At 61.0% G+C, this 56,493-nt stretch carries 52 protein-coding genes and 1 pseudogene (2 of these 53 cut by a window edge); 24 read left to right on the forward strand and 29 right to left on the reverse strand.

Annotation, left to right across the window (positions count from 1 at the left end):
- From J3P79_RS01300 to J3P79_RS01330, 7 genes are all read left to right on the forward strand, one after another.
- On the forward strand, positions 1-406 hold the final stretch of the coding sequence (locus J3P79_RS01300) for a TolC family protein (RefSeq protein WP_434607545.1). It extends 1,106 nt beyond the left edge of the window; the window shows 406 of its 1,512 coding nt (coding positions 1,107-1,512); its start codon lies off the left edge, out of view; the stop codon is at positions 404-406.
- 12 nt (positions 407-418) lie between these two features.
- Positions 419-1,204, forward strand: coding sequence for an aspartyl/asparaginyl beta-hydroxylase domain-containing protein (locus J3P79_RS01305; protein WP_434607547.1), 786 nt, complete (start codon positions 419-421; stop codon positions 1,202-1,204).
- Complete coding sequence (locus J3P79_RS01310; RefSeq protein ID WP_434607549.1) at positions 1,192-2,172, forward strand: sulfotransferase family protein; 981 nt, start codon at positions 1,192-1,194, stop codon at positions 2,170-2,172. Before J3P79_RS01305 ends, J3P79_RS01310 begins: the two co-directional genes overlap by 13 nt.
- Positions 2,173-2,217: 45 nt before the next feature.
- Complete coding sequence (locus J3P79_RS01315; RefSeq protein WP_434607551.1) at positions 2,218-2,463, forward strand: DUF2789 domain-containing protein; 246 nt, start codon at positions 2,218-2,220, stop codon at positions 2,461-2,463.
- Between the two features lie 124 nt (positions 2,464-2,587).
- Positions 2,588-3,169, forward strand: a complete 582-nt coding sequence (locus J3P79_RS01320; protein ID WP_434607553.1) for an alpha/beta hydrolase — start codon at positions 2,588-2,590, stop codon at positions 3,167-3,169.
- A 47-nt stretch (positions 3,170-3,216) separates the two neighbouring features.
- The gene (locus tag J3P79_RS01325) at positions 3,217-4,152 is read left to right on the forward strand and encodes a sigma 54-interacting transcriptional regulator (RefSeq protein ID WP_434607555.1); all 936 of its coding nucleotides are present in this window, start codon (positions 3,217-3,219) and stop codon (positions 4,150-4,152) included.
- A 181-nt stretch (positions 4,153-4,333) separates the two neighbouring features.
- Positions 4,334-5,116, forward strand: a complete 783-nt coding sequence (locus J3P79_RS01330; RefSeq protein ID WP_434607557.1) for a MetQ/NlpA family ABC transporter substrate-binding protein — start codon at positions 4,334-4,336, stop codon at positions 5,114-5,116.
- A gap of 97 nt (positions 5,117-5,213) precedes the next feature.
- On the opposite strand, the gene J3P79_RS01335 is transcribed toward J3P79_RS01330, so the two are convergent.
- Positions 5,214-6,374: an AAA family ATPase gene (locus tag J3P79_RS01335; protein WP_434607559.1), complete on the reverse strand. Its 1,161-nt coding sequence runs from the start codon at positions 6,372-6,374 to the stop codon at positions 5,214-5,216.
- 125 nt (positions 6,375-6,499) lie between these two features.
- On the opposite strand from J3P79_RS01335, the gene J3P79_RS01340 reads away from it, so the two are divergent.
- The 3 genes from J3P79_RS01340 to J3P79_RS01350 are packed head-to-tail and all read left to right on the forward strand — an operon-like array spanning position 6,500 to position 11,708.
- Positions 6,500-7,603, forward strand: coding sequence for an efflux RND transporter periplasmic adaptor subunit (locus J3P79_RS01340; RefSeq protein ID WP_434607561.1), 1,104 nt, complete (start codon positions 6,500-6,502; stop codon positions 7,601-7,603).
- Entirely contained in the window at positions 7,600-8,664 is a 1,065-nt protein-coding gene (locus J3P79_RS01345) for an efflux RND transporter periplasmic adaptor subunit (protein WP_434607562.1), read from the forward strand. The genes J3P79_RS01340 and J3P79_RS01345 overlap by 4 nt, the downstream gene beginning before the upstream one ends.
- A complete protein-coding gene (locus tag J3P79_RS01350) occupies positions 8,661-11,708 on the forward strand; it encodes an efflux RND transporter permease subunit (RefSeq protein WP_434607564.1) in 3,048 nt (1,015 codons plus the stop codon). The genes J3P79_RS01345 and J3P79_RS01350 overlap by 4 nt, the downstream gene beginning before the upstream one ends.
- Positions 11,709-11,792: 84 nt before the next feature.
- On the opposite strand, the gene J3P79_RS01355 is transcribed toward J3P79_RS01350, so the two are convergent.
- Complete coding sequence (locus J3P79_RS01355) at positions 11,793-14,012, reverse strand: heavy metal translocating P-type ATPase (protein WP_434607566.1); 2,220 nt, start codon at positions 14,010-14,012, stop codon at positions 11,793-11,795.
- 87 nt (positions 14,013-14,099) lie between these two features.
- Between J3P79_RS01355 and cadR the strand changes: the two genes are divergently transcribed.
- Positions 14,100-14,546, forward strand: a complete 447-nt coding sequence (cadR, locus tag J3P79_RS01360) for a Cd(II)/Pb(II)-responsive transcriptional regulator (RefSeq protein ID WP_434607567.1) — start codon at positions 14,100-14,102, stop codon at positions 14,544-14,546.
- 136 nt (positions 14,547-14,682) lie between these two features.
- On the opposite strand, the gene J3P79_RS01365 is transcribed toward cadR, so the two are convergent.
- The 3 genes from J3P79_RS01365 to J3P79_RS01375 all read right to left on the reverse strand — a co-directional run bounded on the left by J3P79_RS01365 (position 14,683) and on the right by J3P79_RS01375 (position 17,365).
- The gene (locus tag J3P79_RS01365) at positions 14,683-15,654 is read right to left on the reverse strand and encodes a thymidylate synthase (protein ID WP_434607569.1); all 972 of its coding nucleotides are present in this window, start codon (positions 15,652-15,654) and stop codon (positions 14,683-14,685) included.
- Positions 15,655-15,704: 50 nt separating this feature from the next.
- Entirely contained in the window at positions 15,705-16,514 is an 810-nt protein-coding gene (gene lgt / locus J3P79_RS01370) for a prolipoprotein diacylglyceryl transferase (protein WP_039592606.1), read from the reverse strand.
- Between the two features lie 68 nt (positions 16,515-16,582).
- Entirely contained in the window at positions 16,583-17,365 is a 783-nt protein-coding gene (locus J3P79_RS01375; RefSeq protein WP_434607572.1) for a sulfite exporter TauE/SafE family protein, read from the reverse strand.
- 195 nt (positions 17,366-17,560) lie between these two features.
- Here J3P79_RS01375 and J3P79_RS01380 point away from each other — a divergent pair, with 195 nt between their 5' ends.
- Positions 17,561-18,307, forward strand: a complete 747-nt coding sequence (locus tag J3P79_RS01380) for an NRDE family protein (RefSeq protein WP_434607574.1) — start codon at positions 17,561-17,563, stop codon at positions 18,305-18,307.
- Between the two features lie 126 nt (positions 18,308-18,433).
- Here J3P79_RS01380 and ptsP read toward each other — a convergent pair whose 3' ends face one another.
- Together ptsP and J3P79_RS01390 are read right to left on the reverse strand one after the other, a co-directional pair.
- Complete coding sequence (gene ptsP, locus J3P79_RS01385) at positions 18,434-20,713, reverse strand: phosphoenolpyruvate--protein phosphotransferase (protein ID WP_434607575.1); 2,280 nt, start codon at positions 20,711-20,713, stop codon at positions 18,434-18,436.
- Positions 20,714-20,735: 22 nt separating this feature from the next.
- Positions 20,736-21,215 carry an RNA pyrophosphohydrolase gene (locus tag J3P79_RS01390; RefSeq protein WP_003186867.1) on the reverse strand — a complete coding sequence of 160 codons (480 nt, stop codon included), beginning with the start codon at positions 21,213-21,215 and terminating at the stop codon, positions 20,736-20,738.
- A 143-nt stretch (positions 21,216-21,358) separates the two neighbouring features.
- On the opposite strand from J3P79_RS01390, the gene J3P79_RS01395 reads away from it, so the two are divergent.
- Positions 21,359-22,015, forward strand: a complete 657-nt coding sequence (locus J3P79_RS01395; protein WP_434607576.1) for an HAD family hydrolase — start codon at positions 21,359-21,361, stop codon at positions 22,013-22,015.
- A 38-nt stretch (positions 22,016-22,053) separates the two neighbouring features.
- On the opposite strand, the gene J3P79_RS01400 is transcribed toward J3P79_RS01395, so the two are convergent.
- Genes J3P79_RS01400 through ilvA form a run of 4 tightly spaced genes read right to left on the reverse strand, consistent with a single transcriptional unit; the run spans position 22,054 to position 25,755 of the window.
- Entirely contained in the window at positions 22,054-22,521 is a 468-nt protein-coding gene (locus tag J3P79_RS01400) for a DUF2269 family protein (RefSeq protein ID WP_434607577.1), read from the reverse strand.
- Entirely contained in the window at positions 22,518-23,774 is a 1,257-nt protein-coding gene (locus J3P79_RS01405) for an SDR family oxidoreductase (protein ID WP_434607578.1), read from the reverse strand. The genes J3P79_RS01400 and J3P79_RS01405 overlap by 4 nt, the downstream gene beginning before the upstream one ends.
- Before the next feature lie 15 nt (positions 23,775-23,789).
- Entirely contained in the window at positions 23,790-24,203 is a 414-nt protein-coding gene (locus J3P79_RS01410; RefSeq protein ID WP_434607580.1) for a DUF2269 family protein, read from the reverse strand.
- Between the two features lie 37 nt (positions 24,204-24,240).
- Positions 24,241-25,755, reverse strand: coding sequence for a threonine ammonia-lyase, biosynthetic (ilvA, locus tag J3P79_RS01415; protein WP_030140526.1), 1,515 nt, complete (start codon positions 25,753-25,755; stop codon positions 24,241-24,243).
- A 137-nt stretch (positions 25,756-25,892) separates the two neighbouring features.
- Here ilvA and rpiA point away from each other — a divergent pair, with 137 nt between their 5' ends.
- The gene (rpiA, locus tag J3P79_RS01420) at positions 25,893-26,567 is read left to right on the forward strand and encodes a ribose-5-phosphate isomerase RpiA (RefSeq protein ID WP_434607582.1); all 675 of its coding nucleotides are present in this window, start codon (positions 25,893-25,895) and stop codon (positions 26,565-26,567) included.
- A 130-nt stretch (positions 26,568-26,697) separates the two neighbouring features.
- Here rpiA and J3P79_RS01425 read toward each other — a convergent pair whose 3' ends face one another.
- The 4 genes from J3P79_RS01425 to J3P79_RS01440 form a co-directional block, all read right to left on the reverse strand.
- Positions 26,698-27,609 carry an SdiA-regulated domain-containing protein gene (locus tag J3P79_RS01425; RefSeq protein ID WP_434607584.1) on the reverse strand — a complete coding sequence of 304 codons (912 nt, stop codon included), beginning with the start codon at positions 27,607-27,609 and terminating at the stop codon, positions 26,698-26,700.
- Between the two features lie 115 nt (positions 27,610-27,724).
- On the reverse strand, positions 27,725-28,657 hold the full coding sequence (locus J3P79_RS01430; protein ID WP_434611312.1) for an SdiA-regulated domain-containing protein: 933 nt from the start codon (positions 28,655-28,657) through the stop codon (positions 27,725-27,727).
- 161 nt (positions 28,658-28,818) lie between these two features.
- Entirely contained in the window at positions 28,819-29,484 is a 666-nt protein-coding gene (locus J3P79_RS01435; RefSeq protein ID WP_434607586.1) for a fumarylacetoacetate hydrolase family protein, read from the reverse strand.
- A gap of 43 nt (positions 29,485-29,527) precedes the next feature.
- Complete coding sequence (locus tag J3P79_RS01440) at positions 29,528-30,922, reverse strand: FAD-binding oxidoreductase (RefSeq protein ID WP_434607588.1); 1,395 nt, start codon at positions 30,920-30,922, stop codon at positions 29,528-29,530.
- Between the two features lie 204 nt (positions 30,923-31,126).
- Here J3P79_RS01440 and serA point away from each other — a divergent pair, with 204 nt between their 5' ends.
- Positions 31,127-32,356 (forward strand): phosphoglycerate dehydrogenase, encoded by a 1,230-nt coding sequence (serA, locus tag J3P79_RS01445; RefSeq protein WP_039592617.1) that lies wholly within the window; start codon positions 31,127-31,129, stop codon positions 32,354-32,356.
- A gap of 106 nt (positions 32,357-32,462) precedes the next feature.
- Here the strand turns inward: serA and J3P79_RS01450 are convergent, their stop codons facing one another.
- Positions 32,463-32,888 (reverse strand): DUF4399 domain-containing protein, encoded by a 426-nt coding sequence (locus tag J3P79_RS01450; RefSeq protein ID WP_434607590.1) that lies wholly within the window; start codon positions 32,886-32,888, stop codon positions 32,463-32,465.
- A 131-nt stretch (positions 32,889-33,019) separates the two neighbouring features.
- On the opposite strand from J3P79_RS01450, the gene J3P79_RS01455 reads away from it, so the two are divergent.
- Positions 33,020-33,586, forward strand: a complete 567-nt coding sequence (locus tag J3P79_RS01455) for a transporter substrate-binding domain-containing protein (RefSeq protein ID WP_434607592.1) — start codon at positions 33,020-33,022, stop codon at positions 33,584-33,586.
- Between the two features lie 64 nt (positions 33,587-33,650).
- Here J3P79_RS01455 and J3P79_RS01460 read toward each other — a convergent pair whose 3' ends face one another.
- From J3P79_RS01460 to J3P79_RS01490, 7 genes and pseudogenes are all read right to left on the reverse strand, one after another.
- Complete coding sequence (locus J3P79_RS01460; RefSeq protein WP_434607594.1) at positions 33,651-34,277, reverse strand: class I SAM-dependent methyltransferase; 627 nt, start codon at positions 34,275-34,277, stop codon at positions 33,651-33,653.
- Positions 34,278-34,343: 66 nt separating this feature from the next.
- Positions 34,344-34,742: pseudogene (locus tag J3P79_RS01465) on the reverse strand (methionine ABC transporter permease); the annotation flags it as partial.
- 74 nt (positions 34,743-34,816) lie between these two features.
- Positions 34,817-35,578, reverse strand: coding sequence for a hypothetical protein (locus tag J3P79_RS01470; RefSeq protein WP_434607596.1), 762 nt, complete (start codon positions 35,576-35,578; stop codon positions 34,817-34,819).
- Positions 35,579-36,028: 450 nt separating this feature from the next.
- A complete protein-coding gene (gene tcyN, locus J3P79_RS01475) occupies positions 36,029-36,787 on the reverse strand; it encodes an L-cystine ABC transporter ATP-binding protein TcyN (RefSeq protein ID WP_434607598.1) in 759 nt (252 codons plus the stop codon).
- 3 nt (positions 36,788-36,790) lie between these two features.
- Positions 36,791-37,456 carry a cystine ABC transporter permease gene (gene tcyL, locus J3P79_RS01480; RefSeq protein WP_186707314.1) on the reverse strand — a complete coding sequence of 222 codons (666 nt, stop codon included), beginning with the start codon at positions 37,454-37,456 and terminating at the stop codon, positions 36,791-36,793.
- Positions 37,456-38,256, reverse strand: coding sequence for a cystine ABC transporter substrate-binding protein (tcyJ, locus tag J3P79_RS01485; protein ID WP_434607600.1), 801 nt, complete (start codon positions 38,254-38,256; stop codon positions 37,456-37,458). Before tcyJ ends, tcyL begins: the two co-directional genes overlap by 1 nt.
- A 314-nt stretch (positions 38,257-38,570) precedes the next feature.
- Complete coding sequence (locus J3P79_RS01490) at positions 38,571-39,569, reverse strand: D-cysteine desulfhydrase (RefSeq protein ID WP_434607602.1); 999 nt, start codon at positions 39,567-39,569, stop codon at positions 38,571-38,573.
- A gap of 349 nt (positions 39,570-39,918) precedes the next feature.
- Between J3P79_RS01490 and betT the strand changes: the two genes are divergently transcribed.
- Positions 39,919-41,880, forward strand: coding sequence for a choline transporter BetT (betT, locus tag J3P79_RS01495; protein ID WP_434611313.1), 1,962 nt, complete (start codon positions 39,919-39,921; stop codon positions 41,878-41,880).
- A 12-nt stretch (positions 41,881-41,892) separates the two neighbouring features.
- Here betT and J3P79_RS01500 read toward each other — a convergent pair whose 3' ends face one another.
- A complete protein-coding gene (locus J3P79_RS01500; RefSeq protein WP_434607603.1) occupies positions 41,893-42,633 on the reverse strand; it encodes an SDR family oxidoreductase in 741 nt (246 codons plus the stop codon).
- A gap of 127 nt (positions 42,634-42,760) precedes the next feature.
- On the opposite strand from J3P79_RS01500, the gene J3P79_RS01505 reads away from it, so the two are divergent.
- Positions 42,761-43,651: a LysR family transcriptional regulator gene (locus tag J3P79_RS01505; RefSeq protein ID WP_434607605.1), complete on the forward strand. Its 891-nt coding sequence runs from the start codon at positions 42,761-42,763 to the stop codon at positions 43,649-43,651.
- 113 nt (positions 43,652-43,764) lie between these two features.
- Positions 43,765-44,802, forward strand: a complete 1,038-nt coding sequence (mgrA, locus tag J3P79_RS01510) for an L-glyceraldehyde 3-phosphate reductase (protein ID WP_434607607.1) — start codon at positions 43,765-43,767, stop codon at positions 44,800-44,802.
- Positions 44,803-44,903: 101 nt separating this feature from the next.
- On the opposite strand, the gene gshA is transcribed toward mgrA, so the two are convergent.
- From gshA to J3P79_RS01525, 3 genes are all read right to left on the reverse strand, one after another.
- On the reverse strand, positions 44,904-46,487 hold the full coding sequence (gene gshA, locus J3P79_RS01515; RefSeq protein WP_434607609.1) for a glutamate--cysteine ligase: 1,584 nt from the start codon (positions 46,485-46,487) through the stop codon (positions 44,904-44,906).
- A gap of 272 nt (positions 46,488-46,759) precedes the next feature.
- On the reverse strand, positions 46,760-47,143 hold the full coding sequence (locus tag J3P79_RS01520; RefSeq protein ID WP_045154803.1) for a PaaI family thioesterase: 384 nt from the start codon (positions 47,141-47,143) through the stop codon (positions 46,760-46,762).
- The gene (locus J3P79_RS01525; protein WP_434607611.1) at positions 47,143-49,467 is read right to left on the reverse strand and encodes a Tex family protein; all 2,325 of its coding nucleotides are present in this window, start codon (positions 49,465-49,467) and stop codon (positions 47,143-47,145) included. The genes J3P79_RS01520 and J3P79_RS01525 overlap by 1 nt, the downstream gene beginning before the upstream one ends.
- Before the next feature lie 355 nt (positions 49,468-49,822).
- Between J3P79_RS01525 and ompR the strand changes: the two genes are divergently transcribed.
- Both ompR and J3P79_RS01535 read left to right on the forward strand, forming a co-directional pair.
- The gene (gene ompR, locus J3P79_RS01530) at positions 49,823-50,563 is read left to right on the forward strand and encodes an osmolarity response regulator transcription factor OmpR (protein WP_039592639.1); all 741 of its coding nucleotides are present in this window, start codon (positions 49,823-49,825) and stop codon (positions 50,561-50,563) included.
- 112 nt (positions 50,564-50,675) lie between these two features.
- Positions 50,676-51,989, forward strand: coding sequence for an ATP-binding protein (locus J3P79_RS01535; protein WP_039592640.1), 1,314 nt, complete (start codon positions 50,676-50,678; stop codon positions 51,987-51,989).
- A 132-nt stretch (positions 51,990-52,121) separates the two neighbouring features.
- On the opposite strand, the gene rimK is transcribed toward J3P79_RS01535, so the two are convergent.
- Together rimK and J3P79_RS01545 are read right to left on the reverse strand one after the other, a co-directional pair.
- Complete coding sequence (gene rimK / locus J3P79_RS01540) at positions 52,122-53,027, reverse strand: 30S ribosomal protein S6--L-glutamate ligase (RefSeq protein ID WP_215003541.1); 906 nt, start codon at positions 53,025-53,027, stop codon at positions 52,122-52,124.
- On the reverse strand, positions 53,024-53,446 hold the full coding sequence (locus J3P79_RS01545) for an ATP-dependent zinc protease family protein (protein ID WP_230633425.1): 423 nt from the start codon (positions 53,444-53,446) through the stop codon (positions 53,024-53,026). The genes rimK and J3P79_RS01545 overlap by 4 nt, the downstream gene beginning before the upstream one ends.
- A 295-nt stretch (positions 53,447-53,741) precedes the next feature.
- On the opposite strand from J3P79_RS01545, the gene J3P79_RS01550 reads away from it, so the two are divergent.
- The 3 genes from J3P79_RS01550 to J3P79_RS01560 all read left to right on the forward strand — a co-directional run.
- The gene (locus J3P79_RS01550; protein WP_434607613.1) at positions 53,742-54,146 is read left to right on the forward strand and encodes an RNA-binding S4 domain-containing protein; all 405 of its coding nucleotides are present in this window, start codon (positions 53,742-53,744) and stop codon (positions 54,144-54,146) included.
- 76 nt (positions 54,147-54,222) lie between these two features.
- A complete protein-coding gene (gene hslO / locus J3P79_RS01555; protein ID WP_039592643.1) occupies positions 54,223-55,125 on the forward strand; it encodes an Hsp33 family molecular chaperone HslO in 903 nt (300 codons plus the stop codon).
- Between the two features lie 178 nt (positions 55,126-55,303).
- Positions 55,304-56,493 carry the 5' portion of a phosphoenolpyruvate carboxykinase gene (locus J3P79_RS01560; RefSeq protein WP_434607616.1) on the forward strand. 355 nt of this gene lie beyond the right edge of the window, so 1,190 of the gene's 1,545 nt are visible here — the first part of the coding sequence; it begins with the start codon at positions 55,304-55,306; its stop codon lies beyond the right edge, outside the window.

A 56,493-nucleotide genomic window follows, 5' to 3' on the forward strand; every position in this document is an offset into this window, starting at 1 on the left:
GGCGGCGCGGCGTCAGGCGATGTCGATCGCTGTGCTGGCGCAGCTGTACGTCGCCAATGCCAACTACCGCGAAGCCTTGCGCCAGTTCAAGACCAGCCAGGAACTGTCGGACATCGACGGGCAAATCGTCGGCCAGCTGCGCAGTCGTCATCAGGCTGCAGGCATCGGCGAACTGGACCTGATCCAGGGCGAGCTGAACACCCTGCAGGCGGACCTGCGACGGGACCTGGCCTACGCCGACCTGCGCAATGCCTACGGGCAAATCTTCGCCAGCGCCGGCCTCGACCCGTTGCCGAACGAAGTGCAATCGACCCAGGTGCAGTCGATTGCCACGGCGTTGGCGAACCGCGAAGCGGCCTGGGCCCAGGGTGACATCACGGTGCCGACGTCGCCGGTGGCGCAATAACGGAGCACGGGGATGGCGCTTGCGGCGTTTTCCCGACTGCCCGTCACGGTCAACCTGCCGTTGCTGTTGCAGGCGCTGGCAGCCGTCGAAGAAGATCGTTGGCAGGGGCACTTCAACACGGCCTATCACAGCGGTGACTGGAGTGGCGTGGCGCTGATTTCGGCGGCCGATGCCTTGACCGAACTGTCGCCCGGGCGCGGCCAGCCCCAGCACCGCGCACCCTGGTCAGAGGATAGCCGCTGGCAGGATGCGTTGGGTGATTGGCCCTTGGACATTGTCTCGGCCCGTCTGCTGCGGTTGGGGCCCGGTGGTCGCATCCATGAGCATCGCGACTATGACCTCGGTGGTCCGGACGCGGACTTGCGCCTGCACGTGCCGCTGCTCAGCTCGCCTGGCGTGGCGTTCTGGCTGGACGGGCAAATCATTCCGATGCGGGAGGGTGAATGCTGGTTTCTCGACCTGGCGCGTCCCCATCGCGTCGCTAACCAAGGCGACCAGGCGCGGGTTCATCTGGTGCTCGATTGTCGTCCCGGGCCGTGGTTGGTCCAGCAAATTGCCGATGGGCTTCGCTCCACACCCGAAGCGGTCGTCGAGCAAAGCGACCTGGCCCGTTTTCAACTGCGCGTGGAAGCCGATCACCACCTTGCCCGAGCGCTGCAAGGCCTGCACGATCTGGACGTTTTCATTGAGACCGCGCTGGTACTGGGTGCGGGCCAGGGGCTTCATTTCACCCGGGAAGAGTTGCGCGCCGCCATGCGCCACGGTCGCCGGCAATGGAGTGAGCAGTGGAAAACCTGAAGCTGCACGGCTGGTTGCCGATCCGCGTATGGCAGCAGGCGGGCGAGTGGCGTGTCGATTGGTGCTGGTTCGGCGATCGGCAACTGACGCAGCCATTCTTCGGCGATGCCGTGGAAGAAGCCCTGCGCTTGCCCTTCAATCTGGTGTTCCGCCGCCAGACGCCCTTGAGTGCCTTGGGCCAATGGCAGCAATGTAGCCCGGGCCTGACGCCCAGCGCATTCATCTTCCACGCCTCACGATGTGGCTCGACACTGATCAGCCAGATGCTCGCCCAGTTGGACGACCACATCGTCATTTCCGAGCCGCCGCCCCTGGATACGCTGCTGCGCAGTGACTTGCCGCCTGCCGAACGGCACGCGGCGCTCAAGGGGCTGATGTCGGCGTACGGGCAGCGTCGTCGAGGCGGGGAGCGACGCCTGGTAATCAAGCTCGACGCCTGGAACATCGGCGAATTGCCGTTGCTGCGCCAATGCTTTCCCGATACGCCTTGGCTGTTCGTGTACCGCGACCCCCTGGAAATTGCCGTTTCACATCTGCGCCGCCCCGGCATGCACATGGTGCCGGGATTGATCGGGGCCAGTGTTCTCGATGACGCGTTGCCGTTTGGCGGCCGCGAAGACTTCGTTGCGCGACGGCTGGGACGACTGTTGCAGACGGGCTTGGAACACTGCCGGACCGGGGGCGGAGTGGCGGTCAACTACAGCGAGCTTCCCGAGGCGATGGCGGGTAGGTTGGCGGCATTTTTCCAGTTGGACACAGCACAGCGCAGGCACGCATTTGCCGCAGTTGGCCGGCATGCCAAGCAACCGGCGCAGGCGTTTGTCGGTGATAGCGAAGACAAGCGTCGAGAGGCTTCGCCATTGTTGGTTGAGCGGGTGAGGCATCGGGCGAAGACGCCTTACCAATCATTGGAGTGGCTGCGCAGTCATTCTTGTGGCGAGGGCAGTGTTTACTCATTGAAAGGCTAGACTGCAAATAACGCCCTGCCACCTGTTCATCTCCAGGAGCCCCGCATGGAATCCCCAGTGCATAAGCTTCCCGCATTGTTCAAACAACTCGGCCTGCCCGACGATGCCCTCAGCATCGACCAGTTCATCGCCAGCCACTCGCCGCTCAAGCCAGGGCTGCATCTGGCCGACGCCTTCTTTTGGAGCGAGGGCCAGCGGCAATTGTTGCGCGATGAAATCCTCGAAGATGCCGACTGGGCGGTGGTGGTGGATCAGTTGGATGTGTTGTTGCGCAAGGGGCGCAGCGAGTGACCTGCATGGGTGACTTGAAAGCTCTCATATGCTTTTTAGGTATTAATAAATATCTTCTTATTCCTTAAGGAATATAGCTCTCCTCCTTATACTCGTCCAGGAACAGACAGCAGGAGAGCACCCCATGCGCAACGAATCGATTCGCTACCTGATCGTGCCGGGCTGGCAAGGATCGCCGGACAATCATTGGCAAACTCACTGGCAGGCGAGCTTGCCCAATAGCGCCCGGGTCGAGCAGGCGGACTGGTTGACGCCGCGTCGCGAGGATTGGGTCGCCGCGCTGGCCGAAGCGATTGCCGCCGACAGCACACCGGTCATTCTCATCGCCCATAGCCTGGGGTGCATCACGGTTGCCCACTGGGCCGCTATCGCGCCGTTGCAGCTCCTGCGACAAGTGCGCGGCGCGTTGCTGGTGGCACCGGCGGACGTGGAGCGGCCTGCCTGCGCTCCGGCGCTGCGCAACTTCGCGCCGATTCCCACGAACCTGCTGCCGTTCCCCAGCCAAGTGGTCAGCTCCGACAACGATGCGGCCGTCAGCGCCCCCCGTGCGCTGGAACTGGCACGTAACTGGGGAGCCGAGGCGGGAATCCTGGCCGGCGCGGGACATATCAACGTTAAGTCCGGACACCAGCGATGGGAGCAGGGTTTCGCTTATCTCTATCGCCTGCAAAACCGCATGGAGCATCACGCCCTGCGTCGCGCCTGAATTTTTAGCGCCCTCCGTCTCCCGGCGGTTTGGGGCGGGAGCCTGTCATGACTTTGCATGAAACCTTTGGTCAGCCGTTGCTGACCTTTCCCGATGCGGAAAAAAGCCCCCTGAGCATCCGCGCCAAGGCGCTGGTGTTCGTCGACCCACGTTCGCGGCAGCTGCGCCAGGAACTGGAGCAATTGGCGCCACGCTCGGTCTCGGTGCTGATTCGCGGCGAAACCGGCACCGGCAAGGAATTGCTGGCCCGGCACATCCATCGCGAGAGCAACCGGGGTGGTTTGTTTGTTTCGGTCAATTGCGGTGCCATCAGCCCCACTTACGCCGATGCCGAGTTGTTTGGCTACGCCGCTGGCAGCCATAGCGGTTCGGCCAGCAGTCGGGCGGGGTGGTTCGGTTCGGCCAACGGCGGCACGCTTTACCTGGATGAGATTGGCGACTTGCCGCTGCCGATCCAGACGAGGTTGTTGGCGGCCCTGGAAAACCACGAAGTCACTCGTGTCGGTGCCCACCAACCGAGTCCGGTGGATGTGCGCCTGGTCGCGGCCACCAGCATCGACCTGGCGCAAGCGGTGGCGGCCGGGAAATTCCATGATCGCCTCTATCAATATCTGAGTGAGGGCCAGCTCGAGTTATCTGCCCTGCGCGAAAGGGTGGGCGATATCCTGCCTCTGGCGGAATATTTCCTCGGCATCTATAGCCAGCGCCTGGGCCTGGCTGTGCCGCTGATCAGCGAAGCGGCGCAGCATGCGCTCGAGCGGCACAGCTGGCCGGGCAATACCCGCGAATTGGAGAACATCATCCACTTCGCATTATTGGTGAGTACGGGGGATGAGATTTTGCCGGAGCATCTGAACCTGCCGTCCCAGCCATCGACGCTGGAGCTGCTCGACCGGCAGGTGGCACAGGTCGCCGCCGAGGGCTCTGGCGCCGAGCGCCTGGCCCTCAAGGCGCAGCTCGACCGATTGAGCCAAACGCTGTAGCGCGACCCCGTTCCGGGGGCGGTTTAGCTATATGAGTAAAATGAATATGAACTTGAATAAAAGATATTGTTAAGGCATAAAAAATGTCGGTATCTTCCGCATCACGCCAGCGATAGCACTTCGCTGGCACTCTACTTTGGCCGTCGTCGATGACGACCGTGATTTTCGATAAGGACACTGCATGAAAAAGGTTCTGTTGTTCACCGCATTGGCGGCAGCCCTGACCTCTGGCTTGGCCCAGGCCGCGGAAAAACTGGTCGTCGCCGCGACCCCGGTGCCCCACGCCGAAATCCTTGAGCTGATCAAGCCGGCCCTCGCCAAAGAAGGTGTGGATCTGCAGATCAAGGTGTTCACCGACTACGTACAACCCAACGTACAAGTTGACCAGAAACGCCTGGACGCCAACTACTTCCAGACCCTGCCTTACCTCAAGAGCTTCAACGAAGGCAAAGGCACCAATCTGGTAACGGTCATCGGCGTGCACGTCGAGCCGTTTGGCGGCTATTCGAAGAAAGTCAAAAGCCTGGCTGAGCTGAAGGACGGCGCGACCATCGCCATCCCTAACGAAGGCAGCAACAGCGGCCGTGCCCTGATCCTGCTGCAGAAGGCTGGCCTGATCAAACTCAAGGACCCGAAAAACGCCTTGGCAACGCCGAAAGACATCGCCGAGAACCCGAAGAACTTCAAGTTCAAGGAACTGGAGTCGGCCATGTTGCCGCGCGTGCTGGATCAGGTCGACCTGGACATGATCAACACCAACTACGCGTTGGAAGCAGGCCTGAATCCGGCCAAGGACGCCCTGGTGATCGAAGGTTCGGATTCCCCTTACGTTAACTTCCTGGTGTCCCGTCCGGACAACAAGGACAGCCCGGCCATGCAGAAACTGGCCAAGGCCCTGACCAGCCCGGAAGTGAAGGCGTTCATCGAGAAGAAGTACAGCGGCGCGGTACTGCCGGCGTTCTGATTCACGCGGTAGACCTTTTTATGGTTTCAAACGCCGACGGCTGATACAGCGTCGGTGTTTTTTTTGTGCGCAACAATGATGATCTGTGGCGAGGGCGCTAGTCCGGCCAATGCCACGCCGGCTCATCCAGTGCGCGCTGCCCGACGATCCCGGTCTGCCCGAAATCCTTTTCCAGCACGATGCAGTTGCAGTGCTCGTCCTGCTCCAGGGCGGCAATCAAGCGCGAGGCATGGGATACGACCCAGACCTGGCAATTGGCTGAAGCGCGGATGATCAAGCGCGCCAGGGCCGGCAACAGGTCGGGATGCAGGCTGGTTTCCGGTTCGTTGAGCACCATCAGCGATGGCGGTCGCGGTGTGAGCAGGGCGGCCACCAGCAACAGGTAGCGCAGGGTCCCGTCCGACAGTTCTGCCGCAGTCAGCGGCCGCAGCAGGCCGTGCTGCTGGAACGCGATGGCGAAACGTCCGCCCTGCAACTTTTCGATGTGCAGTCGGGCGCCGGGGAACGCGTCGCCGATGGCCGCGTGCAAGGCCTCGACGTCACCGATCTCCAGAATGGTCTGCAGGGCCGCGGCCAGATCTCGTCCATCGTGATGCAACACGGGCGTACGTGTGCCCAGTTGCGGTTGGCGCACCGGGGCGTCGGCGTCGCTGCGAAAGTGATCGTAGAAGCGCCAGCGGCGAATGAACTCGCGCATTTGCAGGACCTCCGGCGAAGCGCGCAGGCTGCCGACCTGGTCGAACAGGCTGTCGAAGGTCGGCGTGTGCTGGGACAGCACATCCCAGGAACGCCCTTCACGGGCACGGACCATCGGCCCGTTGCGGTCCACCAGCAGGCTGGCCGGTCGGAACACCGGGCCGGCCCAGATGCACTCGCGCTTGATTTCCGGGTCCAGGGAGAACGCCGAGCGACTGGGTGCCGGCAGGCCGAGGGCAATCGAATAGCTGAAGTTCTCACCGGCAAATCCCAGGCGCAGGCGTTTGGTACCCTGTCGCACGATCGCTTGCACCGGCACTTCGCCGTTGCGCATGCGCCGACTGATTTCTTCCGGGCCGGCCCAGAAGGTCGAGTCCAACCCGCCCTCACTGGCCAAGGCGTTTACCACTCCGCCCTGAGCCGTCTCCGCCAGCAGGCGCAGGGCCCGATACAGATTGGATTTGCCGCTGCCGTTGGGCCCGGTGATCAGGTTCAGCCGGCCCAGCGGAATGACCAGTTTATTGATGGACCGGTAGTTGGCCACCGCCAGGGTCGTGAGCATGCGAATTCCTTTGATGCATGGATGTCTGAGACGAGTCTGCCCGATTGCCGTGCATTCGGTGAACCCTGTTCTAAGCTCAGAGTCGTATCGTCACTGGTACGTCGGTACAACGCAAAGGAGTCTGCATGGCTGGTCCCGGAATCAAATTGATTGTTGGCTTGGGCGTGTGTGCGTTGTTGACCGGGTGCGGTGAAAAGAAGCCTGAGGAAAAAGCCCTGCCACGGGTGTTCATACAACAAGCCATGCCCAGCGAATACGCGGCTTCGGTAACGCTGACAGGCGATGTGCAGGCCCGGGTTCAGGCCGACCTCTCGTTTCGCGTGAGCGGCAAGATCATCGAGCGCAAGGTCGATGTCGGTGATCGGGTCTCGGCCCGGCAAGTGCTGGCCCGGCTCGATCCTCGCGACTTGCAGACCAACGTCGACTCCGCCGAAGCCCAGGTCGCCGCCGAGCAGGCGCGGGTCAAGCAGAGCGCGGCAGCCTTCGTACGCCAGCAAAAGCTCTTGCCCAAGGGCTACACCAGCCAGAGCGAATACGACGCGGCCCAGGCGCAATTGCGCAGTAGCCAGAGCGCGCTGACGGCGGCCCAGGCACAACTGGCGAACGCCCGCGAACAGCTGAGCTATACCGCGCTGATCGCCGAGGCGCCCGGTATCATCACGGCGCGCCAGGCCGAAGTCGGCCAAGTCGTCCAGGCCACGGAGCCGATCTTCAGCCTGGCCCGGGACGGCGAGCGTGACGCAGTGTTCAATATCTATGAGTCACTGCTGCGTGAACCGCCATCCGACCCGGCAATTACCATCAGCCTGCTGGACAACCCGGCCATCCAGACCACCGGTACGGTGCGCGAGATAACCCCGGCGGTGTCCGCCGAGACCGGCACTGTGCAAGTCAAGGTCACGCTCAACGACTTGCCTGAAGGCATGCGCCTGGGATCGGTGGTCAGCGCCACTGCCAAGTCCGCCGGAAAGACCGCCGTGGAATTGCCCTGGTCGGCATTGACCAAAAAACTCAGCGAGCCGGCCGTGTGGCTGGTGGACGGCGAGGGCAAGGCGCAATTGCACACGGTCACGGTCGGTCGCTACTTGACCGGCAAGGTCATCATCAGTGATGGGCTCAAGGGCGGCGAGAAGATCATCATTGCCGGTGGGCAGTTGCTCCATCCTGGCGTGCGCGTCGAGGTCGCTGAAAACAACTATGACAAGGCCCCGACAGGAGCTCAGCCATGAAGCGCTTGTGGATGGTCTTGGCCGGCCTGCTGCTGGCCGCCTGCTCGAAGGAAGACGCGCCGCCGGAGCCGGTACGGCCGGTGTTGTCCATTGAGGTCCGGGCGCTTGACCAACAGGCACTGGGACGCTTCGCCGGGAATATCCAGGCCCGCTACGAGACCAACGTGGGGTTCCGCGTGCCAGGCCGCATCGCCAGTCGCAACGTCGACGTCGGCGCCGAGGTGAAGAAGGGCGACTTGCTCGCGACCCTCGACCCCACTGACCAGCAGAACCAACTGCGAGCCGCCCAGGGCGACTTGGCGCGGATCCAGGCGCAGTACATCAATGCCCAGGCCAACGCCCGCCGCCAGCAACAACTATTCGACCGTGGCGTCGGCGCCCAGGCGCAACTGGACATCGCCCAGACCGACCTGAAAACCACCGCAGCATCTCTGGAACAGGCGCGGGCCTCGGTGGAGCAGGCCCGCGACCAGCTCAACTACAGCGAACTGCACACCGATCATGACGCCGTCGTCACCGCCTGGAATGCCGAGGCCGGACAAGTGGTGACCGCCGGCCAGCAAGTGGTGACGCTTGCCCGTCCGGACGTCAAGGAAGCGGTGATCGACTTGCCTGCCGGGTTGGCCGAGCGGCTGCCCGAGGACGTGGTGTTCGAAGTCGCCGCGCAACTGGACCCGGCGACCCGCACCACGGCCATCGTGCGCGAGATCGAGCCTCAGGCGCAAAGCGCCACCCGCACGCGCCGCGCGCGCCTGACCCTGACTGACTCACCGCCGGGCTTTCGCCTGGGTACCGCGATCAGCGTGACCCTCAGCTCAGCGATCGAGCCGCGCATCGAATTGCCGCTCAGTGCGTTGCAAGAGGTCGATGGCAAGACGCGGATCTGGCTGATCAACCCGCAGGAGCAGACGGTTTCGCCACGGGACGTGCAGGTGCTCGAACGATCGGACAGCTCGGTGTTGGTGGCCGACGGCATCAAGCCCGGCGACCGCGTGGTCAGCGCAGGCGTGAACAGTCTCCAGCCGGGGCAAAAAGTGAAACTCGACGAGGACGCACGATGAAAGGGCCTTTCAATTTATCGGAATGGGCCCTGCGGCATCAGTCATTCGTGTGGTACCTGATGTTCGTCGCGCTGCTGATGGGCGTGTTCTCCTACATGAACCTGGGTCGTGAGGAAGACCCGTCGTTCACCATCAAGACCATGGTCATCCAGACCCGTTGGCCTGGCGCGACTCAAGAAGAAACCCTCAAGCAGGTCACGGACCGCATCGAGAAAAAACTCGAAGAGCTCGACTCCCTCGATTATGTGAAAAGCTACACCCGGCCGGGGGAGTCGACGGTATTCGTGTACTTGCGCGATACCACCGGCGCCGAGGAAATCCCGGAGATCTGGTATCAGGTTCGCAAGAAGATCAACGACATTCGCGGCGATTTCCCCGAGGGATTGCAAGGCCCTGGATTCAACGACGAATTCGGCGATGTATACGGCTCGGTGTATGCCTTCACTGGCGACGGCCTGTCGATGCGCCAGTTGCGCGACTATGTGGAGCAAGTACGTGCCGAGATCCGCGATGTGCCTGGGTTGGGCAAAGTGGAAATGGTCGGCGAGCAGGACGAAGTGCTGTACCTGAACTTCTCCACCCGCAAACTCGCGGCCCTGGGCATCGATCAGCGCCAAGTGGTGCAGAGCCTGCAATCGCAGAACGCCGTGACCCCGGCCGGGGTGATCGACGCTGGTCCGGAGCGGATTTCCGTGCGCACGTCGGGGCAGTTCCAATCGGAAAAGGACCTGGCCAACGTCAACCTGCGGCTCAACGATCGCTTCTATCGACTGGCCGACATCGCCGACATCCGCCGTGGTTATGTCGACCCCGCCACACCGATGTTCCGCTTCAATGGCACGCCGGCGATTGGCTTGGCCATCGCCATGAAGAAGGGCGGCAACATCCAGGAATTCGGCAAGGCCCTGCACGCGCGCATGGACGAACTGACCGCCGACCTGCCGGTGGGCGTCGGTGTGCACACCGTGTCGGACCAGGCCGAAGTGGTGGAAGAAGCCGTCGGCGGCTTCACCAGCGCGTTGTTCGAGGCGGTGATCATCGTGCTGGTGGTCAGTTTCATCAGCCTTGGCATCCGGGCCGGGCTGGTGGTGGCCTGCTCGATCCCGCTGGTGTTGGCGATGGTGTTCGTCTTCATGGAGTACAGCGGCATCACCATGCAGCGGATCTCCCTCGGGGCGCTGATCATCGCCCTTGGCCTGCTGGTGGACGACGCGATGATCACCGTGGAAATGATGGTCACCCGTTTGGAAAAGGGGGACAGCAAAGACCAGGCCGCCACGTTTGCCTATACCTCGACCGCATTCCCGATGCTCACTGGGACTTTGGTCACCGTGGCCGGTTTCGTGCCCATCGGTCTGAATGCCAGTTCGGCGGGCGAATACACCTTCACCCTGTTCGCGGTGATTGCCGTGGCGATGCTGGTGTCATGGATCGTCGCGGTGCTGTTTGCCCCGGTGATTGGCGTGCACATCCTCAGTGCCAATATCAAACCCCACAGCGCCGAGCCGGGGCGGATCGGCCGGGCGTTCAACGGTGGCCTGCTGTGGGCGATGCGCAATCGCTGGTGGGCCATCGGCATTACGGTACTGCTGTTCGCGTTGGCGGTATTTTGCATGCGCTTCGTGCAAAACCAGTTCTTCCCGTCCTCGGATCGCCCGGAGATCCTGGTGGATCTCAACCTGCCGCAAAACGCTTCGATGGACGAGACGCGCAGGGCGGTCGATCGTCTGGAAGCGACCCTGAAGGATGACCCGGACATCGCTCGCTGGAGCACTTACATCGGCGAAGGCGCCATTCGTTTTTATCTGCCATTGGATCAACAACTGCAGAACCCGTACTACGCGCAACTGGTGATTGTCAGCAAGGGCCTGGAATCGCGCGCGGCGCTGACCGAACGCTTGCAGAAACGCCTGCGGGAGGATTTCGTCGGCATCGGCAGCTATGTGCAGGCGCTGGAAATGGGCCCGCCGGTGGGCCGGCCTATCCAGTATCGCGTCAGCGGCAAGGACATCGACCAGGTGCGCAAGCACGCCATCGAGCTGGCGACCGAGCTGGACAAGAACTCACACATCGGCGAGATCATTTACGACTGGAACGAGCCGGGCAAGGTGCTGCGCATCGACATCGCCCAGGACAAGGCGCGGCAATTGGGCCTGTCTTCCGACGATGTGGCCCGGTTGATGAACAGCATCGTCAGCGGCTCGCTCGTCACCCAGGTCAACGACGATATCTACTTGATCGACGTGGTAGGGCGCGCCGAAGACGCCGAGCGTGGTTCGCCGGAGACCCTGCAAAACCTGCAGATCGTCACGCCGAGCGGCACGTCGATTCCACTGCTGGCATTTGCCACGGTGCGCTACGAACTGGAACAACCGCTGGTGTGGCGCCGCGACCGCAAGCCGACCATCACCATCAAGGCCGCCGTGCGCGATGAAATCCAGCCGACGGACCTGGTGAGGCAACTGCAACCGGACATCGATAAGTTCGCCGCCAAATTGCCGGTGGGCTACAAGATCGCCACCGGCGGTACCGTGGAGGAAAGCAGCAAGGCCCAAGGCCCCATCGCCAGCGTGGTGCCGCTGATGCTGTTCTTGATGGCGACGTTCCTGATGATCCAGCTGCACAGCGTACAGAAGCTGTTCCTGGTGGCGAGCGTCGCACCGCTGGGCTTGATTGGCGTGGTGTTGGCGCTGGTGCCGACGGGCACGCCCATGGGTTTCGTGGCGATTCTCGGCATCCTCGCGCTGATCGGCATCATCATCCGTAACTCGGTGATCCTGGTGACGCAGATTGACGAGTATGAACGTGACGGCTATGAACCTTGGGACGCCGTCGTGGAAGCTACCGAACACCGGCGCCGGCCGATCCTCCTGACGGCGGCTGCGGCGAGCCTGGGTATGATCCCGATTGCCCGGGAAGTGTTCTGGGGACCGATGGCCTACGCGATGATCGGCGGGATCATTGTCGCCACGTTGCTGACCCTGCTGTTCTTGCCGGCGCTGTACGTCGCCTGGTACAAGATCCGCGAGCCGAAGCGCGACTGAAACGGCCGAGTACTGTCAGATGTGGCGAGGGGATAAATCCCCTCGCCACAGGTTAGTGTGTCTGGTCTCGGCAGCGCGCAATTTTTACTTACGCAACAATCGCAACCCATTGAACACCACCAGCAAGCTCACCCCCATGTCGGCAAACACTGCCATCCACATGGTGGCGAACCCGGCGAAAGTGACGCCCAGGAAGATCGCCTTGATGACCAACGCCAGGGCGATGTTTTGCTTGAGTATGCTCGAGGTCTGCCGCGACAGCCGGATGAACGCCGGAATCTTGCGCAGATCGTCATCCATCAAGGCGACGTCGGCGGTCTCGATGGCCGTGTCGGTCCCGGCGGCGGCCATGGCGAAACCGATTTCCGAGCGGGCCAGGGCCGGGGCGTCGTTGATGCCGTCGCCGACCATGCCCACTCGGTGGCCTTGGGCATACAGACTTTCGATGGCTTGCAGCTTGTGCTCCGGCAACAGGTCACCGCGGGCCTGATCCATGCCGACCTGCTTGGCGATCGCTTCGGCGGTATGGGCGTTGTCGCCCGTCAGCATCATTGTCTTGATACCCAATTCATGCAGTTGCCGAATGGCTTCGCGGCTCGAATCCTTCACAGTGTCGGCCACGGCGAACAGTGCCAAAGGCTTCGTGTCGTCGAGCAACAGCACCACGGACTTGCCTTGTTTTTCCAGGGCGAAGAGTTCTTCTTCCAGCTCAGGGGAGCACAAGCCGAGGTCTTCCACGAGACGGTGGTTGCCCAAGTGATAGGTCTGGCCGCCGATGTCGCCACGAACGCCGCGCCCGGCGAGCGCCGCGAAGTTATCCACAGTCTGCTGCGGCAGTTTTTTGTCCACAGCCGCCTCGGCAATCGCCCGGGATACCGGATGGTCCGAGCGTGCCGCGAGGCTCACGGCCAAGGCCGGGGCGGTGGTTTCCTGGGTCGGATCGAGCAGCACGTAATCGGTCTGCATCGGCTTGCCATGGGTGATCGTGCCGGTCTTGTCCAGCGCCAGGTAATCGAGCTTGTGGCCACCTTCAAGGTAAACGCCGCCCTTGACCAAGATGCCTTTGCGCGCTGCAGCCGCCAAGCCGCTGACGATGGTCACCGGGGTGGAAATCACCAGGGCACAAGGGCAGGCGACCACCAGCAGGACCAACGCGCGATAGATCCAGTCGAACCAACTCGCGCCCATGAACAGCGGTGCAATGACCGCTACGGCCAGGGCCAGGGCAAATACCGCGGGGGTGTAGATTTTCGAGAATTGATCAACGAAGCGCTGGGTCGGCGCCCGGGAGCCCTGGGCTTGCTCTACGGCGTGGATGATTCGCGCCAGGGTGGATTGATCGGCAGCGGCGGTGACGGTGTATTCCAGTTCGCCGGCCTGGTTGATGGTGCCGGCAAAAACTTTATCACCCACGGTTTTTTCCACCGGCAGGCTCTCACCGGTGATCGGTGCCTGGTCAATGGTCGAGCGCCCGGCAACCACGTCACCGTCCAGTCCAACCCGTTCGCCAGGACGCACCCGTACCCTGGCGCCGAGGGCGATGGCCTTCACTTCCTCTACCTGCCAGGTGCCGTCGGCCTGTTGCACCGTGGCTTGTTCCGGCGCCATTTGCATCAGGCCGCTGATGGCGTTGCGTGCCCGATCAAGGGATTTGGCTTCGATCAGCTCGGCCACGGTAAACAGGAACATCACCATCGCCGCTTCCGGCCATTGGCCGATCAATATGGCGCCGGTCACGGCGATGCTCATCAAGGCGTTGATGTTCAGGTTCAAGTTTTTCAGGGCGATCCAGCCCTTCTTGTAGGTGCCGAGGCCGCCGCTGAGAATCGACACCAACGCTACCAGCGCGACCACCCAGTTCGGCGCGGCGTTGGTGAAGTGAATCACCTCGGCAGCCAGTGCCGTGACGCCGGACAACGCCAGTGGCCACCAGGGCTTCGCTGGGGCAGGCAGGTTATTGGTTTCCGGTTTTTCGCCCGCGGTCAGCGGGTCGGCCTGCATCCCTAAGGATTCGATGGCCTTGATGATCGGCGCATCGCTGGGCAAGTCATGGGTCACGCCCAGTACCCGGTTGATCAGGTTGAATTCCAGCTGTTGCACACCTTCGAGCTTGCCGAGTTTGTTCTGGATCAGCGTCTGTTCGGTGGGGCAGTCCATGGCTTCGATGCGAAAATTGCTCAGCCGCGTACCGTCCGTCGGCGTCTTGCCGAGGTTGACCACTGACGGTGCCGCTTTCGAGGCGCAGCAGGAATGCCCATGGGCATGGCCGTGGTCAGGTTTGTGGATGTGAAGGGAATCGCTCATCGGATGATGTCCGTAAAAAGTGCCTGTTGCGCAGTAAAGACCCTGTAGCCACTATAGGGTCAAGCATCTATTTTCGGAGGCACCACCATGAAGATCGGAGAACTGGCGAAAATCACCGACTGTCAGGTCGAAACCATCCGCTACTACGAACGTGAAGGCCTTCTGCCGGAGCCGGCCCGCAGTGATGGCAACTACCGTGTCTACACCCAAGCCCACGCCGAACGGCTGACGTTCATCCGCAATTGCCGGACGTTGGACATGACCCTGGAAGAAATCCGCAGCCTCCTGGCCCTGCGCGACAGCCCCCGGGACCAATGCGAGAGCGTCAACGCGCTGATCGACGAGCACATCGACCACGTCAAGGCGCGCATCGATGGCTTGATGGCCTTGCAGGCACAACTGATCGACCTGCGCCATCGCTGTGGCGAAGGGCCGGACCTGGATCAATGCGGGATCTTGCAGCGGTTGGAAGTGAGCGGGGCGGTGGCGCCGGAGGTGGAGCATTCACATGTAGGCAGGAGCCATGGGCATTGAACTGATCTTGGAGCCCATGCAGATCTAATGTGGGAGCGAGCTTGCTCGCGATAGCAACCTATCAGTCAACATTGATGTTGAATGTACTGGACCTATCGCGAGCAAGCTCGCTCCCACAGGGGGATGGTGGTGTTTTCTAGACCGCCATCGGCGCGGTCATTGGCGCATGGTGCTGGTAGCCTTCCAGAGAGAAGTCGCTCGGCTCCACCCGCTCCAGCCACTCGGGTTGGTACACGCCAGTCTTGGCAAACTCCGGCACGCGCTCGGAAATCACCAGTTTCGGCATCGGGAACGGCTCGCGCTTGAGCTGTTCGTTGAGCATGTCCAGGTGGTTTTCGTAGACGTGGGCGTCGCCGATGAAGTAGGTGAACCAGCGCGGCGTGTAGCCGGTCAGCCGCCCGATCAGGCTCAGCAGCGCGGCGCCTTCGGTGAGGTTGAACGGCGTGCCCAGGCCCAGGTCGTTGGAACGGATGTAGAGGGTCAGGGAGATTTCCTTGGTCTCGACATTCGGGTGGAACTGGTAGAGCAGGTGGCATGGCGGCAGGGCCATTTCATCGAGTTGGGCGCAGTTCCAGCCGTGGAACAGGATGCGCCGGCTGCCCGGGTCCTTGATGATGGTGTCGACGCACTGGCGGACCTGGTCGATGGCCTTGTACAGCACCACGTAGGCCTGGCCGTTTTCTTCGCCCTCGGCGATTTGCCGATAACCCTGGCCCAGCGTCTGCTCGATGGCTGCCGGGTTGCTTACCGGGATCTGCTTGTAGGCCGGCCATTTGCGCCATTGCACGCCGTAGATCTCGCCAAGATCGTCTTCGCCCTGGCGGAACGGGTTGGCCAGCCACTGGGCGTTTTCGTTGGCGTTCTGGTCCCAGACCTTGCAGCCCAGGGCGCGAAACTCAGCGGCATTGTTGACGCCACGCAGGAAGCCGCACATCTCGCCGATGGCCGACTTGAAGGCCATCTTGCGAGTGGTGATGGCGGGAAAGCCTTCCTTCAAGTCATAGCGCAGCATGGCGCCGGGGAAACTGATGGTGTTCACGCCGGTGCGGTTGGCTTGCTTGGTGCCGTTCTTGATGACGTGGGCCACCAGATCGAGATATTGCTTCATGGGTTACCTGTGTCCTTGAACCCGGGGCCAACGCCCCGGGGCTAGAATTTTTAAACCTTGGCCGCCGCAGCCGGCGCACGATGATAAGCCAGCCAGATCAGCGCCAGGCCACCGATGATCATCGGCAGGCACAGCACCTGGCCCATGGTCAGCCAGTTCCACGCCAGATAGCCGAGTTGGGCGTCCGGCACGCGAACGAATTCGACGATGAAACGGAAGATGCCATAAAACAGCGCGAACATGCCCGACACCGCCATGGTGGGTCGCGGCTTGCGCGAGAACAGCCAGAGAATCAGAAAGAGTGCCACGCCTTCGAGGGCGAATTGATAAAGCTGCGACGGGTGGCGCGGCAACTGCGCCGGGTCGCTGAAGGGCGGGAAGATCATCGCCCACGGCACGTCGGTCGGCTTGCCCCACAATTCGGCATTGATGAAGTTGCCGATGCGCCCGGCACCCAGGCCGATTGGCACCATCGGTGCGACGAAATCCATCAGCTCGAAAAACGACTTGTTGTTGCGCTTGCCGAACCACAACGCCGCCAACATCACGCCGATGAACCCGCCGTGGAACGACATGCCGCCCTTCCAGACTTCGAAGATCAACGTCGGGTTGGCCAGGTAGGCGCTCAAGTCGTAGAACAGCACGTAGCCCAGGCGCCCGCCTACGATCACGCCCATGGACAACCAGAACACCAGGTCGGAGAGCTTTTCCTTGTTCCAGGTCGGGTCGAATCGATTGAGCCTGCGCGAGGCCAGCAGCCAGGCGCCACCGATACCGATCAGGTACATCAGGCCGTACCAGTGGATTTTCAGTGGACCGATGGCCAGGGCAACCGGATCGATCTGCGGGTAAGGCAGCATGGGTATTCCTCATGAACGTCAAAAATTCCCGGGCGAGGCTGCCACCTCGGGATTAAGCCAGGATTGTGTCAGAGCAGGAAGCTCAAGCCCACGCTGAACAACAAGGCGGCGAACAGCCGCTTGAGCAAACGCGGCGACAAGCGATGTGCCAGCCGCGCGCCGACGCGGGCGAAGATCATGCTCGTCAGGGCGATGCCCAGCAGCGCGGGTAAATATACGAAACCGAGACTATGGGGCGGCAACAGCGGATCCTGCCAGCCGAGAATCATGAAACTTAGCGCACTGACCAGGGCGATGGGCAATCCGCAGGCCGAAGACGTCGCCACCGCTTGTTGCATCGGTACGCTGCGCCAGGTCAGGAACGGTACGGTCAACGAACCACCGCCAATGCCGAAAATCGCCGAGGCCCAGCCGACCACCGTGCCAGCCAGGGACAAACCGACCTTGCCCGGTACCGTGCGGCTGGCCTTGGGCTTGAAGTCCAGGGCCAGTTGCGCGGCGACGAGCATGGCGAACACACCGATGATCTTCTGCAAGTGCGGACCGGAAATCGCCTCGGCGGTGATGGCGCCGAAACCGGCACCGATGAGGATCCCGACGGTCATCCATTTAAAGATCTGCCAGCGTACGGCCCCTTTGCGATGGTGCTCGCGCACCGCGTTCACCGACGTGAAGATGATCGATGCCAGGGACGTGCCGACGGCCAAATGCGTCAGCACCTGCGGATCGAACCCCTGCAAGGTGAAGCTGAACACCAGCACCGGGACGATGATCATCCCGCCCCCCACGCCGAACAGCCCGGCCAGCACGCCGGCGCAGGCACCGAGCAGCAGATAGAGCACGAATTCCACCAGCGTCTCCCCGCCCATCCCCAAAATAAGAGCGGCATGGTAACGGATCGAGGGGCTTGGGCTCTACTGAAGGCGATGGATGCGTCAGTGATGTATGGGTAGAGTGGTAAATGATTGCTGTCCCCTGTGGCGAGGGGATGAATCCCCTCGCCACAAAAGCACTGCTCGGTTTTATTCTTATAACAGGACAACCAGATGTGCCTGATCGTATTCGCCTGGCGACCCGGCCACGCCCAGCCGCTGGTCGTAGCGGCCAACCGCGACGAGTTCTATGCACGCCCGACGCTGCCACTGGCGCAGTGGCCTGACGCGCCCCATGTCCACGCCGGTCGAGACCTGGAGGCTGGCGGCACCTGGCTTGGTGTCGGTGCCGCCGGTCGCTTTGCGGCCCTGACCAACATCCGCGACCCCGGCCAGCTTCCGGCATTCAAGTCTCGTGGAGAACTGGTGGCGCGGTTCCTGACCGGGAATCTGTCGATTGCCGATTACCTGAGCGAAATCGTGCCGCGTGCCGGGGAGTACGGTGGTTTTAACCTGCTGCTCGGCGACGGTACGGAGCTTTGGCACTACAACGCCCGCGATACCCGGCCGCAGCAATTGGCCGAGGGGGTCTATGGCGTGTCGAACGCTGGGCTGAACACGCCGTGGCCCAAGCTGCTCAAGGCCCGGTTGGCGCTGGAGGAGGTCCTGGGCGATCCGCAGCCCCAGGCCTTGTTGGCGCTGCTGAATGACCCTCAACCCGCGCCCGTGGCGGAACTGCCTGATACGGGAGTGGGAGTCGCGACCGAGATGTTGCTATCGAGTGTGTTCATTGCCAGCCCGGCTTATGGGACGCGGGCGAGTACGGCGCTGATTGTCCATGCCGATGGGACGCGGCAGATGGTCGAGCGCAGTTTCGGGCCCCATGGGGGGCATTTGGGGGAGGTGGATCTGCTCGTTTAATGCCGACGATATCCCGTGGCTAGGGAGCTTGCTCCCGCTGGGCTACGAAGTAGCCCCAAAGCTTTTGGGCGGGCTTCGCCCGCCAGCGGGAGCAAGCCCCCTCGCCACAAATGCTCGCCGCAGGATTTAGAGGGTCTTGTTCGAAGCCGGATTGATCATCCGCGCCAACCCCAGGTTCTTCAGCGCCAGCTGCAAGGAGCTGTGAATCACCTGCGGATTGTCGATGGTCATCAGTTCCGCCAGCAGTTCCTGGGCCTTGCTGAGGTTGATCTGGCGCAGCATCCATTTCACTTTCGGCAGGTTGGTGGCGTTCATCGACAGGCTGTCGAAGCCCATCGCCATCAGCAGCACCGCAGCCGCCGGGTCGCCGGCCATTTCGCCGCAGATGCTCACCGGCTTGCCTTCGGCATGGGCGTCGCGCACTACGTTCTGCAAGGCTTGCAGCACGGCCGGATGGAGGTAGTCGTACAGGTCGGCCACCCGTGGGTTGTTGCGGTCCACGGCCAGCAGGTATTGGGTCAGGTCGTTGGAGCCGACTGACAGGAAGTCCACCTGCCGCGCCAATTCCTTGGTCTGGTACACCGCTGCCGGAATCTCGATCATCACCCCGACCGGCGGCATCGGCACGTCGGTGCCTTCATCGCGCACTTCGCCCCAGGCCCGATGAATCAGGTGCAGGGCTTCTTCCAGCTCATGAGTGCCGGAAATCATCGGCAACAGGATGCGCAGGTTGTTCAGGCCTTCGCTGGCCTTGAGCATCGCACGCGCCTGGACCAGGAAAATCTCTGGATGGTCGAGCGTTACCCGGATGCCGCGCCAGCCAAGGAAGGGGTTGTCTTCCTTGATCGGGAAATAGGAGAGCGATTTATCGCCACCGATGTCCAGGCTGCGCATGGTCACCGGTTGGGGATGAAACGCGGACAGTTGCTCGCGGTAGATCGCCAACTGTTCCTTTTCGCTGGGGAAGCGCTGGTTGATCATGAACGGCACTTCGGTGCGATACAGGCCCACGCCTTCGGCGCCACGTTTCTGCGCCCGGGCCACATCGGCCAGCAGGCCGGTGTTGACCCACAGCGGCATGCGGTGGCCGTCGAGCGTCACGCACGGCAGATCCCTCAGCGCATCGAGGCCCAGCGACAGTTGTTTTTCTTCCTCCACCACGTCGGCGAACTGCTTGCGCAAAACGTCGCTGGGGTTGGTGTAGACCTCGCCGTGGTAGCCGTCGACGATCATCTGGATGCCGTCGACCTTGGAATACGGCAGGTCCACCACGCCCATGACCGTCGGGATACCCATCGCCCGGGCCAGGATCGCCACGTGGGAGTTGCCCGAACCCAGGACCGAGACCAGGCCCGCCAGCTTGCCCTCGGGCACTTCGCCGAGCATCGCCGGGGTCAACTCCTCGCTGACCAGGATGGTGTTGTCGGGATAGACCAGGGTCTGCTGGCGCTCCTGCTGCAAATACGCCAGCAAACGACGGCCAAGGTCCTTGACGTCGGAGGCACGCTCGCGCAGGTAGGCGTCGTCCATCAATTCGAAACGGTTGACGTGGTCGGTCACCACCTGGCGCAACGCGCCCTGGGCCCATTGGCCGGTCTTGATGACCGTGGTGACTTCGCTGCCCAGGGAGGCATCGTCGAGCATCATCAGGTAGACATCGAACAGCGCGCGCTCTTCGGGGCGCAGCTGCGTTGCCAGCTTCGCCGAGAGGGCGCGCATGTCGGCCCGCACGCCTTCGATGGCGGTCTTGAACAAACCGAGTTCGGCGTCGATGTCGGCGATGGCCTTGTCCGGCACCACATCGAGATCGGCAGGCGGCAGCATGACCACTGCGGTGCCCACCGCCGCGCCCGGGGACCCTGGCACGCCGACGAACTTGGCTTCCTGGATGCCCTTGCCCTGGCGACCGAGGCCGCTGATCGAGCCGGTGGCTTCGGCATGGGCGATAACCCCCGCCAGTTGCGCACTCATGGTGACGAGGAAGGCTTCTTCGCCTTCGTCGAACTGGCGGCGCTCTTTCTGCTGGATGACCAACACGCCGACGACGCGGCGGTGGTGGATGATCGGCGCGCCAAGGAAAGACGCGTAGCGTTCCTCGCCCGTTTCAGCGAAGTAGCGGTAGCGCGGGTGGTCCGCGGCATTTTCCAGGTTCAGGGGTTCTTCGCGCGTGCCGACCAGGCCGACCAGGCCTTCATTGGGAGCCATGCTGACCTTGCCGATGGAGCGCTTGTTCAAGCCCTCGGTGGCCATCAGCACAAAACGGTTGGTCTCGGGGTCAAGCAGGTAGACCGAGCAGACTTGGCTGCCCATGGCCTCTTTGACGCGCAATACAATAATGCCCAACGCCGCCTTGAGATCCTTGGCGGCGTTAACTTCCTGGACGATCTTGCGCAGCGTATTGAGCATGGCTCGGGGTCGAACTCCGTCGTCAGTCGCGCGTCAGCAGGCGCGGGGCAAGCTCTTTGAGGGCGCGTCGGTATACCTCGCGCTTGAATGTCACCACCTGGCCCAACGGATACCAATAGCTGACCCAGCGCCAGCCATCGAACTCCGGTTTACCGGTCAAATCCATCCGCACCCGCTGTTCGTTGGAGATCAGGCGCAGGAGAAACCATTTCTGTTTCTGGCCGATGCACAGCGGTTGGCTGTGCGTCCTGACCAGGCGTTGCGGCAAACGATAGCGCAACCAGCCTCGGGTGCAGGCGAGTATTTCGACGTCCTCTCGCTCCAGCCCGACTTCTTCATTCAACTCGCGGTACAAAGCTTCTTCCGGCGTCTCCTGGGGATTGATTCCACCCTGGGGAAACTGCCAGGCGTCTTGATTGATACGGCGTGCCCATAGCACCTGCCCAGCATCATTCGTAAGAATGATCCCCACATTGGGACGGAAACCATCGGGATCGATCACGGCAACAACCTCGCAAACGCATGTCGCCGCATTGTTCCACAAAGGTTGTGAAAGCAGCAACGAGCCTGCCGAGCTTATGTGCACTCTTGTGAAAAGTACGTATTCTGGGCGCCTTTCTTCAGAATTTTCAGCGAGTAACTGCAATGCGGCTGGCTTTATTCGACTTGGACAACACGCTGCTGGGTGGCGACAGCGACCACGCCTGGGGCGATTACCTGTGTGAGCGCGGGTTCCTCGACGCGGTGAGCTACAAGGCGCGCAACGATGAGTTCTACCAGGACTACCTGGCCGGCAAGCTCGACAACGCTGCGTACCTGAACTTTTGCCTGGAAATCCTGGGCCGTACCGAGATGGAGGTGCTGGCCCAATGGCACCTCGATTACATGCGCGACTGCATCGAACCCATCGTCTTGCCCCAAGCGATCGAGCTATTGAAGAAACACCGTGACGCCGGCGACAAGCTGGTGATCATCACGGCCACCAACCGCTTTGTCACCGCACCGATCGCCGAGCGACTCGGGGTGGAGACGCTGATTGCCACCGAATGCGAGATGATCGATGGGCGCTACAGCGGACGCAGCACCGATGTCCCGTGTTTTCGCGAGGGCAAGGTGACCCGGCTGAACCGTTGGCTAGAGGAGACGGGCTATTCGCTGGAGGACAGCTACTTCTATAGCGACTCGATGAATGACTTGTCGCTGTTGGAAGCGGTGACACATCCGGTGGCCGTGGACCCGGATCCGAACCTGCGGGCCGAGGCCCAGAGGCGCGGTTGGCCCGTCATCAGCCTGCGCGACTGAGTCTTGGTGGCGCCCGCCGGGTCTTACCGGTGGGCCGTCTATGCGGGCTTGGCGACCATCAGGTAGAAAATCGCCATGAACGCCAAGAACGCCGGCCAGCCCAGCGCAAACCACCAGCGCATGTAGGTAGCGGCCTTGATCGGCATGGGCGTGCCGTCCCGCAAGGCTTGCTCGGCCATTTTGTGTACACGGATCTGTAACCAGACCACCGGCAGCCAACAGGCGCCCGCCAGGCAATAAAGCCCGATACTCCACATCAACCAGTTCTGTTGCAATGGCCAGCCGGCGATGTGCATCAGCGCCAGGCCGCTCAGTGGCTGGAATACAGCGGTGGTGGCGGTGAACGCCCAATCGGCGAAGACCAGATGCTTGAAGGTGACGGCAATGACTTCAAGCTTGCCGCTGCGCCAGGCCCGAAGCGCGTAGTAGGCAGACCCCGCGCCCAGGCCGAACAGAATGGTCGAAGACAGGATGTGCAGGGTTTTCAACAGCAGGTAGATGCTCATCGGCGGGGTTCAGTCCAAAGCAGCCATAAAGTCGCGACTATCAATACCAGATTCTTGGCGACAGCCGCATAAGGGTCGAACCAGTAATGCGGCAGGATAAGGCTGATGCACAGCGTATAGCCGAGCATCAACCCCACCTGAAGCCGCAATGCCTGGCGTCGCCAACGCTGGAGCAACAGGCCCACGCCCAGCGCGCCATCAAGTAGCGCGCCGCTGATGACTGCAAGCTTCGCCCAGGCGCCGTAGACGCCGGCTTCGGCCATGATGCGCAAGCCCCAGTCGTAGCCGGGGCCGAGGCACACCACGGCGGTTCCCAGCCAGATGAATGCCAGCACTGCGAGCATCAACGGGCGGATCGCCCGAAGGCTGCTCTGGGCGACGGTGGGCCATCCTTGCAAGCGGGTCTGGACAGGGGCGGCGCGATACCCGCAGATTGACGCAAGTACCTCGGGGTCGGCCAGGTTGTCCCGTTGTGCCAGCGCTACGCTTTGCCGGTTCAACGCCCGCCAGCCGAACCGGTCCCCCAGTTGGCTGCCCACTTCAGTCAAGAGCGCTGGCGCCCTGATGTAGCGTGCCGGCGCCCAACCTTGCGCGGCTCGCAAGTGATCGATGAGTCGGGCGAGCGTCATGGGCTCGGGCCCCACCAGTGGCACCACCACTGACTCGGTTGGCCATTGCCGCAACAGGGCGAGCACCGCGCCCGCCAGATCATCGATGTGCACGGGTTGGATGCGCGCCGTCAGATCCAACAAGGGAATCACTGGCCAAGGCGACAGGCCTTCCATCCAGCCGCTGCTCGCGCCGCCAGGTCCCACCACCAATGAAGGTCGCAGCACAACCGATAGGCTGTCGAGGTTGGACAGATATTCATCTGCCAGGCCTTTGCTCGCCAGGAATGGCACGTCGGATTGAGCGCTCGCGCCCAGTGCGGAAATCTGCAGGATGCGAACGCCGCGGCGCGCAGCCTGGTCGAACAGCGCTCGCGAGCCACGATCCTGGACCAGGCTCAGCGCCTGGGCGTCCACGCTGAGGAGGCCGGCCGCGTTGATCACTAGGTCGACGTCCGGAGGGAAGACAAAATGTGTCGGGTCGACCGCCAATACGCCAAGATCCAGCTGCCGCCATTCCACCCCAGGCCAACTGGGCGGTCCGGGGGCACGACGGGTGGCGATGATCGAATGGCCAGCGCCATGCAGCGCTCGCAGCAGGTGGCGTCCGATAAAACCGCTGCCTCCCACCAGTAGGATTTTCATGACGCTCCTTGTCGGTTAAATCGGCTTGGCACCCATCAATGCGGCGATGGAGAGGAATCCGACACCGCCGATGATCGCCAATGCCAGCGTAAATCTACCGCCGCCACCGTTACCCATGCGCAGACGATTCAGTCGTGCCAGCAGCCAAAGGACGCAGAGTGTTGCCACGGCGTAGATCACACTGGAGGCCAGCAGCCAGGTTTGCCCGAGCGGCCAGCCCACCAAGTGAACCAGCCACCAGCCGGTGAACGGCATGCTCAGCATGCACACCAGCATCGTGCCCCATGCCAGCGGCCAAGGACGCCGCAGCGTGCAGCTCGGTGCCTCGCTGCGTTTGCGCCAGGCCAAGACGGCAAGGCTTGCAGCGCAAGCCAGGAGCAAGACCGTGGCCGCGACGTGCAGGATTTTCAAGGTCAGCAGAGTTTCCATGGGGTTTCCTTGGACCGATGTCCTTCAGCGTAGCCTTTCAGCCGAGAAACAGCTGATAGGCCGGGTTATCGCTTTCATCCCAGTACGGATAGCCGATCTCTTCCAGGGCGGCCGGTACCAGGTGGCGTTCATCGTGAGGCACCTGCAAGCCGGCGACCACACGGCCATCTGCCGCGCCATGGTTGCGGTAATGGAACATCGAAATATTCCAGCGCCCGCCCAGCTTATTGAGGAAGTTGAACAGCGCCCCCGGACGTTCGGGGAATTCGAAGCGCAGGACCACTTCGTCGATGACATGGGCCGCGTGGCCGCCGACCATGTGGCGAATGTGCAGCTTGGCCAGTTCATTGTCGGTCAGGTCCAGTACCGGAAAGCCCTGCTCGGTCAGGCTGGCAATCAGCTTGCTGCGCGGGTCGTTTTCCGGATGCGTCTGTACGCCGACGAAAATGTGCGCTTCGCTGCCGGTGTTGTAGCGGTAGTTGAATTCGGTGATCTGGCGTTTGCCAATGGCTTCGCAGAAAGCCTTGAAGCTACCCGGCTTCTCGGGGATGGTCACGGCGATGATCGCTTCGCGGCCCTCACCCAGCTCGGCGCGCTCAGCCACGTGGCGCAGGCGGTCGAAGTTGACGTTGGCGCCGGAATCGATGGCGACCAGCGTCTGGCCGCTGATGCTGCGCGTCTCGACATACTTCTTGATGCCGGCAACACCCAGCGCGCCGGCAGGTTCAGTGATCGAGCGGGTATCGTCGTAGATATCCTTGATGGCTGCGCAGATCTCGTCGGTGCTGACGGTAATCACTTCGTCCACGTAGTGCTTGCAGATATCGAAGGTGTGCTGGCCGATCTGCGCCACGGCAACGCCATCGGCGAACAGCCCGACGGTTGGCAGGACCACGCGCTCGCCGGCAGCCATGGCCGCTTGCAGGCAATTGGAATCGTCCGGCTCGACACCGATGATCTTGATTTCCGGGCGCAGGTATTTCACGTAGGCCGCGATCCCGGCGATCAGTCCGCCACCGCCCACCGGGACGAATATCGCATCCAGGCGCCCCGGATGCTGGCGCAGGATCTCCATCGCCACGGTGCCCTGCCCGGCAATGGTGTGAGGATCGTCATAAGGATGGATGTAGACGTAGCCTTTTTCGTCGACCAGCTTCAGCGAATAAGCCAGGGCTTCGGGGAACGAATCGCCATGCAACACCACTTTGCCGCCACGGGAGCGCACGCCTTCGACCTTGATCTCCGGGGTGGTCTTGGGCATGACGATGGTGGCCTTGACCCCCAGCACCTTGGCGGCGAGCGCCAGGCCCTGGGCATGGTTGCCCGCCGATGCCGTGACCACGCCACGGGCGCGCTCTTCGTCGCTGAGCTGGGTCAGCTTGTTGTAGGCCCCGCGAATCTTGAACGAGAACACCGGCTGCAAGTCTTCACGCTTTAGCCAGACTTCGTTGCCCAGCCGCTCGGAGAGCTGACGGGCGGTCTGCAGCGGGGTTTCTACGGCAACGTCATAAACGCGCGAGGTGAGGATCTTTTTGACGTACTGTTCAAGCATCGGAAAGCATCACTGAGCGGGTTGGGCAGGGCCAGGGAGTCTAACCCGGCTTTTGGCCGGGCGACCACACGAATCCCGAGGTTTTGTTGGGTTATACTCGCGCCCCTCTTTACTCCTCGCCCGTTTTCGGAGCCCGCATGACCCAGGATCAACTCAAACAGGCCGTGGCCCAGGCCGCTGTCGACCTCATCCTCCCGAAGCTGGATGACAAGAGCATCGTCGGGGTCGGCACCGGCTCTACCGCCAATTGCTTCATCGACGCCTTGGCGCAGCACAGAGGCGCGTTCGATGGCGCGGTCGCCAGTTCCGAAGCAACCGCCGCACGCCTGAAGGGCCATGGCATCCCGGTGTACGAGCTCAACACCGTGAGCGACTTGGAGTTCTACATCGATGGCGCCGACGAAAGCGACGCGCACTTGAACCTGATCAAGGGCGGCGGCGCGGCGTTGACCCGCGAGAAAATCGTCGCGGCCGTCGCCAAGACCTTCATCTGCATCGCCGACGCCAGCAAGTTGGTGCCAGTGCTCGGCGCGTTCCCGCTGCCAGTGGAAGTCATCCCTATGGCCCGCAGCCACGTTGCCCGCCAATTGGTAAAGCTGGGCGGCGACCCGGTGTATCGCGAAGGTGTGCTGACCGATAACGGCAATATCATCCTGGATGTGCACAACCTTCAGATCACAAACCCGGTGGAACTGGAAAGCCAGATCAATGCCATCGTTGGTGTCGTCACCAATGGCTTGTTCGCGGCTCGTCCGGCGGATGTGCTGTTGTTGGGGACTGCTGAAGGGGTGAAGACCCTGCGGGCGGAATAAGCCGGCAATTGGCACCGGGACCCCTGTGGGAGCGAGCTTGCTCGCGATAGCGGTCTATCCGACACATTATTGTTGGCTGACACACTGCCATCGCGAGCAAGCTCGCTCCCACATCAGGTTGTGTGGCGCATCAAGGCTGCGGCTTCTTGAACACGTAGAACAAATTCGGCTCGCTCACCACGTACAGGTTGCCGTCGTCATCCATGGCCACGCCTTCCGCCTGCGGTATGGTGTTCTTCAGGCCATGGCGGCCCTTGTTCAGCGACAGCGTGCTCAACGGCCGACCGTCGATATCCAGTTCGATAATCAACCTGGACTCATCGGACAGCGCCAGCAAATGACCGCTGCGCTCGTCGTATTGCAAGCTGGAAAGATCGCGGACAAACAAGCCGGCATCGCGCTTGGGGTTATTGATCACGTGGACCGCGTAGGACTTTTCCGGATTGTGGTGGGGAAAACCGTGCACCTCATAAATCAGCATCGGGTCGCGTTCCTTGGCCACGAACAGGCGCTTGCCAATGGAGTCGTAGGCCAGCCCTTCGAAACCCTTGTTGCTGCTCATATGCACGCCAAGCGTCATTTGCTCGGCTTCCGCCGCGTCAAGGAACCGGGTGTCTTCGTCCAAGTGGATCTTGATCAGGCGCTGCCGGCGCTCGTCGGTGACGACGTAAATGTCTTCGCTGATGAACTCCACCGCTTCCGGGTCGCCAAATCCGACCAAGGCGATGCGTCGCAGTATTTTGCCCTCCAGTGAGAGCTCGATCAGCTCGGCATTCTTGTTGGTGACGGTGAACAGGCTTTTGCGAATCGGGTCGTAGGTCAGCGCCGAAACGTCTTCGTCCAGGCCTTCTATTACCTGTGCTTCAAGCGTGACCTGATATTGATCCAGCGAGATTGCCTGGCCATTGATGGGCTGCCAGAGGGTGTTCAGGTTAAACCAGGCGCGTTCGAACAGGCGCAGGTACTGGCCTGCCGCGACTAGCGTAATCAGCACAACTATCAGCAGCAGGAACAACGGTTTAGGGCGGGCGAGTCGACGCATGTGGATGGGCTCGGATTAGAACAGGTGGTTGAAATACCACGACTGCCTGAACTGAAGCTTAATGGCCGACTGCCATGCCCTACAATAATTGGTGAATTACCTTACAGCGTTTTCGCTATCGTGATTTCTCGAAGCGATAGAACAGGTTCGGTTCGCTTACCATGTAAAGATTGCCGGCCTCATCGAGGGCGGCGCCTTCTGCGCGAGGGATCGTGTCTTTCAGTCCGTTGAAGCCGCCGAGCAAGGTCATGAAACTGACCTGTTCACCTTGTTGATCAAGTTCCAGCAGCAAATGAGAATCGGCGGACAGCAACACGGTATGACCCGTGCGGGGATCGACGGCCAGGGCCGAAAGGTTGCGCAGGTCAAGTTCATCGCTGGCGTGGATCTGTTTGTCTCCCTTGAGCAATTGGCTTCCGTCGCTTTTCCAGGTAAACAATGCGGGTGGACGCTCTTCGCCCAGCACCAATTGTTGGTTGCGAGGATCCCACGCGATGCCTTCGAATCCCTTGTTCTGGTTTTTCGACGAGCCTAGGTTGTAACTAGGGAAGTCGGTGACATCTAATGCTCGGGTATCCGCATCCACCTTAACGATCGATAGCGTGTGCTTTCGCTCATCGGTGATGGCCAGCAGTCCATTTTCCATGTAGGCCACGCCTTCCGGGTTGCCCCAGCCCACCAAAGGGATTTGGCGCAGGACATCGCCCTGCAGGGTCAGCTCCACCAGGAACGGATGCTTGCCCATGACGGTGAATAAAGTCTTGGTCTTCGGGTTATAAGTCAGGTCGGAGGCTTCATCCTCCTCCATTCCGGGAAGTTCCTTGGCATCGATGACAGCGCGGTATTCAGGGAGCCAAATGCTGCCCTCGCGGAGGTCCTGGCTCTGGAAGCGTTCCGATACCCAGAGGCGGGCCCGGTCATCCCAATGCATGGCCGACGCCGAGCTGTAGGCAGCAATTATCCCCAGCAACAGCCAGGCATACCGAGGCAATTTAAAGCGTGCGGGGCGAATGCTCGAGGGTGCGGGCAGTGCTTGGGTGTTAGCCATCAGCAAGATAATCCAGAGATTCGGCGAGGGATTGGCAGGCTCAGATGCCGCAATCCCAGGGATTATCCAGATGGCATGTGAAAAAATGGTTAATGAGCGGATGGTACTGCTATCCAAGGGGAGCGAGCAGGCTTGCTTCCCTTGGATACCCGATGTCGCTGTCAGCGAACGCTGCTCTCGAAGCGGCTCGCCCCAGGCAACTCCAGCACCAGCTCATCGCCAACGTTCAGCGGCCCGACGCCCGCCGGGGTGCCGGTGAGAATGACGTCGCCGGCCTGAAGCGAGAAGCAGCCGGCCATGTATTGGATCATTGGCACGATGGGGTTGAGCATCAGGCGGCTGTTGCCGTCCTGGCGGACTTCGCCGTTGATGGTCAAGCGCACAGGGATGTCGCCCAGGTCGGTAAACGTATCTTTGGAGACAAATGGTGCGATCACTGCCGCACCGTCGAAGGACTTGGCGACTTCCCACGGCAAGCCCTTGGCCTTGAGCTCGGCCTGCTTGTCCCGCAGGGTCAGGTCCAGGGCCGGGGCGAAGCCGGAAATGGCGTCCAGCACTTCTTCAACGCTGGGTTTGGTGGACAAAGGCTTGCCGATCAGCACAGCAATCTCCGCCTCGTAGTGCACCGAACCGCGGTCGGCAGGAATGCTGAAGCCGCCTTCCAGCGGCACCACGCAGCTGCCCGGCTTGATGAATAGCAGCGGCTCTGTAGGCACCGGGTTATCCAGTTCCTTGGCGTGCTCGGCGTAGTTGCGGCCGATGCACACCACTTTGCCCACCGGGAAATGAATACGCGTACCGTCGACATACTGGTGCTGATAGCTCATTACCGACTCCTGCCTCTGAGATTTCATCAGGTGTTTTTATGGGTCAAACCGCGAAAATCTTGCCCGGGTTCATGATGCCGTTAGGGTCGAACACCGCTTTCACGGCTTTCATGTATTCGATTTCAACCGCAGAGCGACTGTACGTCAGGTAGTCACGCTTGGTCATGCCCACGCCGTGTTCGGCGGAAATCGAACCGTTGTACTTCTCGACGGTTTCAAAGACCCATTTGTTCACTGTCGCGCATTTGGCGAAGAACTCGTCCTTGCTCAGGTTTTCCGGCTTGAGGATGTTCAGGTGTAGGTTGCCGTCGCCGATGTGGCCAAACCAGACGATCTCGAAATCTGGGTAATGTTCGCCGACGATTGCGTCAATTTCTTGCAAGAAGCCGGGCACTTTCGAAACGGTTACCGAAATGTCGTTCTTGTACGGTGTCCAGTGGGAGATGGTCTCGGAGATGTACTCGCGCAGCTTCCACAGGTTTTGCAACTGGGTTTCGCTCTGGCTCATCACGCCGTCCAACACCCAGCCTTGTTCGACGCAGTGTTCAAAGGTCTCCAACGCATGGTTGGCGACCTCTTCTGTGGTGGCTTCGAATTCCAGCAGGGCATAGAACGGGCAGTCGGTTTCAAACGGCGCCGGCACATCGCCGCGGTCGAGAACCTTGGCCAGGGCTTTGTCGGAGAAAAATTCGAACGCGGTCAAGTCGAGCTTGCCCTGGAAGGCGTGCAGTACCGGCATGATCGAGTCGAAGTCCGGCGTGCCGAGCACCATCGCGGTAAGGTTTTTCGGGGCACGGTCCAGGCGCATGGTGGCTTCGACCACGAAACCGAGGGTGCCCTCGGCGCCGATGAACAATTGCCGCAAATCGTAGCCCGTGGCGTTCTTGATCAGGTCCTTGTTCAGTTCCAGCACGTCGCCCTTGCCGGTGACGACTTTCATGCCCGCGACCCAGTTGCGGGTCATGCCGTAGCGAATGACCTTGATCCCGCCGGCATTGGTGCCGATGTTGCCGCCAATCTGGCTGGAACCGGCCGAAGCGAAGTCCACCGGGTAATACAGGCCGTGCTCTTCTGCCTTGTTCTGCAATTGCTCGGTGACCACGCCCGGCTGGCACACGGCGGTGCGGTCGGTCAGGTTTACGTCGAGAATCTGGTTCATGTAGTCGAATGACACCACGACTTCGCCATTTGCCGCCACGGCAGCGGCCGAAAGCCCGGTACGCCCGCCCGATGGCACCAGCGCGACCTTGTGTGCATTGGCCCAGCGCACGATGGCCTGGACTTGCTCGGTGGTCTTGGGGAAAACGATGGCGGTCGGCGCGGGCGCGTAATGCTTGGTCCAATCCTTGCCATAAGCATTCAGGGAGTCGGCATCGGTCAGGACCTTGCCAGGCTCAACCAGGGTCTTCAGCTCATCTATCACGGCAGGATTGGTCATCGACAGAACTCTCGAACAATTCATGGTCATCCTGAGAACGCTTCACGTCGCAGGAATGGGTGTTTGCGGGGGGCATATGCTAGCATACCGACCCCGCAGCGTAGTGCCCAAAGGCTGTTCTGCGGCGACGGCTGTCACGCCGGTCGGGCCAGCCCAGGCTGTCCGATTCCCTGCCATTTTTCTCCGGGACACAGGTTTACGCAGATGAGCAAGACTTCTCTCGATAAGAGCAAGATCAAGTTCCTTCTTCTCGAAGGCGTCCACCAATCGGCTGTCGACGTCCTCAAGTCGGCGGGCTACACCAGCATCGAGTACATCACCAGTTCTCTGCCGGAAGCCCAGCTCAAGGAAAAGATCGCCGATGCTCACTTCATCGGTATTCGCTCCCGTACTCAACTGACCGAAGAGATCTTCGACCACGCCAAGAAACTGGTGGCGGTCGGCTGCTTCTGCATCGGCACCAACCAGGTTGACCTCAACGCGGCGCGCGAGCGCGGTATCGCGGTGTTCAACGCACCGTACTCCAACACTCGTTCCGTTGCCGAACTGGTGCTGGCCGAAGCGATCCTGCTGTTGCGCGGCATCCCTGAGAAAAACGCTTCCTGCCACCGTGGCGGCTGGATCAAGAGCGCGGCCAATTCCTTCGAAATCCGCGGCAAGAAGCTGGGTATCGTCGGCTACGGCTCGATCGGCACCCAGCTGTCCGTCCTGGCGGAAGGCCTTGGCATGCAGGTGTTCTTCTATGACACCGTGACCAAGCTGCCCCTGGGCAACGCAACCCAGGTCAACGACCTGCATGAGTTGCTGGGCATGTCCGATATCGTCACCCTGCACGTACCGGAAACCCCAGCCACCCAGTGGATGATCGGTGAGAAGGAAATCCGTGCTATCAAGAAAGGCGGGATCCTGATCAACGCCGCGCGTGGCACTGTGGTCAAGCTCGACGCCCTGGCCGAAGCGATCAAGGATAAGCACCTGATCGGCGCCGCCATCGACGTGTTCCCGGTGGAGCCACGCTCCAACGACGACATCTTCGAGAGCCCGCTGCGCGGCCTGGATAACGTGATTCTGACCCCGCACATCGGCGGCTCCACCGCTGAAGCCCAGGCCAACATTGGCCTGGAAGTGGCGGAAAAACTGGTCAAGTACAGCGACAACGGTACCTCGGTATCGTCGGTGAACTTCCCGGAAGTGGCCCTGCCGGCCCACCCTGGCAAGCACCGCCTGCTGCACATCCACGAGAACATCCCGGGTGTGATGAGCGAGATCAACAAGGTCTTTGCGGAAAACGGCATCAACATTTCCGGTCAGTTCCTGCAGACCAACGAGAAAGTCGGCTACGTCGTGATCGACGTCGATGCCGAATACTCGGATTTGGCGCAAGAGAAGCTGCAGCACATCAACGGCACCATTCGTTGCCGCGTGTTGTTCTGATCAGACTTGGCCTGCAATAAAAAACGGGAGTCTCGCAAGGGACTCCCGTTTTTTTTGCCTGCCACAACACCAAAACCTGTGGCCGGCGTTGGATCGCCGTGCTGTGTTACTTCACGTTTACCGTAATCTTTTCGGACACGATCGAGGGGTCGAACGGCATATGGCCGCTGTCGCCCAGGATCAATTGCAAGGTGTGTTTGCCCGGTGCCAGTTTGATCGTGGCTTCGGTTTGCGCCTTGCCGAAATGCATGTGGTGGGCGTCGGTCGGAATCGGCGCTCCTTCGGCCGGTAGATCATCGACATCGATCAGCAGATGGTGATGGCCAGTGTTTTTTGTCACGTCGCCCGCCGGGGCCAGGGCGATGTTCTTGACGCCGAACTTGACCTTGAACTCTTGGCTGACGGTGGCGCCGTCTTCAGGAGAAACGATGAATACTTCCGCATTTTTAGGCGCCGGGGTTGCTGCTGTTGCCAGCATTGAAGTTCCGAGCAACAAACCGGCCAACGCCGCACGCGACATAAAACTTTTCATTTTTTACTCCAGTTTTCCCATAAATCCGTCGAGTCGTGACAACTTCGTGACTAATCGTTGTCGAAGCCTGCAACAACCATAGCAAAGCGAGCCAGAAACGAGCGTCGCTTGTATAAATCCTAGGAGTGACCATGCGTTTCCTGCCTGGCCTGATCTGCCTGCTACCCCTGTTGAGCCCTATGGCCCATGCGGAACTGATCGATGATGTCAACGACCGTGGCGAGTTGCGAATCGCCCTTGAGGCTAATACCGCGCCGTTCAATTTCAAGGAGGACGGCAAGCTCACCGGTTTCGAAGTGGAACTGGGCGAGATGCTCGCGGGTGAGCTCGATGTCCGCCCGGATTTTGTCGTGACCGATGAGGCAGATCTGCTGTCCGGCGTGGAAAGCGGCAAGTACGACGTCGCCATCAACCACATAGCAATGACCCCGGAACTGGCGGAACGTTTCGACACCAGCGCCACTTATAGCCAGCCGGATGCGCAATTGCTGGCGAGCAAGGATGAGGCGCAACGGCCTCTGGTCCTGGCGCAGTCTTTCCAGCCGGAAGAGAAAAAAGAACCGGCACCGAACCTGGTGATTCCATTCCAGAAGGGCAATCCGGCGTTCAAGGCCAGCCTGGACAATGCGTTGGCGCGGATCAAGGATGATGGGCGACTGGAGCAACTGTCGCAGAAGTGGCTGGTCAAGCAGGATTGAGATCCGCAATCAGGCGCAAGCGCCCTCGCCACAAGAGCTCGGCATAACCGTTACAGAACGGTTTTCAAGTCTTACGCCACACGCTCGCCAACCAAGGTTGTTGCTCGCGCGGCAGCCCCGCTGGCCGGTAGTAATGTTCCAGCTCCACAAATCCCGCTTCTATGAGCAGCGTGCGCCAGGCGTCGAGGTCGTGATACGCGCCGAAGCGCTGGCCGTTCCAGCCTTCCTGGTTTTCGCCCCGGGGGTTTGAGCTGAACAGCACGCCGCCGGGTTTGAGCGTGGCGCGCAGTTGCTTGAGGACGCGGGGCAATTCCTGGACAGGAATGTGGAACAGGACGGCGTTGGCGAAGATTCCGTCGAAACGCTCCGCCGGCAGATCCAGCTGCAGGAAATCCTGTTGCCACACCTCGCAGCCGCTGTCCTGGCGGGCCATGCGTGCGAACTCTTCTGAACCGTCGAGGCCTACTGCGACATGGCCCATGGCCGTGAACGTGCGCAGGTCGCGTCCCGGACCGCAGCCGAAATCGAGGATGTGCAGTGGCGGCTGGCCTTGGATGTGGCGCAGCAAGGCGTCGATGTTCTGGCTGACGTCATGATCGCGGGTGCCTTCGCGAAAGCTTTCCGCCACGGTGTTGTAATGGCCCAGGGTCGTGGCGGTGATGGTCTGCAGGTCGTCGGTGGTGTGTTTCATGATTGCTGGCTTGGCTGGGAAGTGTCAGCCGACTATACCGCAAGCCGCTTGCACCATTCCCTGCGTTCAGCGCTTGTTCAGCCCCCGCGCCAGGCGATCCCCACCCAGTTGAATCACCGCCACCAATGCCACCAGCAATACGATCACCGTCAACATGATCTGGCTGTCGAAACGCTGGTAACCGTAGCGGTAGGCGATATCACCCAGGCCTCCGGCGCCAATCGCCCCGGCCATGGCCGATGAATTGATCATCGTCACCAAGGTGATGGTAAAGCCACCGACAATCCCTGGCAGCGCTTCAGGCAGCAGGACATGCCAGACGATGTGCCAGCGTCGACAACCCATGGCCTGGGCCGCTTCGATCAGGCCGTGGTCGACCTCCCGCAGGCTGACTTCTGCGATACGGGCAAAAAACGGCGTAGCGGTGATCGTCAGCGGCACCACCGCGGCCCATACGCCGTAGGTGCATTTAGGAATAACCATAGGCTGGATTTGTCATCCCGTGCAGCCAGCTGGAAGACGACTTCACGAGAAAAGCATCAAGGCGCCCGGCGTCGCGGTTCAGCGGCCATGAGTGGGTCTTTCGGCGGATTTTTCAGATACGGGTTAATACAGCCGATTTTCAGTGTCCGCGGTGGAGCCCAGCGGGAGTTGTTGCCCACGCGGTCGATGATGCAATAGGTCACTTCCAGGCGCAGGTCCTCGCCTGCTTCCATGATGATTTCCGGCGGCACCCAGACGTGGACCGCTTGGCCTACCTCGCAAGGTTTTATCCCCGGCAGGTCCATGCGCACGTCGCCCCAGCGCACGGTAATCGCATCGTCGGCGGCCATGTTCAGGTAGGGTTCGATGGTCAGCGGCACGCCACGTTTGATCTGGTTCGGGTTCACGCCTTGGCGGCGGATGGTTTGAGGAATCCGCACCGGCGCCAGGCTCTGGTTCTCATCACCGGTCAAGGCAGAGGGTTGACCACCGGGGCAGTCCAGCTTGACCTGAACCTGTCGCGCTGCAGAGAGCGCTGGCCCTCGTCCGATTTGCATGACGCGGTAGTGAACGAGGGAGGTCCCGTTGACGATGAAGCTCTCCGGAACCCGCAAGCGGATGCTGTCATGCACATCCGTCTCCGTAAGCAGGCGGGAGCCGACGTAGCAGTTGTCCCAGAACAATTCGAGCAAATCGCCTGCGTCCATGCGGGGGTAGGGCGCAACGATGACCTCCAGGTGCGCGGCGCTGGTGATATTGATGCCGCTACTGGCCAAGGTGGGCGCGGCCAATTCAGGGATAGGTGACGTACATGTCATGGTGTTCTCCTTGATGTCTAAACGCACTACGTTCCGGAAAGATAAGAGGCGTGGATAACTATCGCATTATTGAGTTACTTGGGTTGGTTGTGCGCTGGCTCATCCAACTCTGTTGAAATAAATAATGTGCTTCGCCTGTTTGCACCTAGATATAGGTTCGAGAGTTTCAGTGTCAATAGAGGCGCTTGCGCAAAAGTTGATTATGTCAGGCTTCAGAAATGTCCTACGCGCTGCTGTTACGAATACGTGCTGCTCAGCGTACTTTTCCTCGGGGCGGCGGGATTCGGGCTTCTATAGACAGGAAGCGGAGCTGGCCACTATTGGCGCAATATGTTGACTTGATAAGTTAAGTTTAGAGGGGTGGGGATTTAAGTGTGTGCGGGGATATTTCAATGGCTTGCAGATGGCCTTACTTCCGTCCATGGAAGTAATGACGGTGTTGCTAACTTACTATGCGCCGTGACCGGCTGAGAGAAACTTGCTGAGGAACTGTCGAGTACGCTCTTCTTTTGGTGCTTCAAACAATGCCTTGGCTTCGCCTTGTTCGACGATCACGCCTTTATCGAAGAACACCACGCGGTTTGCCACGTCCCTGGCGAAACCCATCTCGTGCGTCACGATGACCATGGTGCGCTTTTCCTCGGCCAAGCCGCGAATGGTTGCGAGTACTTCACCCACCAGTTCCGGGTCGAGCGCGGAGGTTGGTTCGTCGAAGAGAATCACCGCAGGTTCCATCGCCAACGCCCGGGCAATCGCCACGCGCTGTTGCTGGCCACCGGACAGGCGCCTCGGATAAGCGTTTTCCTTGCCGGCCAACCCGACCTTTGCCAGCAGCTTGCGACCCAGGGCCTCGGCATCGGCACGCGGCGTTTTTTTCACCACGATCGGGCCTTCGGTGACGTTCTCCAGGGCGGTACGGTGGGGGAACAGGTTGAAGTTCTGGAACACGAAGCCCACCTGCTGGCGCAAACGACGCACCAGGCCCTGCTGCTGGTTCAGTGGGCGACTGCCATCGATCTCGATGTCGCCGACCTTGATCCGGCCGCTGGTTGGCTCTTCGAGGAAATTCAGGCAGCGCAGGAACGTCGTCTTGCCAGAACCACTGGGGCCGATGATCGCAACCACTTCGCCTTCTTCGATCTTCAAGTCGATGCCATTGAGCACCACCTGACCCTTGAACTGCTTTGTCAGTTTTTCTACGACAATCATGGGTCAGGACTCCTGGTCGTGCCGATTGACCCGGGCTTCCAATACGTTCTGCAGGTGCGAAAGCACGGTGGCAAGAACCCAATAGATCAGCGCGGCGGCAAGGTACATGGTGAAGATTTCAAAGGTGCGGGCGGTGATCAACTGCGCCTGGCGGAACAGCTCCGGCACCTGGATAGTCGCCGCCAGGGCGGTGTCCTTTACCAGGGAAATGAAGCTGTTGCCCAATGGCGGCAGGGCCGTACGCGCGGCTTGCGGCAGGATGGCCCGACGCAGGGTCTGGGCACGGGTCATGCCGATACTCGCCGCCGCTTCCCACTGGCCGCGCTCGATGGAGCTGATGGCGGCCCGCAGGATCTCGCAGGCATAGGCCGCCATGTTCAGCGAGAACCCGATCAGCGCCGCCGGCAGTGGGTCAAGTTCGAGGCCCAATTGCGGCAGTCCGTAGTAGATCAGGAATAACTGCACCAGCAATGGCGTGCCGCGAAAGAACGACACGTACATGCGGGCGATCCAGTTGATCACCTTGAGACGCGACAGACGCATCAGCGCCAGGCCGAACCCCAGCAGCAAGCCGAAAAACATGCCGCCGAGGCTGAGGATGACCGTGTAATACGCGCCCTTGAGCAGGAAGGGCGCGGAATCCAGCGCGAGTTGAAGTGCTGCTTCCATTATTTCGTGACGTCAGCGCTGAAGTATTTTTCCGAAAGCTTTTTCAAAGTACCGTCGGCGCGCAGTTTTTCGATGGCCTTGTTCACCGCGGCCAGCAGCTCAGGCTCGCCTTTGCGCAGGGCGATACCCGATTCCTGGCGGGAGAAGGCTTCGCTGGTGACGGTGGTGTCCTTGGCTTTCTTGGCATATTCCAGCGCGGCCAGGCGGTCGATCAGGATGGTATCGATACGACCGACGCGCAGGTCCTGGAACTTGGTCGGATCGTCATCATAGGTTTTGACTTGGGCGCCTGGGACTTCGGCCTTGACCCATTGCTCGTAGTTGGTGCCCAGGCCCACGCCGACTTTTTTACCGTCCAGGTCGGCGGCTTTCTTGATGTTCAACTCGTCGGCTTTCTTGGTCAGGACCAGCGCTTGAATCCCGGAGATGGTGTACGGCTCGGAGAAGTCGTATTTCTTCTTGCGCTCCTCGGAGATGGTGACCTGGTTGACCACGGCGTCCAGGCGCTTGGATTCCAGCGCTGCGAGAATGCCCGCCCATGGGGTCGTCTGCAGCTTGACCTTCACACCCAGCTCCTTGGCCAGGGCTTCGGAAAACTCGACTTCGAAACCGGTCAGTTTTCCGCTGTCGTCAACGAAACTGAACGGTGGATAGGTGCCTTCCAGGCCGATCTTGATTTCACCAGCATCCTTGATTTTCTGCAGTTGCTCACCGGCAACCGCTTGCCCCAACAGGCCCGCGCTCAATGCCAGGCCCAGCGAACCCACCAGCAGGTTGCGACGTAATGCGGAAAAATTCATGACAAGCCCCTGTGTTTTCTTATGAAGAGGTAATTGTGGATGAGATAAGGCGCAGCCGCGCTCCGAAAAGATTGCCACATCCTGCCTTAAAGCAGGCTGGACGTCTCGCGGCAAATACGCCTGCGGCGAGACTATAGGTTGGCTTTTATAGATTGGAAAATAATATTAAATAAAGCAAATATGCTTATTAGGAATGAGGACCTGAGGGAGCGAGCTTGCTCGCGATGGCGGTGTGTCAGTTAAACAATTGTCGGCTGATCTACCGCTATCGCGAGCAAGCTCGCTCCCACAAAAGCCCTCCATCGAGTCTTCCACTAAGCCGAAAACGCTGTGCCATAGGCAAACAACGCCGGCGCACCGCCGGTGTGCAGGAAAATGATCGGGCCCTCGTCAAAGCGGCCGCGGCCAATGCCGTCGAGCAAGCCCGCCATCGCCTTGCCGGTATACACCGGATCGAGCAACAGGCCTTCCTGGCTCGCCAACAGCTTGACCGCCGCCAAGGTCCCGGCATTCGGCTCGCCATAGCGGGGGGCAAAATATTCGTCCCACAGGATCACCTTGAATGCTTCGGGCAAGGCGACGTCGAGCAATTCTGCCGTGCGCTCGGCCAAACCCTGGACCTTCGCGAACTGGTCCTCCTCGCTGCGGGAAACCGTCACGCCGATGACCGGAAGCGCCGGCAGGCTTTCGCTCAGAGCCAGCGCCAGGCCGCTGTGGGTTCCGGCGCTGCCCGAGGCCAGCACGACGGCGGCAAAATCGATGCCGGTGTCCTTGATCTGTTCGGCCAGTTCCAGGCCCGCACGTACGTAACCCAGTGCGCCCAAGGCGTTCGACCCGCCAATCGGCACCAGATAAGGCTTTTTCCCGTTGCTGCGCAGGCGACCGGCGAGGGCCTGCAATTGTTCGTCGGCGTTATCCAGGTTATCCACCAACTCGACTTTCGCATCGAACAACTCAAGCAGGAGGCGGTTGCCGTTACCCAGGTAATTACTGTCCTCGGTGCCGATGGGGTTTTCCAGCAGCGCCACACAACCCAGGCCCAACTTCGCGGCCAGGGCGGCGGTCTGGCGGACATGGTTGGACTGGATCGCCCCGGCGGTGATGAGCGTGTCGGCACCTTGGGCCAGCGCGTCGGCACCGAGGTACTCAAGCTTGCGCAGCTTGTTGCCGCCCAGCGCCATGGGCGTCAGGTCGTCGCGCTTGATGTAGATCTCGCGGCCGAGCCACTCGGAGAGGCGTTCAAGTTTTTCCAGCGGTGTCGGTTGGCCGAGCAGGTCGAGACGATGAAAGCGAGACAGCCGTTCTTTGATCATGGGGTCCGTACTGGTTGTAGGCGATGTCTGACTATAGGCATGCGGATATTCAGGGGCAACCGGGATATGGACCGCAGGGTTCGTGTCGACACTGAACGAATGCGCGCCAGACAACGTCATACCCTGCCATGGGCTAGTGTAGGAAACGTACCGTTTGGCTCTGCGATTAGTCCTTAGCTAGCTATTCATGTTTAACTTGAACGTTCATCCAAGTTAAACCATTGGTTTGCTGCCCGCTCACAACAGGAGGCTTGCCTTTGCCGAGTCCGTTTATCCACGTCACTGCTTCGCTTGGCGAGGTGCTTGGTCGATGAGCACTTCGTCCCTCCCATCCAGCGGCCTGGTCCGCATGAATCCACCGGTGTTCTACTTCTCGGCGGCCTTTATCCTGCTGTTCGGCCTGGTTGTCATCGCCATGCCCGAGCAAGCCGGCGCATGGCTGTTGGCAGCCCAGAACTGGGCGGCAAACACGGTCGGCTGGTACTACTTGCTGGCGATGACCCTGTATTTGATTTTCGTCGTGGTGACGGCATTGTCCGGCTACGGCAAGATCAAGCTGGGTGCTGATCACGACGAACCCGAATTCAGTTATCTGTCCTGGGCCGGCATGTTGTTCGCCGCCGGAATCAGCATCACGTTGTTCTTCTTTTGCGTTTCCGAGCCGCTGACTCATCTGGCCCAGCCGCCACAAGGCGAGGCCGGCACGGCCGATGCGGCGCGCCAAGCCATGCAGATCCTGTTCCTGCACTGGGGCTTGCACGGCTGGGGCGTCTTTGCGTTCGTGGGCATGGCCTTGGCGTACTTCGCCTACCGGCACAATTTGCCGCTGGCCTTGCGGTCCGCGTTGTACCCGCTGATCGGCAAGCGCATCAACGGTCCGATTGGTTACGCGGTGGACGGCTTCGGCATCATCGCGACCGTGTTCGGCCTGGGCGCGGACATGGGCTTCGGCGTCTTGCACCTCAATTCCGGGTTGGATTACCTGTTCGGCATCGCTCATACCCAGTGGATCCAGGTTGGGCTGATCGTTCTGATGATGGGCGCGGCGATCATCGTCGCGGTGGCGGGGGTCGACAAGGGCGTGCGGGTCATGTCCGACATCAACATGCTGCTGGCCTGCGCGCTGTTGCTGTTCGTGCTGTTTGCCGGGCCGACGCAGCATTTGCTCAACACCCTGATGCAGAACCTGGGCGATTACCTCGGCGCGCTGCCGATGAAGAGTTTCGACCTGTATGCCTACAACAAGCCCAGTGACTGGTTGGGTGGCTGGACCGTTTTCTACTGGGCCTGGTGGATCGCCTGGTCACCCTTCGTGGGGCTATTTATCGCACGGATTTCCCGTGGCCGTACGATCCGCGAATTCGTGTTTGGCGTGTTGTTGATTCCCCTGGGTTTCACCCTGGCGTGGATGTCGATTTTCGGCAATAGCGCCCTCGATCAGGTGCTGAACCACGGCATGAGTGCCTTGGGCATGTCGGCCCTGGATAACCCGTCGATGAGTCTGTATCTGCTGTTGGAAACCTATCCGTGGAGCAAGACGGTGATTGCGGTCACGGTGTTTATCAGCTTCGTGTTTTTTGTCACGTCCGCCGATTCCGGCACCGTGGTGCTTTCGACGTTGTCGGCCAAGGGTGGCAGTCCCGATGAAGATGGGCCGAAATGGCTGCGGGTATTCTGGGGGGCGATGACCGCCCTGGTCACCAGCGCCTTGCTGTTTTCCGGCAGCATCGACGCGCTCAAGTCGGCGGTGGTGCTGACGTCGTTGCCGTTCTCGATGATCCTGTTGCTGATGATGTGGGGGCTGCACAAGGCGTTCTATCTCGAATCCCAGAAGCAGATTGCGCAACTGCATTCCCTCGCGCCGGTGGCGGCTTCTCGCTGGGGTACGGGTGGCTGGCGCCAGCGCCTGAGCCAGGCTGTGCATTTCCCCTCTCGCGACGAGGTGTATCGCTTCCTGGACACCACGGTGCGTCCGGCCATCGAAGAAGTGAAAACGGTATTCGCTGAAAAAGGCCTGGCGGTGATGACCCAGCCAGACCCGGCCAACGACAGCGTCAGCCTGGAAATCGGCCACGGCGAGCAGCATCCGTTCATTTACCAAGTGCAGATGCGCGGCTACTTCACGCCGTCCTTCGCCCGGGGTGGCATGGGCTCCAAGCAAATCAACAATCGACGCTATTACCGTGCCGAGGTGCACCTGAGCGAAGGCAGCCAGGATTACGACCTGGTGGGCTATTCCAGGGAACAGGTCATCAACGACATTCTCGACCAGTACGAGCGGCACATGCAGTTCTTGCACCTGGTGCGTTGATCGAGTGAAGCCTCAGACCAGCCCGCCGTTGGCCCGCAGGACCTGGCCGTTCACCCAGCCGGCGGCCGGGCTGACCAGGAAGGAGACGATGCCGGCAATGTCTTCCGGCTGGCCGAGGCGCTCCAGGGGCGGCATCTTCGCGTAGTGCTGCACCTGCTCTTCGCTTTTGCCGTGCATGAACAATTCGGTGGCGACCGGCCCCGGGGCGACGGCATTGACCGTGATCTGGCGCCCGCGCAGTTCCTTGGCAAACACCTGGGTCAAGGATTCCACCGCGGCCTTGCTGGCGATGTACACCGAATAGCCAGGCAGGTTCAGGCCCACGGTGCTGCTGGAGAAGTTGATGATGCGGCCGCCGTCGTTCAGCCGGGTCGCGGCTTCGCGCAAGGTGTTGAAGGTGCCGCGCGTGTTGATGGCAAACGTGCGGTCGAACAATTCATCGCTGTGCTGCGCCAAGGACATGACCTGGAGGATGCCGGCGTTGTTGATCAACACATCGACCTTTCCCAGTTGCGCTTCGACCTCGTCGAACATCCGGCTGACATCGGCGGCAACCGACACATCGGCCTTCACCGCTATGGCTTGGTGCCCGGCCTGGCGTAGTTGCACGACCAGCTTGGAGGCTTCGGTGGCACTGCTGGCGAAATTGATGGCGACGGCAAAACCGTCGCTGGCCAATTGCTTGGCCAACTGCGCGCCGATGCCACGGGAGGCGCCGGTCACGATGGCAACTTTGGAGTCTTGAACAGTCATGGCGAGAATCCCCTTGAGGTGTGGTGATTGGGTTGAAGGCAGATTCACATGTTTACTCGTGGCGATAAATGCATGAGAGTTGCCTTGACTGTTCAATATTCATCAACAATCGGGGCGCCAAATTCAGATGGACCAAGTCAAGGCCATGAGGGTGTTTGTCCGTATATACGAGCGCAGCAGCTTCACCCTGGCCGCCGAGGACCTGAACATGCCCAGGGCGACGCTGACCCACACCCTCAATCAGTTCGAAGCCTGGCTAGGGGTGCGCCTGCTGGAGCGCAGCACCCGCAAGGTACGCCCCACCCTTGATGGCGAAGCCTATTACCCGCGCTGCGTGCAATTGCTGGCCGAGCTGGAAGAAGCCGAACTGGCATTTCGCAGCGTGGCGCCCAAAGGCAAACTCAGGGTGGACCTGCACGGAACGCAGGCGCGATATTTCGTTATCCCCGCGTTGCCGCAATTCATGGCCCGCTACCCGGAAATAGAACTGTTCATCAGCGAGGCGGATCGGTTTGTCGACCTGATTGCCGAGGGCGTCGACTGCGTCGTGCGCTCCGGCACGTTGGCAGATTCGTCACTGATCGGCCGGCGCGTCGCCAATCTTCGGCAGATCACCTGCGCCAGCCCTGCTTATTTGCGCCAGTACGGCGAACCCAAAAGCCTCGATGATTTGCAACACCACAAGGCAGTGAATTACGTCTCGCGCACCACCGCCAAGCTGTATCCGTTCGAGTTCATGGTCGACGGCGAACTCAAGGAAGTGTCGATCGGGGGCACGTTGTCAGTGTCCGGCGCGGAGATCTACGCCGCTTCGGCGATTGCCGGCATGGGCCTGATCCAATGCCCGCATTACCGGATGGAGGAGCCGATCCGGCAGGGCCTGATCCAAGAGGTTCTGGCGTCCATGCCACCGCCGCCGATGCCGGTGTCGGTCGTCTATCCCCATAACCGGCACATGTCGCCACGGGTACGGGTGTTCGTGGATTGGGTGGCTGAGGTATTTGCGCAGGCGCGTTAATGTGATTTTCGATTCCCAGATGCTGCACGTCGCCATGCGAACTTTCGGCCTGACCGATGCGTCTGTGAAATGTTAGCTTCTGCCACCCGCTGTCCGAACAGAGAGCCTTTTCGATGACCTACACCGCTGCGCAAAACCGCTACGAGTCCATTCCCTATCGCCGCGTCGGGCGCAGCGGATTGGTGCTTCCGGCCTTGTCACTCGGCTTGTGGCACAACTTTGGCGACAGCACGCCGATCGAGACCCAGCGAGCCTTGCTGCGTACAGCGTTCGACCTGGGCATCAACCACTTCGACCTCGCCAACAACTACGGCCCGCCCTATGGCAGCGCCGAAGTCAATTTTGGCCGACTGTTGCGTGAAGATTTCAAGCAGTACCGCGATGAGCTGATCATTTCCAGCAAGGCCGGCTGGGACATGTGGCCCGGCCCCTATGGACAGGGTGGCGGCTCGCGCAAGTACGTGCTCGCCAGCCTCGACCAGAGCCTGCAGCGCTTGGGCCTGGATTACGTGGACATTTTCTACTCCCACCGCTTCGATCCCGATACGCCACTGGAGGAAACGGCCAGCGCACTGGCGACAGCCGTGCAGCAGGGCAAGGCTCTGTATATCGGTATTTCTTCGTATTCGGGTGTGAAAACCCGGGAAATGGCCGCGCTGCTCAAGGAATGGAAAATCCCGCTGTTGATCCACCAACCGGCCTATAACCTGCTCAATCGCTGGGTGGAAAAAGATTTGCTGGACGCCACCGAGGAGCTGGGCACAGGCGTCATTGCGTTCACACCGCTGGCCCAGGGCCTGCTGACTGACAAATACCTCAAGGGCATTCCGGCCGATGCGCGGGTCAACCGCCCGGGCGGTGGCTCGTTGCAAGCTTCGCATTTGTCCGAGGACAACATCGCTCACGTGCGTGCGCTCAACGAAATCGCCCAGCGTCGCGGCCAAAGCCTGGCCCAAATGGCCCTGGCCTGGACGCTACGTGATCCACGGGTCACCTCCGCCCTGATCGGCGCCAGCCGGCCGGAGCAGATCGTCGAAAACGTCGGGGCGCTGCGCAACCTCGACTTCAGCGCCGAAGAACTGGCCGAGATCGACCGCTTTGCCCAGGAGGGTGGGATCAACCTGTGGGAGAAGCCTTCTACGGCTGAGTAAGCACTCTGCAAAGACGGTAAACACACACAACCCTGTGGCGAAGGGATAAATCCCCCTCGCCACACAAGCTCCATCCCACGCGGGACCTATAGAACGCGTGATTAGTTACTGATCGCCAGGATGCTCGCCTGGTACGAACCCACGAACACATCGAAATCCCCTACCTCGTTCTGCTCCAGCTCGGTTTGCTGGACCAGCGATTGCCGAGCGTTTTCCTCGAACGCAACGTGTTCGTCGGCCGACAAGGGCTCGGCGCGGAAAAACTCGGCGTGGGCCTTGCTCTGGCGCAGGGAGAATTGGGCGAAGCTTTCCTGGTGCTCGGCCATGGCGGCCAATACCCGGGCGGAGGGCGTCAGGGATGGGTCGCGGACTTTTGCCAGTTGAGCGTCCAGCGCCTGGCGATGGTCATCGCTCCCTTGGCTCTGGTCCAGCAGCGCCGCTAGCGGAGCGATTTTTTCCAGCAGTTCCAGGGCCCAGGCTTGCATGTCTACCGACTGGCCCTGGCGCTGCAGTTGCAGGCCAGGCTTGCGGCCTTCCTTGACCACCGTCAGGAAGTTGCGGGTGGCGTTGCTGCACTCGTTGTTTTCCAGTTGCGGGCTGTCATTGAGGCCGCAATACAAGAGGAACGCATCAAGGAATCGCGACTCGGTGAGGTCGATGCCCATCGGCAGGAACGGGTTGATGTCCAGGCAGCGCACTTCGACGTACTGGATGCCCCGGGCCATCAACGCCTGGATCGGCCGTTCGCCAGTGTAGGTCACGCGCTTGGGACGGATGTTGGAGTAGTACTCGTTTTCGATCTGCAGGATGTTCGTGTTGAGCTGCACCCATTCGCCGTTCTGGTGCGTGCCGATCTCGACATACGGCGCGTAGGGCGTCGCCACCGCTTTGCGCAGGCTGTCGGTGTAGCTCGCCAGGTCGTTGTAGCAAGGCGTCAGGCCGGCCTGGGCGTTGCTCTGGTAACCCAGGTCGCTCATGCGCAGGCTGGTTGCGTAGGGCAAGTACAACGTGTCCGGGTCCAATTGTTCCAATTGATGCGGCCGGCCACGCAGGAAACCGGCGTCCAGGGCCGGCGAGGCGCCGAACAAGTACATCAGCAGCCAGCTGTAGCGGCGGAAATTACGGATCAGCGCGATGTAGGCCGACGACTGGAAATCCCGGTCGCTCAGATCGCTGGTTTCGTCCTGCCGGAGCAAGGGCCAGAGCTTTTCCGGCAGGGAAAAGTTGTAGTGGATCCCGGCGATGCACTGCATGGTCTTGCCATAACGCAGCGCCAGCCCCTTGCGGTAAACGTACTTGAGTCGCCCGATATTCGAGGTGCCGTAGTAGGCGATCGGAATTTCTTCTTCGGCCGGCAGCGGGCACGGCATCGAAGGGCTCCACAGGTATTCGTCGCCGAGCTTGCTGTAGACGAACCGGTGGATCCTGTCGAGGCTGCTCAGGGTGTCGGCCGGGTTGGCCAGGGCCGGGGTGATGAACTCCAGCAGCGACTCGGAATAGTCGGTGGTGATCTGTTCGTTGGTCAGCGCCGAGCCCAGGGCCTCGGGATGCGGGGTCTGCGCCAGGCGTCCATCGCCCGTGACGCGCAGGCATTCACGCTCGATACCGTGCAGGCACTGCTCGAGCAGGGAGAGGTTGGCGCGCTCGCCGAGCAGGGCCAGGCGGCGGTTTAAAAGGTCGCTCAAGTTGAATTCCTTCACGCGTCAGTCGCCCCAATATGGGGGTGGGCAAGACGGTCTACAAGGGTGAAGTTAAAACTGGCGTTTTCGCCTGGTTTCTGTGCGGTCAAGGAGTCATCGCCTCGATCCCCTGTGGGAGCGGGCTTGCTCGTGATAGCGGTCTGTCAGTCAACTTTTATATTGACTGGTCCACCGCTATCGCGAGCAGGCTCGCTCCCACAAGGGGTTTCGGCGCGGCATTCGTGGCATCGAAATTACCCCAAATCGATGACAGGGAGCTATAGGACAGCGAACGTGCCTTGCGCTTTTGCGACCAGCTTGTCGCCTTGCATCACTTCGGCCTCGACCACCAGCGTGCGCCGGCCCGGGTGGATGACCCGGGCGGTGCACAACACGTCGCCGTCGGACACAGCGCGAATGTAGTTGATCTTGCATTCGATGGTCGCGCTCTGCTGGTCAAAGCCATGGACACTGGAGCAGGCCAGTCCCATGGCGATGTCCACCAGGCTGAACAGCGCGCCGCCGTGGAGCTTGCCGCCACGATTGCGCAACTCGGGTTCGAGGCCCAGGGCGACTTGCGCCACCCCGTCCCCAAGGCTGTGCAGACGGCAGCCGAGCAGCTTGAAGAACGCGCTCTCCACCAACCCGGCCGGCGCATCCATCAGCGTTTCTTCAGTTGCTTGGCGTTGGCGAACAGCGAGGCCATGGCGTTGTTGGCCGGGGCCGCGGTGGCGGTTTCCTTGCGCGGCGCGGTGTTCTGCGACTGGCGTGGCGCGGCGCCTGGGCGAGCACCGCGGGCACCGTCGACTTTCTCGCCTGGCGTGTCGCTCATGCGCATCGACAAGCCAACGCGTTTGCGCGGGATATCGACTTCCATGACTTTCACTTTCACCACGTCGCCGGCCTTCACGGCTTCGCGCGGGTCCTTGATGAATTTTTCCGACAGTGCGGAGATGTGGACGAGGCCGTCCTGGTGCACGCCGATGTCGACGAACGCGCCGAAGTTGGTCACGTTGGTCACCACGCCTTCGAGGATCATGCCCGGTTGCAGGTCCTTGAGGTCCTCGACGCCTTCCTGGAATTCGGCGGTCTTGAATTCCGGACGTGGGTCGCGGCCCGGCTTCTCCAGCTCTTGCAGGATGTCGGTGACAGTGGGCAGGCCGAAGGTTTCGTCGGTGAATTTCTTCGGATCCAGGCGCTTGAGGAACGCGGCGTCGCCAATCAGCGAGCGAATGTCCCGGTCGGTCTGGGCGGCGATGCGTTGCACCAGCGGGTAGGCTTCAGGGTGGACGGCCGAGGAATCGAGCGGGTTGTCGCCGTTCATGACGCGCAGGAAGCCGGCGGCCTGCTCGAAGGTTTTTTCACCCAGGCGCGGGACTTTCTTCAACGCGGCGCGGGTCTTGAATGCGCCGTGTTCGTCACGGTGGGTGACGATGTTCTGCGCCAGCGTGGCGTTCAGGCCGGAGATACGTGCCAGCAGCGCCACCGAAGCGGTGTTCACGTCCACGCCCACGGCGTTCACGCAATCCTCCACAACCGCGTCGAGGCCGCGCGCCAGTTTCAGTTGGGAAACGTCGTGCTGGTACTGGCCGACACCGATGGATTTCGGATCGATCTTCACCAGTTCCGCCAATGGATCCTGCAGGCGACGGGCAATCGACACCGCGCCACGGATCGACACATCCAGGTCCGGGAATTCCTTCGACGCCAGTTCCGACGCCGAGTAAACCGATGCACCAGCCTCGGAGACCATGACCTTGGTCATCTTCATGGCCGGGTATTTCTTGATCAGCTCGGCGGCCAGCTTGTCGGTCTCGCGGCTGGCGGTGCCGTTGCCGATGGCGATCAGGTCCACCGAATGCTTGGCGCACAGGGCGGCGAGCACGGCGAGGGTCTGGTCCCACTTGTTGTGCGGCACGTGCGGGTAGACGGTCGCGTGGTCCAGCAGCTTGCCGGTCGAGTCGACCACCGCCACCTTGCAGCCGGTGCGCAGGCCCGGGTCGAGGCCCAGGGTTGCGCGCGGGCCGGCCGGCGCGGCCAACAGCAGGTCGTGCAGGTTGTGGGCGAATACGTTGATCGCCTCGGTCTCGGCGTTATCGCGCAGCTCACCGAGCAAGTCGGTTTCCAAGTGGGTGTAGAGCTTGACCTTCCAAGTCCAGCGCACCACTTCGGCCAGCCACTTGTCGGCGGCGCGGTTCTGGTTCTGGACGCCGAACTGCTGGCCGATCATGCCTTCGCACGGGTGCATGGTGCCGGGCAATTCCTCGCCGACTTTCAACGCGGTGCTGAGGATGCCTTCGTTGCGACCTCGGAAAATCGCCAGGGCACGGTGGGACGGCATGCTCTTGAGCGGTTCATCGTGCTCGAAGTAGTCGCGGAACTTGGCGCCTTCCTCTTCCTTGCCGGCGATGACGCGGGCGCTGAGGATGGACTCCTGTTTGAGGAAGTTGCGCAGTTTCTCCAACAGGTTGGCGTCTTCGGCGAAACGCTCCATGAGGATGTACTTGGCGCCTTCCAGCGCGGCCTTCACGTCCGCCACGCCTTTTTCGGCATCGACGAAGCGCGCGGCTTCGGTTTCCGGTGCCAGGCTCGGGTCGTTGAACAGGCCGTCGGCCAGCTCGCCGAGGCCGGCTTCCAGGGCAATCTGGCCCTTGGTGCGGCGCTTTTGCTTGTAGGGCAGGTACAAGTCTTCAAGGCGGGTCTTGGTGTCGGCCAGCTTGATGTCGCGTTCGAGTTGCGGGGTCAGCTTGCCCTGCTCCTGGATGCTCGCGAGGATGCTGATGCGCCGTTCGTCGAGTTCGCGCAGGTAGCGCAGGCGCTCTTCCAGATGACGCAACTGGGTGTCATCGAGGCTGCCTGTCACTTCTTTCCGGTAACGGGCGATGAAAGGGACCGTGGAGCCTTCATCGAGTAGCGCGACGGCCGCTTCGACCTGTTGTGGGCGGACGCCGAGTTCCTCGGCGATGCGGCTGTTGATGCTGTCCATAAAACCACCTGACAAATTGTGAAATCAGGCTCGCCGCCGCGCAAATCGGGTTCGGCAAGACTGGTTGAGCGGCCTGGCATGCGCCGCTGCCTGGGTCAAAAGGCTGCCTGTTGACCCGCGAAATTCAAAAAGTGCTGCCTGGCCAAGGGTAAAAGTGTTGCGCCGGTTCAGCGATCCGGCCCGGTCCTGGCACAAAGGCCGCGCATTATAACCAGCGTTCCGCCGTTAGGGTGCGTCGTGCCCGCAGGCTGGATCAGTTGAATGCTGGAGATAGGCGAAAAATCTGCTAACAATGCACACGGTACGTACAGCGGCAGCTAGGCCATAATGCGCGCCGAGATCAAAGGAGCTTCCTATGAGCAGCACCGCACAAACTGCTGAAGGCGAAAAAATTCTGATTGTTGACGACGATCCTGGGCTGAGCAGCCTGCTGGAGCGCTTTTTCGTCAGCAAGGGCTACCGAGCCCGCACCGTACCGAACACCGAGCAGATGGACCGTCTGCTGGCCCGGGAGGTTTTCAACCTGGTGGTCCTCGACCTGATGCTGCCTGGTGAAGACGGCCTTACTGCCTGTCGTCGCCTGCGTGGCGCGAACAACCAGATCCCGATCATCATGCTGACCGCCAAGGGCGACGAGTTGAGCCGTATCAAGGGTCTGGAGCTGGGCGCCGACGATTACCTGGCCAAGCCGTTCAACCCGGACGAGCTGATGGCGCGGGTCAAGGCGGTCTTGCGTCGCCAGTCGGCGCCGGTGCCAGGCGCGCCGGGCAGCGAAGATGAAAGCGTGACCTTCGGCGACTATGAACTGTCGTTGGCCACTCGCGAGCTGAAGCGTGGCGACGAGATCCACATGCTCACCACCGGCGAATTCGCCGTGCTCAAGGCCTTGGTGATGAACGCTCGCCAGCCGCTGACGCGGGACAAGCTGATGAACCTGGCCCGTGGCCGCGAGTGGGATGCGCTGGAGCGTTCCATCGACGTGCAGATTTCCCGTCTGCGCCGGATGATCGAGCCCGATCCCTCCAAGCCGCGTTATATCCAGACCGTCTGGGGCGTAGGTTACGTATTCGTGCCGGATGGCGCCGCCGGCAAGTGATCGGCGATTTGTAGGAGCGGGTAGCCTGGCTGGGTTGAAGTCTTTTCCAGGCGACTCGCGGTCCGTCATTGTGCGAGCATCGCTCGCTCCTGCAAGTGTGTAGCGGCTATTCATGAAAACCCCCGTTTGGTTCCCCCAGAGTTTCTTCTCCCGCACCCTCTGGCTGGTGCTCATTGTCGTGCTCTTTTCCAAGGCGCTGACGTTGGTTTACCTGCTGATGAACGAAGACGTGCTGGTGGACCGCCAATACAGTCACGGCGTTGCCTTGACCTTGCGAGCCTACTGGGCGGCAGACGAAACCAATCGGGCGAAGATAGCCGAGGCGGCCACATTGATCCGGGTGGTCGGTGCCGGTGTGCCGGAAGGCGAGCAGCACTGGCCGTACAGCGAGATCTATCAGCGGCAGATGCAGGCCGAGCTGGGGGCCGACACCGAGGTACGATTACGCATGCACTCGCCGCCGGCCTTGTGGGTCCGCGCTCCCAGCCTGGGAGATGGTTGGCTGAAGGTTCCGCTGTACCCTCATCCGTTGCGTGGTCAGAAAATCTGGAACGTGCTGGGCTGGTTCCTGGCGATCGGCCTGTTATCGACGGCTTCGGCATGGATCTTCGTCAGCCAGCTCAACCAACCGCTCAAGCGCCTGGTCTACGCCGCCCGGCAGCTGGGGCAGGGGCGTAGCGTACGGCTGCCGATCAGCGACACGCCCAGTGAGATGACCGAGGTCTACCGCGCCTTCAACCAGATGGCGGAGGATGTCGAGCAGGCCGGACGCGAGCGTGAGCTGATGCTTGCGGGTGTCTCCCATGACTTGCGTACGCCCCTGACCCGATTGCGGCTTTCTTTGGAATTGATGGGCGAGCACACCGACCTGACCGACGAAATGGTCCGTGATATCGAGGACATGGACGCGATTCTCGACCAGTTCCTGGCGTTCATTCGAGACGGTCGTGATGAGTCGGTGGAAGAGGTCGACCTCAGCGACCTCGTTCGGGAGGTGGCTGCGCCCTATAACCAGAACGAAGAGAAGGTCCACCTGCGCCTGGAGCCGATCCAGCCGTTTCCGTTACGTCGCGTATCGATGAAGCGCTTGCTGAACAACCTGATTGGCAACGCCCTGAACCATGCCGGCACCGGTGTGGAGGTTGCTGCCTACGTATCGGGCGATACCAGCGCGCCCTACGTCGTGCTGAGCGTCATGGACCGAGGCGCCGGCATCGATCCCTCGGAGTTGGAGGCGATCTTCAATCCATTCACCCGGGGTGATCGGGCCCGGGGCGGTAAGGGCACTGGGCTGGGCCTGGCGATCGTCAAGCGTATCGCCTCGATGCACGGCGGCAACGTCGAGCTGCGCAACCGAGTCGGTGGCGGGCTGGAAGCGCGGGTGCGGCTGCCGTTGGGCTTGATGCTGCCTCGGGATGCGGTGTAGCGATTTCTTTCAGGTCAGGCAGAGGACCTGTGGGAGCGAGCTTGCTCGCGATAGCGGTGGATCAGCGAAGTTGATCTTGACTGACCCACCGCTATCGCGAGCAAGCTCGCTCCCACAGTGTTTGTAAATGGATTAACCCTTGCCCTTGGTCCGGGTCATGTTCGGCCCGCCATTCTTTTCCAGATGCTCGATGATGATCCCCGCCACGTTCTTGCTGGTGGTGGTCTCGATGCCTTCCAGGCCTGGCGAGGAGTTGACCTCCATCACCAGCGGTCCGTGATTGGATCGCAGGATGTCCACGCCAGCCACCGCCAGACCCATGACCTTGGCCGCACGCAGGGCGGTCATGCGTTCTTCCGGAGTGATCTTGATCAAACTGGCGCTACCGCCGCGATGCAGGTTGGAGCGAAATTCCCCTGGCTTGGCCTGGCGCTTCATCGAGGCGATCACCTTGTCGCCGACCACGAAGCAACGAATGTCCGCGCCGCCGGCTTCCTTGATGTACTCCTGGACCATGATGTTCTGCTTCAGGCCCATGAACGCTTCGATCACCGACTCCGCCGCCGTTGCGGTTTCACACAGCACCACGCCAATGCCCTGGGTGCCCTCCAGCACCTTGATCACCAGGGGCGCGCCATTGACCATCGCGATCAGGTCGGGGATGTCATCCGGCGAGTGGGCGAAACCGGTCACGGGCAAGCCGATACCGCGCCGAGACAGCAATTGCAGCGAGCGCAGCTTGTCTCGCGAGCGGGCAATCGCGACGGATTCATTGAGGGGATACACACCCATCATTTCGAACTGGCGCAGCACCGCACAACCGTAGAAGGTCACCGACGCGCCGATACGCGGGATCACCGCATCGAAGCCTTCCAGCGGTTTGCCGCGGTAATGGATCTGCGGCTTGTGGCTGGCAATGTTCATGTAGGCGCGCAGGGTATCGATCACCACCATTTCATGGCCACGTTCGGTCCCGGCTTCAACGAGACGACGAGTGGAATACAGACGCGGATTTCGCGACAGCACAGCGATCTTCATGCAACACCTGTGGCAGAGGTAGTGGACACCGGGAATGCCGGCTTGTCTTGAACGTATTTGATGCCTGGATTGACCACCAATTGGCCGTCAATCAAGGCTTTGGAACCCAGCAACAGGCGATAACGCATGGATTTGCGGCAGGCGAGGGTGAATTCGACCCGCCAGAACCGATCGCCCAGTGCCAACGTGGTGCTGATCACGTAGCGGACCTGGGCGTGGCCGTTGGAACTCTTGATGGTCTTGCGCGCCACCAGCGGCGCTTCGCAGCGGCGATGACGCAGTTGTACGACGGTGCCGAGGTGCGCGGTGAAGCGCACCCATTTTTCGCCGTCACGCTCGAACGGCTCGATGTCGGTGGCGTGCAGGCTGGAGGTGCTGGCGCCGGTGTCGATCTTCGCCCGCAGCCCTGCGACTCCCAGGTCCGGGAGCGCCACCCATTCGCGCAGACCGACAACGGTCAGATGGTCAAAAGTCTTCAATAAAAACAACCTGAAATTGGCACATCGGATAGCGGACTCCGCGAACCGCGGTATTCACGCAGAATAATCACAAAATGGCGACAGTTATCTACGTACTTGTTTGCAGGTGTAACCGATACCGACGCATGCCATGTGAACGGTAGGTTCGGCGGGCATTCTATCCGTCGGGATGGATTCGTGCGCCCGACAAAAACGGTAGTACAGTTCCAGCTATTCGTTAGAAAGAGGAATTCCAGTGGCACAAAAAAGCGAAGAGGATGACAAGGTCCGTCTCGATAAATGGTTGTGGGCGGCACGATTCTACAAGACCCGAGCCTTGGCCAAGGCCGCCATTGAAAGCGGCAAGGTCCATCACCGGGGCGAGCGATGCAAGCCTGGCAAAGAGCCACGTATTGGTGACGAATACGTCATCCGCACGGGCTTCGACGAAAAAACCATCATTGTCGAAGCCCTGTCCATCGTGCGTCGCGGCGCGCCGGAGGCTCAAACGCTATACCGCGAGACTGAAGCCAGTATCGCCAAGCGTGAAGCCGCAGCCGCACAACGCAAGGCCGGGGCCCTGGGCGTGAGCACCGATGGCAAGCCCAGCAAGAAGCAGCGGCGGGACCTGTTCAAGTTCCATGGAAGCAACAGCGAATAGAGCCTTGCTTGGAACCCACCCTGAATGCCCATAAAATGCCCGTCATCAATTGCCATCACCTCAGATACCAGACCCTATGACTGATTTGCCGGATACCGACTACACCCAACGTTTCATCTTCGATGACAGCGACGCCCGTGGCGAGCTGGTGGCGTTGGAGCGTAGCTACGCCGAAGTCCTCGCCAAGCACCCCTATCCGGAGCCGGTCGCGCAATTGCTCGGCGAGCTGATGGCGGCTGCGGCGCTGCTGGTCGGCACTTTGAAATTCGATGGCTTGCTGATTCTCCAGGCCCGTTCGGAAGGCCCGGTGCCACTGCTGATGATCGAATGCTCCAGCGAGCGAGAGATCCGTGGCCTGGCCCGTTATCACGCGGAGCAGATCGCGCCCGACGCGACCTTGGCCGACCTGATGCCCAACGGCGTGCTGGCCCTGACGGTCGACCCTAGTCACGGCAAGCGCTACCAAGGCATCGTCGATCTTGACGGCGCGACGCTGGCCGAATGCTTCACCAACTACTTCGTCATGTCCCAGCAGACCAACACTCGCTTCTGGCTCTATGCCGACGGGCGGCGCGCCCGTGGCTTGCTGCTGCAGCAATTGCCTGCCGACCGCATCCGTGATCCGGAAGAGCGCGACGCCAGCTGGCAACACGTCACCGCTCTGGCCAGCACGTTGAGCGCCGATGAATTGCTGGGGCTGGACAACGAAACCGTCCTGCATCGCCTGTACCACGAAGAGCAGGTTCGCCTGTTCGACGGTCAGCCGTTGCGCTTCAAATGCAGTTGCTCCCGTGAACGTTCCGGCAATGCGCTGGTCAGTCTGGGTCTGGAAGATGCGCAGCAACTGGTGATCGAGCATGGCGGCGCCATCGAGATCGATTGCCAGTTTTGCAATGAGCGCTACCTGTTCGACGCGGCGGACATCGCGCAATTGTTCGCCGGTGCGGGTGTCGACACACCGTCAGATACTCGTCACTAAATCGGTTCAGCGCAGGTAAATCTCCTGGCAAACGCCGGATTTACGCCGTACTGACGGGAGGGCCCTACTCTTTTTGGGGTTTTCTGGCATAATCCGGCCCACTTTTTTCGGGTAGTAGTGCGCGACTTCCTACTACAAAACGTTTGGAGCACTCGGCCACGGGCCGACGGGGAATCTCATGACGCAAGCCAATAACGCCGTGTACACCGATCTGAGTGTCGATGATCTGGTCAAAGAAGCCCTGAATCGCGGTGAAGGCGAGCTTGCCGATACTGGCGCGCTGGTTGTACGTACTGGTCATCGTACTGGTCGTTCGCCAGTCGACCGTTTCATCGTGGAAGAGCCAACCACCCAGGACGCCATCGCTTGGGGCCCGATCAACCGCAAGTTCCCGGCTGACAAGTTCGATGCCCTGTGGAACCGCGTCGCAGCCTATCTGGGCGAGCGCGAGCGTTTTGTTTCCCACGTGCATGTAGGCTCCGATCCTGCGCACTACCTGCCGGTCAAGATGACCACCGAGACCGCGTGGCACAACCTGTTCGGCCGCTGCCTGTTCATCAACCCCGAGCAATACAACGCCGGTGGCAAGGATGAGTGGCAGATCCTCAACGCGCCGAACTTCGTCTGCGAGCCTGAGCGCGATGGCACCAACTCCGACGGCACCGTGATCATCAACTTCGCGGCCAAGAAAGTATTGATCGCCGGCATGCGCTACGCCGGTGAGATGAAGAAAGCCCTGTTCTCCGTGCAGAACTTCCTGCTGCCGGCTGCCGACGTGCTGCCGATGCACTGCGCCGCGAACATGGGCGAAGAGGGCGACGTGACCTTGTTCTTCGGTCTGTCGGGCACCGGCAAGACCACCCTGTCCGCCGACGAGAGCCGTTACCTGATCGGTGACGACGAGCATGGCTGGGGCGTGGGCGTGGTCTTCAACATCGAAGGCGGTTGCTACGCCAAGTGCATCGACCTGTCCGAGAAGAACGAGCCGGTTATCTGGAAAGCCATCCAGCACGGCGCCGTACTGGAGAACGTGGTCCTGGACCCGGTCACCAAGAAAGCCGACTACGCCGATGACAGCCTGACCCAGAACAGCCGCGCCGCCTACCCGCGTGAGCTGATCGAAAAACGCGCACCGAAAAACCTCGGTGGCGAGCCGAACGCCGTGATCTTCCTGACCTGCGACCTGACTGGCGTACTGCCACCTGTGTCGATCCTCAGCGAAGAACAAGCCGCCTACCACTTCCTGTCCGGCTACACCGCGCTGGTGGGCTCGACCGAAATGGGTTCTGGTAGTGGCATCAAGTCGACCTTCTCCACCTGCTTCGGCGCGCCGTTCTTCCCGCGTCCGGCCGGTGAATACGCTGAGCT

This window comes from Pseudomonas sp. R1-7 (assembly GCF_051132105.1).
In the GTDB taxonomy this organism is placed as follows: Bacteria; Pseudomonadota; Gammaproteobacteria; order Pseudomonadales; family Pseudomonadaceae; genus Aquipseudomonas.

Coding starts and splice junctions, on each gene's coding strand:
- J3P79_RS01305 (WP_434607547.1), top strand. CDS start 419: ATGGCGCTTGCGGCGTTTTCCCGACTGCCCGTCACGGTCAACCTGCCG.
- J3P79_RS01315 (WP_434607551.1), top strand. CDS start 2,218: ATGGAATCCCCAGTGCATAAGCTTCCCGCATTGTTCAAACAACTCGGC.
- J3P79_RS01320 (WP_434607553.1), top strand. CDS start 2,588: ATGCGCAACGAATCGATTCGCTACCTGATCGTGCCGGGCTGGCAAGGA.
- J3P79_RS01325 (WP_434607555.1), top strand. CDS start 3,217: ATGACTTTGCATGAAACCTTTGGTCAGCCGTTGCTGACCTTTCCCGAT.
- J3P79_RS01330 (WP_434607557.1), top strand. CDS start 4,334: ATGAAAAAGGTTCTGTTGTTCACCGCATTGGCGGCAGCCCTGACCTCT.
- J3P79_RS01335 (WP_434607559.1), bottom strand. CDS start 6,374: ATGCTCACGACCCTGGCGGTGGCCAACTACCGGTCCATCAATAAACTG.
- J3P79_RS01340 (WP_434607561.1), top strand. CDS start 6,500: ATGGCTGGTCCCGGAATCAAATTGATTGTTGGCTTGGGCGTGTGTGCG.
- J3P79_RS01345 (WP_434607562.1), top strand. CDS start 7,600: ATGAAGCGCTTGTGGATGGTCTTGGCCGGCCTGCTGCTGGCCGCCTGC.
- J3P79_RS01350 (WP_434607564.1), top strand. CDS start 8,661: ATGAAAGGGCCTTTCAATTTATCGGAATGGGCCCTGCGGCATCAGTCA.
- J3P79_RS01355 (WP_434607566.1), bottom strand. CDS start 14,012: ATGAGCGATTCCCTTCACATCCACAAACCTGACCACGGCCATGCCCAT.
- cadR (WP_434607567.1), top strand. CDS start 14,100: ATGAAGATCGGAGAACTGGCGAAAATCACCGACTGTCAGGTCGAAACC.
- J3P79_RS01365 (WP_434607569.1), bottom strand. CDS start 15,654: ATGAAGCAATATCTCGATCTGGTGGCCCACGTCATCAAGAACGGCACC.
- lgt (WP_039592606.1), bottom strand. CDS start 16,514: ATGCTGCCTTACCCGCAGATCGATCCGGTTGCCCTGGCCATCGGTCCA.
- J3P79_RS01380 (WP_434607574.1), top strand. CDS start 17,561: ATGTGCCTGATCGTATTCGCCTGGCGACCCGGCCACGCCCAGCCGCTG.
- ptsP (WP_434607575.1), bottom strand. CDS start 20,713: ATGCTCAATACGCTGCGCAAGATCGTCCAGGAAGTTAACGCCGCCAAG.
- J3P79_RS01395 (WP_434607576.1), top strand. CDS start 21,359: ATGCGGCTGGCTTTATTCGACTTGGACAACACGCTGCTGGGTGGCGAC.
- J3P79_RS01400 (WP_434607577.1), bottom strand. CDS start 22,521: ATGAGCATCTACCTGCTGTTGAAAACCCTGCACATCCTGTCTTCGACC.
- J3P79_RS01405 (WP_434607578.1), bottom strand. CDS start 23,774: ATGAAAATCCTACTGGTGGGAGGCAGCGGTTTTATCGGACGCCACCTG.
- J3P79_RS01410 (WP_434607580.1), bottom strand. CDS start 24,203: ATGGAAACTCTGCTGACCTTGAAAATCCTGCACGTCGCGGCCACGGTC.
- ilvA (WP_030140526.1), bottom strand. CDS start 25,755: ATGCTTGAACAGTACGTCAAAAAGATCCTCACCTCGCGCGTTTATGAC.
- rpiA (WP_434607582.1), top strand. CDS start 25,893: ATGACCCAGGATCAACTCAAACAGGCCGTGGCCCAGGCCGCTGTCGAC.
- J3P79_RS01425 (WP_434607584.1), bottom strand. CDS start 27,609: ATGCGTCGACTCGCCCGCCCTAAACCGTTGTTCCTGCTGCTGATAGTT.
- J3P79_RS01430 (WP_434611312.1), bottom strand. CDS start 28,657: ATGGCTAACACCCAAGCACTGCCCGCACCCTCGAGCATTCGCCCCGCA.
- J3P79_RS01435 (WP_434607586.1), bottom strand. CDS start 29,484: ATGAGCTATCAGCACCAGTATGTCGACGGTACGCGTATTCATTTCCCG.
- J3P79_RS01440 (WP_434607588.1), bottom strand. CDS start 30,922: ATGACCAATCCTGCCGTGATAGATGAGCTGAAGACCCTGGTTGAGCCT.
- serA (WP_039592617.1), top strand. CDS start 31,127: ATGAGCAAGACTTCTCTCGATAAGAGCAAGATCAAGTTCCTTCTTCTC.
- J3P79_RS01450 (WP_434607590.1), bottom strand. CDS start 32,888: ATGAAAAGTTTTATGTCGCGTGCGGCGTTGGCCGGTTTGTTGCTCGGA.
- J3P79_RS01455 (WP_434607592.1), top strand. CDS start 33,020: ATGCGTTTCCTGCCTGGCCTGATCTGCCTGCTACCCCTGTTGAGCCCT.
- J3P79_RS01460 (WP_434607594.1), bottom strand. CDS start 34,277: ATGAAACACACCACCGACGACCTGCAGACCATCACCGCCACGACCCTG.
- J3P79_RS01470 (WP_434607596.1), bottom strand. CDS start 35,578: ATGACATGTACGTCACCTATCCCTGAATTGGCCGCGCCCACCTTGGCC.
- tcyN (WP_434607598.1), bottom strand. CDS start 36,787: ATGATTGTCGTAGAAAAACTGACAAAGCAGTTCAAGGGTCAGGTGGTG.
- tcyL (WP_186707314.1), bottom strand. CDS start 37,456: ATGGAAGCAGCACTTCAACTCGCGCTGGATTCCGCGCCCTTCCTGCTC.
- tcyJ (WP_434607600.1), bottom strand. CDS start 38,256: ATGAATTTTTCCGCATTACGTCGCAACCTGCTGGTGGGTTCGCTGGGC.
- J3P79_RS01490 (WP_434607602.1), bottom strand. CDS start 39,569: ATGATCAAAGAACGGCTGTCTCGCTTTCATCGTCTCGACCTGCTCGGC.
- betT (WP_434611313.1), top strand. CDS start 39,919: ATGAATCCACCGGTGTTCTACTTCTCGGCGGCCTTTATCCTGCTGTTC.
- J3P79_RS01500 (WP_434607603.1), bottom strand. CDS start 42,633: ATGACTGTTCAAGACTCCAAAGTTGCCATCGTGACCGGCGCCTCCCGT.
- J3P79_RS01505 (WP_434607605.1), top strand. CDS start 42,761: ATGGACCAAGTCAAGGCCATGAGGGTGTTTGTCCGTATATACGAGCGC.
- mgrA (WP_434607607.1), top strand. CDS start 43,765: ATGACCTACACCGCTGCGCAAAACCGCTACGAGTCCATTCCCTATCGC.
- J3P79_RS01520 (WP_045154803.1), bottom strand. CDS start 47,143: ATGGATGCGCCGGCCGGGTTGGTGGAGAGCGCGTTCTTCAAGCTGCTC.
- J3P79_RS01525 (WP_434607611.1), bottom strand. CDS start 49,467: ATGGACAGCATCAACAGCCGCATCGCCGAGGAACTCGGCGTCCGCCCA.
- ompR (WP_039592639.1), top strand. CDS start 49,823: ATGAGCAGCACCGCACAAACTGCTGAAGGCGAAAAAATTCTGATTGTT.
- J3P79_RS01535 (WP_039592640.1), top strand. CDS start 50,676: ATGAAAACCCCCGTTTGGTTCCCCCAGAGTTTCTTCTCCCGCACCCTC.
- rimK (WP_215003541.1), bottom strand. CDS start 53,027: ATGAAGATCGCTGTGCTGTCGCGAAATCCGCGTCTGTATTCCACTCGT.
- hslO (WP_039592643.1), top strand. CDS start 54,223: ATGACTGATTTGCCGGATACCGACTACACCCAACGTTTCATCTTCGAT.